Source organism: Chryseobacterium scophthalmum (assembly GCF_900143185.1).
GTDB classification, from domain to species: domain Bacteria; phylum Bacteroidota; class Bacteroidia; order Flavobacteriales; family Weeksellaceae; genus Chryseobacterium; species Chryseobacterium scophthalmum.
Genome location: NZ_FSRQ01000001.1, coordinates 1,787,018 through 1,843,889, shown reverse-complemented (window position 1 = coordinate 1,843,889; position 56,872 = coordinate 1,787,018). Strand labels below are relative to the sequence as shown.

Below are 56,872 nucleotides of genomic sequence, written 5' to 3'. Positions count from 1 at the left end.
AAAACTTTTTGAAGAAAATTCGCTTCAAAATATTCCATACAAAAAAAATAACAATGGTTGCGAGAACGATCTCAAAAATTCCTTTGATAAAAGACATATTACTTTTTATTTAATAATTCAAAGTTCAAGGTTTAAAGTTGTAGGATTTCAGCTCTAAAACTTTCACACACTCAAACCCTAAAACTTATTTAGATGAAGGGTTTACCATTACAGAAGAGTTTGAAACACTTTTCATAGACTGAGATTGTTTTCCGTCTGAAATAGTTTCTACCTGTGTTGTTTTTACACTGATGTTTTGGTTGTTAATCCATCCTGTGTTTTGGTCAAACTTGATGGTTCCGTTTTGAGACAATTCACTGCTCATGCTGTGCGTCATCGGACCTTGAGATTTTTTCTCTTCTTTTTTAGGAATTCCACCTGTGATTGAAATTTCTACAACTCCATTTCCTGCACTTTTCAATGTATAGTTTGAAGTCACTTTAATTTTTCCAGCTTCGTCTGCATTTTCAGAAGTGCTCCATTTATCACCGATTTTAGCTCCTTTTTTAGGAAGTACAGAAAGGTTTTTTTCAAACTGATCTTTCAAAACCTTTTCGTTGAAGCTTTCTTTAAGGCTTGCTACAACACTTGCTCTTTGGTTAGCGTCTTTAACGATATTCTTCAACGCATCAGATATTTTTGTGTAAACTGCTTCAAATCCGGTGATAGAAATTACATTTCCTTTTGTATCCATCTTCATGTTCAGCTTGTTTCCGGTAAGTGCTTTATTCACATTCCAGATCATTTTCAGATCATCTTCTTTAGGAATCGGCAATTTTGTATCAACAACAACGGTTTTACCTTGTGCAGACTGAGAATTTCTTTTTCCAATCAGATTAATAGTCAAGTCGTAAACATTACCTTTGATATCGTTCACTGTGAAACTCATCTCATCAGTAGATTCGCTGGTTCCGGTCATGGTTTTACCTTGCGGATCAGTCATCGTTTTGGTATCTCTCTGATACGTTGTTAAAGGGTAGGTTTTTCCTTTTTCAAGCTTAAAAGTTTGCTTGAAAACTCCCAAAGAATCTTTGATTGCCGCATCTGCTTTTACTTCTTTTATAGAATCTGCAGGAACTTCTACGGTGATTGTTTTTCCTGTTTTAGGATCTACTTTCGTGATGGTTGCTGTTTCTTTTTTACATGAAACAAGTGCTATTGAGATAAGCGCTAATGCTGCTATATTTTTCATATGGAAGTTTCTTATTTTTTTAAGGTCATATGGAATCGAATTGCTCTCGATTTCATTAAATAATTTTAAAAAGGTGAATTAAATTTTTGTGATTTTCTGTCTCATTGCTTCATATAAAATAGCTCCACATGCTACAGAAACGTTTAGAGACTGTGTTTTTCCTTCTATCGGAAGCTTTATTTTTTCGTCTGAATGATGCAGAACTTCTTTAGAAATTCCGGTTTCTTCATTTCCCATTACAATGGCGCAAGGCGCAGTAAAATCAACGTCGTATATCAATTTTTGTGCCTTTTCAGTTGCCGAAAATACTGCGATCCCACTTTGCTGTAAGAAATCTACAACGTGAGCTAAGTTCGGTTCTTTACAGATTTTGATATTGTACATCGCTCCAGCTGAAGTTTTTATCGCATCAGAATTTACAGGTGCACCTCCTTTTTCAGGAATTACAATTGCATCAATTCCTACACATTCTGCAGTTCTACAAATCGCCCCGAAGTTTCTTACATCGGTTAATCTGTCTAAAATTAAAATGAATGGCGTTTTACCTTCTTCAAATAATTCAGGAACAATATTTTCAATTCTGTGAAAAGGAACATCAGAAATAAAAGCCACTACACCTTGGTGATTTTTTCTTGTAAAACGGTTAAGTTTTTCTACAGGAACGTAGTTGGGACGTATTTTATTTTTTGCTAAAATAGCTTTCAGTTCAGCATAAATCTCTCCCTGCAATGCATTTTGCACAAAAATTTTGTCAATAGTTTTTCCAGCTTCAATAGCTTCCAATACGGGACGAAGCCCAAAAATAAAATCGTCTTTCATTGATTTGTCATAAAAATTATATGGTGAATGGTCAATCGTCAATTTTCTTCGAAATCAATTTTCAACAATGTGTAAAATTCACAATTGACTCTTGACTTACGTAGTAAAATTCACAAACTGACTATCTTCCTTTTTCTCCTAAAATTGCTCGCTTCTGCGCCATTGCATAGCCATAGTGCAGACTTTCGTGCATGTTGTTAAAAATAATAGCATCTTGAATACTTTTCAGATCCATCCCAAAACTTGTGGTGTAAGGTGTGTAATCTGAAAAGAAATCACTGTCGAAATCTTTCATCAAAGTTTTTGAAGTTTCAGTGAGTAAAAATTCTAAATCTTCTACTTCAGATTTTTGAACATTCAGATTCGGTAAAGTTCCTTTTTTATAAGTTTCAATCCAGTATTTATCAATTCTGAAAGGATTTCCACTCAGGTAATAATGCAGCAATTGCTGTGTAGCAACGGTGTGAGCAATATTCCAATAGATATTGTTATTAAAACCATCAGGAATTAATAAAAGATCTTCGTGAGAAGTATCCTGCAGAATATCTAAAAGGTTTTTTCTAACCTGTCGGTGAGCTTGAAAATGATAATTCATTTTACAATATTTTAATCGTCAAAAATAGTTTAATAAACTGAAAATGACAATTCTTGACCGAAGCAATGAAGGAAAATTTATAGATTTTTATGAAATAAGTGATTTTGTTGAGATAAATTTATTAAAAGACCGATTATTAACCTTACATTTAAGAAAGAAGATTTAACAAACTTTAACTCAAATATGGCATTAATTGTGTTGATTAGTGCAAGTATTTATCAGAAATTTACCCATTATTTTAATCCAAACTAATGTCAGATTCATATCAAGCAGAAGACATCCGTCAATTGACCGAAAAGGTTAAAGAACAGAATTATTTTTTTAATCTTTTGAGGCAGGAAATCAATAAAGCGATTATTGGTCAACATTACATGATTGACCGACTTTTGATAGGGCTTTTAGGAAATGGTCACGTTTTGCTGGAAGGTGTTCCCGGTTTGGCAAAAACTTTAGCAATAAAGACTTTGGCAGAAGCCGTTCACGGTGAGTTTTCAAGAATTCAGTTTACTCCAGATCTGCTTCCGGCAGATGTGGTGGGAACAATGATTTACAACATCAAGGAGAATGACTTTTCGATAAAAAAAGGTCCCGTTTTTGCGAATTTTGTTTTGGCAGATGAGATCAACCGAGCTCCGGCGAAAGTACAGTCGGCTCTTTTGGAAGTAATGCAGGAAAAGCAGGTGACCATCGGTGATGAAACCATGCCTTTACCAAAACCTTTTTTGGTTTTAGCCACTCAAAACCCGATTGATCAGGAAGGAACTTATCTTTTGCCTGAAGCGCAAAGCGATCGTTTTATGCTGAAATGTAAAATTGATTATCCTGAATTTGAAGATGAAAGAAAGGTGATGAGAATGGTTTCTACTTCGCATCAACCTGAAATTAAACAGGTAATTTCATTACAGAATATTGTTGAAGCAAAAGCAATTGTTAATCAGATTTATTTAGACGAAAAGATTGAGAAATATATTCTGGATATGGTTTTTGCAACCCGTTATCCTGAAAAATATGGACTTTCTGAACTGAAAAATTACATCAGTTTTGGGGCATCACCAAGAGCATCAATTAACTTAGCGATTGCTTCAAGAGCGTATGCGTTTTTGAAAGGAAGAGCTTTTGTAATTCCTGAAGATGTAAAAGCTTTAGCACAAGATGTTTTAAGACACAGAATCGGGCTTACTTTTGAAGCCGAAGCCGAAGAAATTACTTCCGAAGAAATTGTAAACAGGATTTTAGCTAAAATTCAAGCACCCTAATTAATGTAGCAATTTACCAATGTAATAGTTTACCAATTTTGAGATTGTTACATTGATAAACTGATACATTGTTACATTTGAAACCATGCAAATAAAAGATATTGTAAAAAAAGTCAAGCAAATAGAAATCCGTACCAGAAGGAAAACGGAAGCTACTTTGATGGGGCAATATCACAGTGCTTTTAAAGGACAGGGAATGACGTTTTCTGAAGTTCGTCCTTACCAATTCGGAGATGAGATTCGTAGGATCGACTGGAATAAAACAGCTCGTTTTCGTGAACCTTTCGTTAAAGTAATGGAAGAGGAAAGAGAATTGACCATGATGATTTTGGTTGATATTTCTGCATCAATGGATTATGGTACGAAGACCCAGTTAAAAAGAGAATATGTTGCGGAAATTGCGGCAAGTTTAGGATTTTCTGCAGCTGGAAACAATGATAAAGTAGGTTTGATTTTATTTGCAGACAAGGTATATAAGGTAATTCCGCCACAAAAAGGAAGGAAGCATGTTTTATCAATGATCAGTCATATTTTAACGGCTGAATATGTTCCTGCAGAATCAAAAATTGATAAAGCTTTAGAATATATGATGGGGATTTTTAAAAGAAAGTCTCTTGTGTTTTTGCTTTCGGATTTTGAGGATGATTATGATTCTAAAATTCTGAGAGTGGCTTCTAGAAAACATCAGCTTTTAGGAATGAGAATTTACGATGAAAAAGATAACGAAATTCCGGATGTAGGTTACACTTTGCTGTACGATGCTGAAACGGGAAATCAGGTTTGGGTAAATACTTCAAGTGCAAGATGGAGATATACATTTGCTGAAGCACAAAAACAGAAACAAAGAAATCTGGAAGAAGATTTTGCGAATTCTTCAGCCCAGTTTCTGAACATCAATACCGGAGAAGATTACTCAAAGATGTTATATAATTATTTTCAGAAAAAATAAAATATTCAATAGGAGCGGACTTTAGTCCGCTTTACATGATAAAATAGAAAATAGGCTTTAGCCAAAATTTAGTATTTAAATTGAAAAAAATATTCTTATTACTCTCATTTTTTATCTGTGTAAATTCTTTTGCACAGCTGCTTTCTTCTAAACTGGAGAAAACGACGCTTGCTTTGGGAGAGGTAAATCATTTGGTTATAAAAATAGATAATCTTAAAAGCCGTGCAGTGATTACAGCGCCAAAAGATGAATTATTGCCTTTTCATTTTGAAGAAATTTCAGACAGCATCAATATCAACGCCAATACGTATGAAAGAAAAATAGAATTTGCTGTTTATGAAGTAGGAGTTTTTAAAATTCCGGAGCTTGAATTTAAAGTGGGAGACAAGCTTTTAAAAACAATTCCTTATGAAATTGAGGTCATCAATACTGCGATGAAAGAAGATCAGATTAATGACATTATGAGCAATAAGGAAGTTGATTTGGAAGTAACCGATTACTGGCAACTTTATAAATGGTATGTTTTGGCGGCAATCGCTTTTATATGTTTAATTTTTGTGATTGTAATGTTTGTAAAATATGGAAGACGAAGTAAAGATTCGCCTGTTGTAGCGACAAACCAGACTTTAAAAGAATTAGATTCATTAAAAAAGAAAAAATACATCGAAGACGGAGACTATCGTTCGTTTTATGTGGAGCTGATTGATATTTCCAGAAAATTTATCACGAAACAATACCGAATTCCTGCAGATATTTTGCTGACGGATGATTTAATTGTTTTAATGAAAGAAAATAATACGATTTCGCAGGAGAACGAAAAAATTGTAGAAGATGTTTTCTTAAGAGGAGATTTGGTGAAATTTGCCAAAACATTTCCTGATGAAAAGCTGATGGAAAAAGATTTTGCCGAAATAAGAGACTTTGTGCAGCGCTCTTCCAAGGATTTAGAATTTGAAAACCTGAGAAAAGATGTTTGATTTTGAATTTTACAGTCCGTGGTTTTTTCTTTTGTTTTTGCTGTTTATTCCGCTTTTATTTAGAGATTTAAGTCAGAAAAAGAGAAAAGGAATTAAGGTTCCCACTACCCAAAATATGAACAGCAGTAATGGTATTTTACCTGTGATTTTCTTATTGAAAATCTCAAAATATATCATCCTTTCAGCTTTGATTATTGCCATGGCAAGACCGAGAACTTTTTCGGTTTCTCAAGACCGAGACGAAACAAAAGGAATTGATATTATGTTGGCTGTAGATGTTTCGCTGAGTATGTTGTCGAAAGACTTTGATCCGGATCGCTATGATGTATTAAAGAATATTGCAGTAGATTTTATCAACAAACGACCGAATGACCGATTTGGTTTGGTAAAATATAAGATGGAAGCTTTTCTGAAAGTACCTTTAACGTTTGATCATGATGCTGTAAAGGAGGAAATTGTGAATATGAATCAGCTTGAAATGGCAGACGGAACTTCTGTAGGAGACGGTTTGGCGGTTGCTGTGAATCACCTGATGAAAAGTAAAGCGAAAAGCAAAGTGATTATTTTGATGACCGACGGCGTAAACAGCCCCGTGAAAAATCTTTTTTCTCCAGAGCTTGCCGCGACTCTTGCCAAAGACAATCATATTAAAGTATATTGCATAGGAATAGGAACTAATGGCTATGCCTTAATGCCTGTTACTTATGATGAATTTGGATATATTTATGATGAAAGAGAAGTTTCCATTGATGAAAATATGTTGAGAGAAATTGCTGCAACTACTGATGGTAAATATTACAGAGCAGATTCTGAAAACAGATTGCAGGAAATTTATTCTGAAATTAATAAACTTGAAAAAACCGACATCAATATTTCTAAATTGTATAATTATGAGGAGTATTTTAAAATTTTTCTTTGGATCGCTTTAGGAATGCTGGTTTTTGATGCTGTTTTACGTTGGATACTATATAAATTTTTAAGCTGATGGATTGGTATTTAGGAAATTACTGGTATCTTTTGTTATTGCTGCTTCTGCCGTTTTTATCATTTTTTCTGATGAATTATCTGCGTTGGAAAAAAAGAAAAAGAGAATTGTTTGCAGAATCAAAATTCCATGAAAGTTTGTTTGAAAAGAATTCCGGATTTATAAAAATATTTCCTGCACTTTATTTTTTGGCAACACTTTTTTTGATATTCTCAATTATTGACCTTTTAAGTGGAGCTGAAAAAATAGAGACCAAGCAAAAGATGAATAACGTAATGTTTGTATTGGATGTCTCTAATTCTATGAATGCAGAAGATATTAATCCGGATCGGCTTACTCAGGCTAAAAATTTGATCATCAATACAATGCATGAATTGAAAAATGATAAAATAGGGATCGTAATTTTTGCAGGTGAAGCAGTTTCTATCATGCCATTAACGACAGATTATAGCTCAGTAGAAAATTATATTACAGATTTGACTACAGATAATATCACCATTCAAGGGACAGATTTTCTTTCAGCAATGGAAACTACAGCAACCAAATTTAAAAATATCAACAAAGGTGCAAGAAAAGTAGTTTTGATAAGTGATGGCGAAGATAATGAAGGGAATGATAATGCAGCAATAAGATTGGCAAACAAAGAAGGAATCGCTATTACTTCTGTAGGAGTGGGAACTGATGAAGGTGCGCCTGTTCCGGTTTATGATGATGGTCAGCTTATCGGGTATAAATTTGATCATAATGGTGAAACTGTTGTGTCAAAAAGACAAACCGGAGCTCTAAAAAAAATGGCAGAATCTACAGGCGGAATTTACATCGATGGAAATAATATGAACGATGCTCCTAAAAGAATTGCTGAAGAAATCAACAGAACGGTTTCAGATACTGTTACCACAGTTAATTCTCAAAATGCAAATCATTATTATCAGTACTTCTTAGGCGTTTCGATATTCTTCTTTTTAATGATTTTCTTATTTAATCCTAAAAGAGATTTTAATATTTAAAAGAAATCTGTTTTTAATTAAATACTTTAACCCAATTTTAACAAATAAGACACTGTTTCTTAACATATAAAGGGATAATTTTGCAAGAGATGAATACTAAAATTGTATTTTTAGCGTTAATATTTGCTTTTTCGTTCTCAGGTGCAGTATTTGGGCAGGAAAGTTATAAGACTTTGGTCTTTGAAGGCAATCAAAAATTTAATGCTAATGACTATGATGGCGCTTCTTCAAAGTATATGGAAGCTATAAAATCAAATTCAGGTGATTTTACAGCACATTACAATTTAGGAAACGCTTTGTATAAAAGAAAACTGTATCAGGATGCGAAAGAGGAGTATGCAAAAGCTGAAAAACTTTCTCAGACTTTACCGGATAAAGCGGCAACGCTTCACAATTTGGGAAATACAATGATGCAGATGAATCAGCCGGATAAAGCCGCTGATTATTACAAACAATCTCTGAAACAGGATCCTTATAACGAGGCGACAAGAAAAAATTACGAGATTGCTAAGCTGAAGCAGAAGGAAAAAGAAAGGAATAGCAGCAAGAAAGACCAAGGCTCCGGTAAAAACGGAGGCGGACAAGATAAAAACAAAGGAGAGAAAGGAGATTCTAAAAATCAAAAACAGGAGCAGGGCAACGGTCCTCAACAAAATAAAGGTGAGGATAATAAACCCAAAGGGAAAGGTGGCGAAGGCAAACTTCCCAAAGAGCTTGAAAAAGCAATCCTGGACAGTATTAATGGCAGAGAAAGAAAAACTGCCAAAAGAATTTTAGACGAAAAATCTTATTCAAAGCCGCAAAGCAACGAGAAAGATTGGTGATGAAACAAAAATTTATTTACGCAATATTTACCCTTATATCTGTAATTTCTTACGGACAGGTACAACTGTCGATGAAATCTGATAAAACAGATTACAACGGTAGAGAAATCGTAAATCTTACCATTGTTTTAGAACTGAATGGAAATAATCTGGAGCAGAAAAGTAAAATCATGCTTCCGGATTTATCGAAGTTTAATATGATCGGTAGCGGATCATTCAATCAGATTGTTAATGATGCCGAAACCAATACAGCAATCGATCAGTACATTACCCGAATCGCTCTTGAGCCTAAACAAAAAGGAAAAGTAAGAATTGGTTCAGTCCTGGTAAATGTTAACAACAAAATTTATAAAACCGAACCTTTTGATATTTTCATAAAAGATATTGAGAAAAAACCAATAGCCAATATTGCTAACGATGTTTATCTGAATATGGAAATTGAGGATCGTGAAGTTTATCAGGATCAGCCTACCATTGCTATCCTACGTGTTTACTCAAGAAATATCGACAATCTTCGAAAAGTAAAGAATGTACGACTTCCACAGCAGGAAAATATCAATGTACATGCAGTCAGTTTAAAAAGATCAGAGATTGATCCTTCCGGTTACGCCAATATGGCATCGCAGGTTTTGGCTGTTTTTATGGTATTTCCTAACGAATCCGGTTACGTAGAAGTTCCATCGGTGTCTGCTTCGGTAAATACTTTTTCGACTAAAAATAAAATAGCTTCCAATAAAGTAAGGCTTAATGTAAAAAAACTTCCTGAAGGTTCACCGGAATCTTTTAAAGATGCAGTAGGTAAATTTAAAGTGGATATTTACTGTTCACCAAAAGAAAAAATTGAAGCCAAAAAACCTGTAAATGTTACTGTAAAAGTTTCAGGAGAAGGAAATCTTGCAGATATGAGTCTTCCGAAAATTGAAGAATCTCCCGATTATGAAATCTTTGCACCAAAGATTACTTCTCATGTAAATCCTGGTCTTACAGGTATGAAAGGGGAAATTTTAGCTAAATATATTTTAATTCCTAAAAAGGCAGGTGAACTGGTTGTGAAAACTGAAGCTTTTGCTTTTTTCAATCCTGCGGAAAAAGAATATGTAAATCTTGGACAGGAAAAATTAGGCTTAACTGCTTTTTCACATGATCAGGTTTTAGAAGCAAGATCAACAGTGGAAAAAGTAAATGACTATACCAATACTTTGCTTGAAACAGTTGATAGTCCGGTTTTGAAAACCACGTCATTTAAAGTAAAAGAAAAAAGTAAATTCAACTGGAATGTACTTTTCGTGAATATCGCTATATTAATTGGCTTGTTTATCGCTTATATGGTGTTTAAATATTGGCAAAAAAAACAAAATATAATTAAGGAAAAGCCAAGTCCAAAACCTTTAGGATCTGTTGCTGAAACAGAAAAAGAGATAAGAGAAAGTTTAAAAACCGATATCAATGACTATTTCGCTTACCTTGAAAATCTGAAAGTTTCCGGAGATTATCCTAAGTTTTTTGAAACCTTTGAAGAAATGGATGCTGATGTAAGAAGCCAGTATTTCCAAAGCTCTAAGGAAGATTTTAAAGTATTTCTGGAAAGACAGAATGGAAGTTCTGTTGCCGAAAGCTATCAGGAATTATTGCAAAAAGTTCAAATTGAGAAGTATTCTCCAATCACTTCAGAAGATTCTTTAAACGAACTGTTAAAAGATATTGTTAAATTATATTCTCTTATTAGTAAATAATCATTTTTTATTTATATTTTTGCGAAATTAATAATCGTAAGAAATGGAGGTTTTCAACAGTTTCTCTTTTAAAGAAGTAATTACCAGTTTTATGGTACTTTTTGCGGTCATCGACATCATCGGCTCAGTTCCGATTGTGGTAAGCCTGCAACAGAAATTCGGACAGATTGAAGCAGGAAGAGCATCAATTACTGCCGGATTGATTATGATTGTCTTTCTTTTTGTAGGAAATAAGATCTTAAAATTTATTGGCGTAGACGTTAATTCATTTGCCATTGCAGGTGCTTTTGTAATTTTTATCATTGCGCTTGAAATGATTTTGGGAATTGAAATCAACAAAACAACCGAAGCAAAATCGGCCTCGATTGTTCCGATTGCATTTCCTTTGGTTGCAGGAGCAGGAACTTTGACGACTACTTTGTCTTTAAGAGCAGAGTTTCATGATATTAACATTATTTGTGGGATCATTCTCAATACAATTTTCGTATATTTGGTGCTGAAATCTGCGAAGTGGATTGAGAAGAAAATGGGAGAGGCGTCTTTGGCAATTCTTCAGAAAGTTTTCGGTATTATTCTACTGGCAATTTCAATTAAATTATTTACCGCAAATTTTGCGCAGCTGGTGCAGAATTATATAAATTTTTAGATCATGCAGAAGTTTTATAAAGTATTTTTAATCGTATTTGTCGTAATCATCGCTATCAATACGTATGCAATCGACTGGAATTCAGATATTACATCTGAGGATAATGTTAAATTTTTAATTTCAATCGCTTGCGGATTGTTGGGTGTTGGTTTACTTTTCATCCTGAATACTTGGAGTAAAATAGGCGCAAAGAAGTAATTCTTTGTACATAAAATATAAAACCTCTTTCGTTTTGAAAGAGGTTTTTTTGTTGGTTTAAATATTTTATTTTTATGAATGTATTATAACCAGATTTTTCAAAACGGCTTCAGACTTAAGTTCAGTTTCATTCCATTCTTTTTCGGGGTTGCTTTGAGCGGTAATTCCGCCTCCAACAAAGAGATGAATTGAACTTTTATATAATCTTGCGCAGCGTAAATTCACGAAATACTGAATGTAATCTTCCGTCTCAATTTTAATATAACCAGCGTACAATTCTCGTGGGAATTTTTCAACCTTTTCGATAACTTCTCTGCAAAAATCTTTAGGAATTCCGCAAACTGCAGGAGTGGGATGAAGTTCCTGAATAATAGAATCTAAATCTTCAGGATTTATTTTTATTTTAAAATCAGTTTTTAGATGCTTAATATTTCCCGAAATATGATCGTAAGTTTCCGACTCTTTGACTTCGCTCAGAGTGACAAATTTTGCCAAAATATTTCTGATGTATGACGAAACAGGTTTCTGCTCTTCAATCTCTTTTTCGGTCCATTCTTCAGACACAGGGATTGTTCCTGCAATGCTCATTGTTTCAAACTCATGAGTCGATTTGTTGAATTTTCCTAGAACTTCAGAAAAAGCTCCCATCCATGAGGTTTCACCATCGAAAAAAAGATATTTGAATGCATTAGGATAATTTCTGCAAAGATTGTTGAAACTTTCTTTTAAATCTATTTCAGTAAAATCATTGAAAATTTTTCTTCTTGAAAGTACCAGTTTCGGAAGATTATTTTCTTTGATAATTTCAATTACTTCTTCCAGTTTTTGCAAATATTCTTCTTGAGTTTCTGCAATAAACTGAGTTTCATCTTCGGGTAAAATTGTTGAGCTAATCTTTAAATTTTCAAATTCCGAAAGGTCTTTTTCGATAACTTTTCCGGCAATATCAATTTTCTTAATGTTATTAAAAGAATGGAAATTGATTGAATTTATGTTAGAATTTTCGTCTGTAGAATAGAGTTTCTCGTCAAAAGGAAATTTGAAATAGATCATAATGTTGAATCTTTCAGAAAACCATTACCTAGAAATAAAATAAGAAATTCCTAAACTGATTTTTCTTTCAGCAAAGGTATTATTAGTCTTAAAAATGTCAAAATCAAATGAAGAGTTTTTTAAAGAAAGATTCTTGATTTTATAATGTTGATATTCCACATCAATCAAAAAGCGGCTGAATATTCGATATTGTAGACCTAAAGAAAACCCGAAATTGACTTGATTACTTTTAAAGTCATCCAATTTATTCAGAACATTATTTTCCGGAACCAAAAACTGCATTTTGTAATTGTTTTTATTGGCTAAAAATCCAACAAAAGGTCGCAGGTTTTTCCATTCGTAGATTGCTTTTAACTGCAAAACATATTCAAAATGTTTATTGTTAAATCTTTGAAAGAGTAGTGGTTGATTGTCTTCGGAGAAATAAAAACCGTCAAGATAAGTTTCTTCTTTATTGGTATCGAGATCAAACGTAGAATTCCAGTGATGAACATTTGCGGAAAGCATTAATGAAAAATTAGGATTAATAATACTTTTAGAAATCCATATTCCAAAATTTTGCCCGAACTGCTGGTTTTTTTCTGACAGCATTTCTGCCCAGCTTGCTTTTTTGAAACCAATTCCTGCCTGAATTCCGTATTGAAAGCTTTTCGTTCTAAGTTTTTTTATTTGTTCTTCAAGTTGTTGTTTATCGAAATTTCTATTGATTTCTTTAATTTCTTCTTCCTCGATTTCCAAAGAAGAAAACATAAGATTTGCAGGTTTTAATTTTACTGATTTTTCAAGATAAATAGTGTCATACACAATCACTTTTTCATAAACATAAATGGTATCTGTTTTTTTACGTTGAGCGAATGCGGAAGTAAAAAATATAACAGAAAAAAGTAAAATTATTTTTCTTAAAAGCATGGTTGTTTAGTTTTATCTTTCTATAAATACAGTGTCTCTCTGAATGATTTTTTTCACCACAATCACTTTGTGAGAAACGGTTTCATCAGAATCTTTTTGTGTTATAGGTTTTGAAGATACTACGTTTTTCGTTTTAATAGAATGATTTTCTGATTTTAAATCTTTATTGTTTTCTAAAACTGAGTTTTGAATTGTTTTTACATTTTCTAAACCTTCATTTATAGGTAATTTATTGTCAGTATTTAATTTGATTTGGTCGGTTGTGGTAATATTTTCTATTGGTTTAGAACTTGAAATATTTGGATTAAATGTTTTTATTAAAGAATTTTTAGGATTAAAAAACAAAATAAACCCAACGATAATAATGAAGAAAGTTGTTCCGATAATTGCTTTTTGTTTCCAGAAATTTTCGGTTGAAGAAAACAAAATTGTATTCGAATCGATATCAGACGGAATTTCGAAATTTTTTGATGGTGAAATGGTAAAATCCAAAAATTTACTTTGAAAATTCTGAGCCCACAACAAGCCACCAAATCCAAGAAAAACTAAAATCTGTGCTGTTTTATTTTTCGGAGTTTCATGGTTGACGAAATGTGTCATTAAATAGTTTTGCACCGATTTTTTAGCTCTCATCAAATGAGATTTTGAAGTGTTAACCGGAATTTCCAGCAAACTTGAAATTTCTGCATGAGAATAGTTTTCGATATAATATAAATTAAAAACCGATTTATGGTGAGAAGGCAGACTGTCGATAGATTTCAACAGCTCTTCTCTCGTAAAATCGTATGCTAGAATGTGTGTTTTTTCGTCGATTGCAGATGTTGTCATTTCAGTCAATGTATTATCTGGGATTTCTGATGGTTCGGTGGTGATAGAGGTATCTTTACTGGTTTTTCGGATAAATTGCAATGCGTTATTGACAACAATTTTTTTCAGCCAACCGAAAATTGCTTTTTCATCTTTTAACTGATGATTTTTCTGAATAGCCATTATAAAACTGTCCTGCACAATATCTTCCGCATTCTGAATATCTGTAATATATCTGCGACAAATCCCCAAAAGTTTTGGGGAATGGTCGAGGTAGATCTTTTGCCAGTTGAGATTTGTTTTTGACATTTTTAGTTCTGTACTACACAAATTGAATTAAAACAGCCCTTTGAAATATCGGTAATCATCATAGTTTCTACATTGTTTATATAGAATTTTACTGCAGAATCTTTAATTCTAGTCATATAAATATTTTGATCTTTAGTCAGTAAATGACCTATCCTATTAAAGCCGTTTGGATCATTTATCTGAACTAAAGTATTATTTTTATAATAAAAGTCGGAGCCTATGTAAAAGTGTTCGTTTTCGTTCCAATAAATCGAATTAATTGGTCCTTGAGTGATGTTCGTTGGTAAATTTATAACAGTATTAGTATGTACATTTTTGTATGACTGGATATTGTTTTGGATATTTTCTTCTAATAAAAATATGCCGGAAGATGTTTTATAATAACCTTTAGGTATTTGATGGGTAGTATTTGTGGAGGTTAACTGTACACCATTTTTATAATGAACTAAATCCCATGAAAAAGTGGTAGGATCATAATTTTTACGTGTAGTTATGTAAATGTCATTATTATAAATTTCAAAACCACCTATCATTTCTTCATTTTGACTTGAAATAATAGTTTTTACTCCATTCTTCCAATAACATAGTTGATAAGTACTCAGACCAGATGTAGGATTAATTATTTTTACAGTTCCAGCAAAGTAAATATCTCCGCTATTAACAATCATTTTCGGTATTAAACGTAAATTATCCATTTGCAAAGTTGTATTTGGCAATACATTGAGATATTGAGCTACATCATACTTATTTCCATTTTTCCAAAAATACCAAGCTGGAATATTACTTATAAAATCAATATTTACAGCTAAAACATAAATATCATTATTATCTACATCTATCTGTATTCCATTTAAATTATTACCTCCTTGTAAAATGGTTTTTTGATTGTTTTTCCAATAGCTTACTTGCAAATTTTCTGTTCCTCCTACATATACATCATATGAGGCAGTTTTTTTCTCAAGCTCTTCATCAATATCATTTTCCCGGCAAGAAAACACAAAGGTCAACAATAAAATAAAAGGTAAAATTAAGTTTCTCATGGTCATTCTTTTCTTTAAAGATGTGGAAATGTAAAAAGGTTGCAGTAAGTTTTAATTAAATATTACAGGTTTTGAAATTTTAGGTATTTTCACGATGTGATAAGGTTGGGTGACAACTGTTGTTACGTTTCCCTGAAGTAATTTTTCAACATCAATCTCAATATTTTGCGGATTTTCATCAACGGTCATTATATCAACGGAATGTCCACCATTTGGATAAACTGCATCAATAACGATGATAACCATAAACTGATTAAAATCGATATTGGTTTCTGTAAAACCTGCCGAAGGGTGATTGTTTGGGCTGTCTATTTGATTTAAAAAATTACTCCATTGCGTAGAGGTTGTAATCACCGTATTTTGTTGAGCTGCATAATTTCCCACAAAGTTTCCTTTTCCAATTAACTGAAAATTAATTTGGTTTTTGCTCTCCAATTGTTCATCATTATCTTGATTATCACTACAAGAAATCGTCATAAAAAAGATGGAACATAGTAAAATAAGTAAATGTTTTTTCATGATGTATAAATTTAAGGGTTTCTTTATATAAGATGAAAAAAAATAAAAAGGTTGCAGGATGCTTTAATTAAATATTAAAGATTTAGCGGTTTTAGGAATTTTCACAATATGATAAGGCTGAGTGATAAAAGATGTGACGTTTCCCTTTAACGATTTTTCTACATTGATAGTAATATACTTAGGGTATTCTTCCATTTTCGTAATCTCGATTGAGTGTCCACCGCTTGGATAGGTTTCATCTACTACAACGATAACTATAAATTCGTTAAAATCAATATAAGTTGTGATAAAACTAGCAGAAGTTTGATAAGTTGTGCTGTCTATTTGATTAAGAAAATTATTCCATTGTATAGAGTTTGTAATAATGGTGTTTTGAGGATTAACGTAATTTCCTATCAAATTTCCTTTTCCAATCAATTGAAAGTTAATTTGATTTTTATTCTCAACGTTTTCATCATCATTACGACATGAAGTTACAATGAATAATACGGAATATAACAGAATAATTAAATGTTTTTTCATAATGTGTAAATTTATGTTTTTCAATTACATAATAAATGAAAATCTAAAAATTTTGTTGTAACATAATAAAAAAGACTCAAAAATTTGAGCCTTTAAATTTTATTTAAAATAAATTTCTCATCGGTTGATAATATTGTTCGTCATCGTTGTATGATTAATCAATTGACCTTTTTCGTCACGAATTTCAATTTCGGAAACATGCATTGTTTTTCCTTTTCTGATAAACCGTGCTACTGCGGTCACAATTCCGTCTTTTTTACTTCTTAAGTGATTGGAATTGATGTTGGTTCCTACACCAAAATATTTGCTTCCGTCGATGAAAATATTAGAAAGGCTAGAACCCATTGTTTCAGCTAAAACACAACTTGCACCACCATGCATAATCCCAAAAGGTTGATGGATGTTTGGTGTAACAGGCATTGTTGCAGTCAGCGTTTCGTTTTCAATATCAATATCGATAAAATGAATACCAATCGTTTTCGCAAAAGTTTCTTCACCCCAGTTGTTGATGAATTCTAATATCTCTTCTTTCGTTTTATCTTTAATGTACATATTTTTATGTGTAATAAGTAATTGGTAATTTTTTTAAGTAAAAAGTAAAAAGTAAAAAGTAAAAAGTAAAAAGTAATTTTGCTCCTAACTCCTAACTCCTAACTCCTAACTCCTAACTCCTAACTCCTAACTCCTAACTCCTAACTCCTAACTCCTAACTCATAACTTCAGCATCGTTTCCCATAATATCAGGATTCCAGTTGGCCGGAATTTTTGGACCGATATCGTTTTTAATATAATAATCCTGAATTTCCTTCATTACTTCAGCAAAACTTGCCGTTTCCAATCTTTCGTAAGGAATTTGGTAGCCCAAATAAACAATGTTTCTTTTAAAATCACCGGCTGCCAAAACAATAGGAACTTTTGCTGCTAAAGCCATGTGGTAAAAGCCTTTTCTCCATTTCGGAACCCAGCTTCTTGTTCCTTCCGGTGTAATTACCAAGCTGAAATCTTCTTTTTTAAACTCATTCGCCACGAAATTAATAAGATCGTTCTTTTGGCTTCGGTCGATACCGATTCCGCCTAAACCTCTTACTACTGCACCGTACCAAGCTTTAGTATGAGCATCTTTAATGATGATTTTAAGTTTTTTTCCTAATTTCCAATAGGCTAAATTTCCTAATAGATATTCCATATTGTGAGTGTGCGGTGCTACAACGAGAACACAACGATCAAGATTGTTGACATCGCCCTGCAGAACTACTTTCCAACCCAGAATTTTTAGCATTAAACTACCTATCAGTTTTTTCATGTATTTTATATTTAAAACAAAAAAGTATAACCAAATTTTGGTTATACTTTACAAATATATTGAAATATTGTCGCTCTTAAAACAAACTGCTAATTAAATCTGCGATTTTCACTGCAATTTCTAAAACTACTTGTACCATGGCTTAAATTTTTTTGTGTTTGTTTTTTATGGAATTTGAATATACGAATATAAAACTTTTTTATGACATAAAATACTTTTTTTTGAAAAATATTTGTCTGTTTCTGAGAGTAGAAGAGTGTGAATTTCAAACGGTTGTCTTACGTCCACACCTTCCGTCACTCTCTGAGGTTTGAATTATTTGGTTTTTATAGAAACTTTGCTGTCTCCGTCTTTGATTTCAATGCTTTTTATTTCGTTTTCGTTTTGCTTGATGATGTTTTTGATAGAATCAATTTTCTTCTTTGCATCTTTCTCAGAAACTTTTACTCCATTGATAATTACACTGTCTTTATCATTCGAACTGTATTCTATGGTAGAACCGTTGATAGAGATTTTGTTTTTTTCAATGCTGATATTTCCGTTTTCGTTATCATCAGATTCATCATTATCGTTGATTCCGTTTCCATCGGTGTCACCATCAAAATTAATCTGATCTTTTTTCACAGGAATTACAATGGTGTTTTGAGGAATTACCAACTCATAATCGATGCTGTAATCTCTGAAACGGTGATCATAAGGATATTTTATGTAGTTTGGAAGAATCACTTTATTATCTACAATTTCTACAGGAACGCTTACGTTTAAAGGATAATTATAACCTTTTGCTTCTTTCTTTATGATTAAATAAGGAGTCTTGATATCTGTTTTTCTTGTAACATCTACGTGAATCCAGTCTTTTTCGAATACAGAGTTTTTATCAGAATAAAGATCGTCGTCGTATGCTGTAAAATTCTGAGGAATCGTTACGTTTTTCATATCAACATAGATGGTATCTGAAGTTGTATTGATGGCAACTTCTTCCACATCTTCTTTATGACCTTTAAACAACATATCCCTTTTTGCCATACTTACTCCGAAGTAAGCGCCTAAACCCATTAAAGAGATAAATAATGCTCCTAAAACCCAACCGATATTTCTCAACTTAGTTTTTGGCGAGAAGATTTTAATACTCAATAAACTGAATAGAATAGCCGGAATTAAAGATCCTACAATAATAATTGCTGCTAAAACACTATACAGTCCATCGTCATCGAAATAGAATTTCATTTCATTAGCTCCCGGAAAATTTGAATCAATTCCAAAAAGTCCGAATACCACAAATACTCCTATAATACTTCCTACTGCCATCAAAGCGAAGAATGCACCGATAATATATTTTAAAACATTCCAAACTCCGCTTCCTGCGTTATTGATATATGGTTTGTTTTCGGTGAAAATTTCACCAGCTCTTGTACTTGTTTCGTTGGCAAACTGTACAATTTTGCTTGATTCTTCTTTTAGATTATCAAAATTTAAAGGCTTACCCTTCATCTTAAGAAAATCGGATGCAGATTCTGCTTTTGGTAAAACTGCCCAAAGAATAAAGTATAGAATGATTACAAGGAAAGATGATCCCGGTGCAACCCATAAGAATAAAAATGCACCCACCCAGATTAATCTCATCCAAGAAATTTCCATTCCGGAATATGCTGCTAAACCTGCGCAAACCCCTGCAATTTTTTGTTTCTCAGGATCACGGAACAATTGTCTTTTGTCTGTGTAAGTTGTTCCTGTAGAATTATTCTTATTCGATTTTGTATTTTTCTCAGAATAATATGCTTCTTCTTGTTCTTCTATTTTTTCAGGAGTACCAATCTGTGCAATTACTCTTTCTACATCACCGTCGTTGATTACTTCGCGTTTTCCTAAAGAATCTCTGAAGATTTCAACCATTCTGATTTCTATATCGTGAATTACCTCATCAGCTTCAGAAATATCCAAAGAGCTTCTCAGAGCATTCAGATAATCGCTAAGCTTTATGTATGCGTGTTCTTCTATAGTGAAAGAAAAACCTGCGAGTCCTATTGAGAGTGTCTTGTTCATAGCTTTTGTTTTTAAAGTTTTTGAGTGATTTGGTTTACAGAATCTGTTAATTCTTTCCAGGTGATTTGAAGTTCAGATAAAAACGTTTTGCCTTTTTCTGTAATTTGGTAATATTTTCTGGGAGGTCCTCCTGTAGATTCTTCCCATCTGTAGGAAAGAAATTCTCCATTTTTCAATCTTGTTAAAAGAGGGTAGAGGGTTCCTTCCACTACATCCAGTTTTCCTTTTTTCAGCTCATCTATTAAATCAGAAACATACATTTCGCGATTGTTGATAAGGCTTAAAATACAGAATTCCAGAATCCCTTTTCGCATTTGCGCTTTGGTATTTTCGGTATTCATCTTTAATAGGTTTTGTTAATTAGTTATATAATTTTCAGTTTTCGGTTCCTAGCTAGTTGAACCTATTCCGATTTTACATTACAAAGATATATAATTAAAATGGTAATATGCAATACAAAGTAGTGAAATTATTTTTAAAATAAGTTTAAATAACTGAAAATCAGGTAGATAATTTTTTATTTATGATTTTGTACTATTATTAAATATTAGAAATAAACTGAATATTTGAGCTTAAATTTTTATATTTGTTATAGATTTTTCGGGTTTTAATTCGAAGAATTATAAAAACTACAAACCATGAATTACAAGAAATTTCTAATGACATTCGTTCTTTAGGAGGACTTTGTAGTGCGCAAAATTATTTTGAGTTAGCCAATGTTTCCAAAAGTTTTAATGTTGTTGTCAACATAGAGACGTGTACTGAAAGGAAATGTAGTGGGAAAGCAACAGTTGATCTTTACGATAAGAATACAATGAAGAAATATCAAAGTTTCTCTTCAAGTGATTTTTATTTAGATTTAAATGAAAACCAAAAACCTGTTTTTGATTCGTTGAAAAATTCGGTTGTTTTTGGTGATTTTAATTTTGATGGAGCGGAAGATCTTGCCATTAGAAACGGAAATACCAATCATCAAAGTCCTTTTTATGAAGTATATTTGAATGATAATTTTAAACAGCAGTTTGTGCTGAATGATGAATTGACAAATCTTGTGCGTTCAAATTCTGGAATGTTTAAAACAGATCCAGAACGTCAACGAATTATTGCTTATCAAAAAAATGGATGTTGCTGGAATCTTACCTCAGAATATTTATTGGTTCCCGAGAGAGGACTATTAAAAGTATTAGAATTTGAAGAAGACAAGAGAGATTCTAAAAAAGTGACAACCGTAAAGAGAGAATTTATAGATTACAAGTGGTTTGCAAAAACAACAATCTATCCTAGAGAACGATATTTTAAAGAAGAAAATGAAAATACAGAAAGAAATTGATTTTATCCTCGCAGTAGACGCATTAAAAAATGTGCAGAGACGAAATTACAATGCAGATGATTCCAGAAGAGAAAATACTGCCGAACATTCGTGGCAGATTATCATTTTAGCCCAAATTCTTTTTCCTTACGCCAAAAACAGAGCCGATATCGATTTGTTGAGAGTGATCAGAATGCTGTCAATTCATGATTTGGTGGAAATTGAAGCGGGTGATACTTTTCTTTTTGACGAAGCAGCGATGGTTGGGAAATTTGAAAGAGAAAAACAATCTGCTCAGAATATTTTCGGAATTTTAGACGAGCCTATCCGTTCAGAATTTTTTAATCTTTGGCTTGAATTTGAAGAAGAACAAACTCCCGATGCCATTTTTGCTTGTGCCATCGACAGAATTATGCCTTTCATTCTTAATTCTTACACCTCCGGAAAAAGCTGGACGGAAGCAAAAGTAACAGAACTTCAAATAAGAAATATGCTTGAAAATGCAATCAGCAGAGCTTCTGACGAAATGGGAGAGGCTTTCCAGACCTTGCTTAACCTAAGTTTGGATTCTGAAAAAGTTTTGAGATAATTTTTTATTCCCACAGATTTCGAGTCGATTGTTTGAAATTTATTTTTAGATAATTTAATAAAATGAAAAAGTTTCGGCGGGCCAAAGGCCCGCCGAAACTGCAAAAAAAAACATTTGAATTTAACGTTAAATTTCGGCGACCGAAGGTCGCCGAAATTCTTTATTTATAGTATTTGAATTGGTTTCTTAAACTCATCAATCGCCACAAAAGTAAAATCTCCCACAATAGCTTTTTCCCTTTCGTAAGAATACATTTGTTCGGTATAGATTTCAACATTCACTTTCATACTCGTTTTTCCAACGTGTGAAACTTTTCCGATTAATTCTACAATTGTTCCTGCAGGAATAGGTTTTTTAAAATCGATTTTATCACTGCTTACGGTTACCACGCGTTTTCTTGCAAATCTTGTTGCGGTAATAAAGGCAACTTCATCCATCAATTGCATGGCTGTTCCTCCGAAAAGAGTATCGTAATGATTGGTGGTATTAGGGAAAACGGCTTTGAAAATTCTGGTTTCCGATGATTGAATTCTTTCTTCTGTAGTCATATTTCATTATTAATTAAAGCGAAAATGAAATGATATTGGAACCAACAGAATTATTCAGGAACATGAAATTCCTGAAAAGACTATAAGATCAATCAACTTCAAATCGCGAAAGTTTTTGTCTAAAGAAATAGGCAGGTCTCCTGACTTGTAACATCTTTATTCCTTCCCATGCTTTTGCACAGTGGCTTTTTATAAAGACTTCGGTTACTTACAGTTGCGCGACAGTTCGTGATTTTCACACGATTCCCTTTTAATCTGTAGTTAAACAGAACCAATTTCTCGAAAAATAGTAGCATAAAGCGATACGCCAAAAGCTAAAGACTTTTCGGTTGCAAAAATAAGAATAATAAAAGAATATATGGTAAAGAATTATTCAGGGTTGCTGTAAATAATCTGGCTGATTGCTCTTCCTTCCTTAATTGTCCAGAAAGTAGTGTATCGGTGTTCACCCGAACCATTAATCATATAAAGAAAAATATGGTCATCATCAATTGAAGTAACTCCCATGTTTTCAAAGTCCATCGTCGGATTAAACATATTTTTAATCGCCTCTCTTACAAAAACAGAACCTCTTCCGGGTTGTTGTACTCGAACTGATTTTATTTCTTTTAAATCTTCAGGAAGTTCCTTTCCGAGTCCCCAGGTTTTTTGTTTGTCTATTTTAATGATATTTCCTTCGGCATCTTTTTCCTGCTTTTTAAATTTTGCACTTGATGGATAAATATCAATTACCACTTTTGTTCTTTGAGCAGTCGGTATTTTCTGATTATTATTGTCTGTAAAAGTAATCGATCTTCCGTTTTTAGATAATACCGGAGTAAATTTTGGAAGCTGATCGATAAATGCAATACGACCTTTATTCACCATTCCTTCTTTATTAAGACTGTCATATCTCACAAAAGGCTTTGGGAGCTCTTCTTTTTCAGGATATTTTATCCAGATCCATTCAGTTTCTCCCGGAGCAGGTTTTACATAAACAAAAACATCTCCTCTTTTCATCCTGATTTTGTCAACAATTTTACGGTAATCTTCTTTGTGTACACGCACCATTGCATAACCTTCTTCGGCTTTTACTACGCCAAAAGGAACTTTATTCTGAGCATTGATCAAACTAAAAGAAAAAATACAGAATACCGATAAATAGATTGCTTTGTGGATGAAAGTCATGATGAAAAGAATATTTATAGCTCAAAGATATAAATTAAATATTTTTTGGAAGATAATTAAACCTTTTCAATTCTGTTAAATCTTTAATTGGTTTTAAATGACCATCAGAAAGAAGAAAAATATCATCTGAAATATCCAAAACATCATGATATTGATGATCCGAAATAATAAAGCCTTTATCAGTTTGTTGTTTAATAGCTGTTTTAATTTCGGTTACTACTTTTGGAGAAAGACTGTGAAACGGCTCATCCAGCAAAATAAATTCTGCTTTAGAATAAATAATCAGCAAAACTTCTACAATTCTAAGCTCGCCAGCTGAAAGCGTATTTGGAGTCTCATTTAAAAATGGTTGAACTAATTCAGATTGAGAAATTTTTGTACTGTTTTCTTTATCACAAAACAAATTAATAAGCTTTCTAATTTTTATATTCTTTGGTAAAAATGAATGTTGAGGTAAATAGGTGATTCTATTTTTTCGGTCAAATTGATTTTGTAAAATCGTATTGTTGAGCTTTATATATTGTGTATCACCTTTTATCGATCCAAAAATAATTTGAAATAAAGTTGACTTTCCCGAACCATTTCTTCCTAAAAGCCCGGAAATATTCCCGGTTTCACAGCTTAAGTAAATGTCTTTCAAAATATCTTTTTCACCAAAAGATTTTGTAATGCTGTCGATATGAAGCTTGCTCATAGAATAAATGAAATAAGTTTTAAAATAACACTAAAAGCAACTGTAATCATCCAAAGCGATATTCTGGAAAACCCAAAATTAGCATAGAAAAGATATTCGTTTTTCAATCTTAATTCATAGATGAAATAATGCATCAACGGGAAAATAAATAAAAAACCAAAGCTGAAATTTTCAAAATTTATTCCTGCTGGAATGGAGGCCAATAAAGAAAATATAATTCCCGGAATGAGAAGTTTCCTGTAAAAGATCCACAATATTTTAATATTGACAAGCATTTTCAAAAATAAGAATAAAGTTTTAATCACTTGTTGAAGAATATTTTATTATTTTTAAAAATAATTTAAAACTAATTACATGATTAAAAATTTACTGTATTTATTTCTTGTTTTATTTGGAACTACATTTTATCAGGGAAAAAGTATTCCTGAAAAAGCAAAGTCTGAATTTTTTTGCGATCTATTGGCTCCGGCAAATGTTTCAGTAACAAATATTTCACATACAGCAGCAACTGTGAGTTGGGCAAATGATCCGAATACTTCAAATTATATTTTGAGATTCAGGCCTGTTGGGAATTTTCCATGGAGTTCACCGTTTGTCCCCGGAAACCAGAATTTTTTTAATTTGAATGGTTTAACGCCATGCACAGCTTATGAAGTACAGGTTGCTAAACTTTGTAATAACGTTCCTGGTGCATGGTCAACTTTAGTGGTTTTTAATACAAAACTCAATTATTTTACATCAGAATCAACAAATTCTGGCCTTATGCATCTTTCGAATATTACAGTTACTCCTTCCTCAACTGGTTTATCACAAATGATAAGCAATTCAGCCGCATCTTTATACACCGATTATCGTCCCGACGCTACTCGTAAAGTTTATTTAACTTGGGATTCTGCAAACAATATGATTTCTGCTACCAAAATAGGTGCAATCAATCCAAATGCAGCTTTTGTAACGGCTTGGATTGATTTTAATGCAAATGGGATTTTCGAAACGAGCGAAATAATTATGAATGTTACATCAAGCTCGGCTAATATTAGTACAAATACGTTTAGCGTTCCGTCTTTAGCTTCGGTCGGCGGAAATATAAGTTGTGCTGTTACGATGAGAGTTATTTTTTCAAATACAGCTGTTACAAACGGTTGCGGCAATTTTGGTTATGGTGAGGTTGAGGATTATGATGTATATTTATCAACAGAAGCTAATCTTGCAACAACTGAAATTAATAAAAATAAAGAAATCGGTATTTACCCAAATCCAACTTCAGATGTTTTGAATATTTCAGGAATTTCATCAGATATAGATTTTGAAATATATAATGTGGCAGGACAAAAGCTAAGCGAAGGGAAAACTAAAAATAAAACATTGAAAGTCGGTCATTTAGTAAAAGGAATATATTTTATTTCATTAAAGGAAAAAGAAAATTCAAGGTTTAAATTTATTAAGAAATAAAAAAGAATAGAGCGCCAGTTACAGCGCTCTATTTTTATATTAAAATGATTTTTTTTAATCATTTCTAAGTTTTGCTTTCACATTATTTTTTTCAATAATATTCCTTAATTCTATAATTTCACTTGGTGAAAAGTATTTTTTCGGAATCATATTCATCGTTGTTTTACTTTGATAAACTAAAAACCAGTCTTTGGTTTCTTTTACTCTGTGGACTGTATTCCATGTAAAATCGCCATCAAATGTTTCGCCTTTGGTCTGAACTTTTTCATCAGTGAAAGTATAAATAATCTCTTCCTGAATTTTCTTGTTAGAGTAAAAAGCATTTTTCAAACGGAAATAAGAACGGATGATGATAAAAACAAAAACAGCAGCAAACCAAATCGATGCAGATTTGAAAATTTCCTTCGTATTATATTCAGCATTAGAAAAGTTTAACCCAAAAATAGCTAATATGATTAATGAAAAAATAATAATTCTTGGGAATGAATTTTTAATATTAAAATTCAAAAAATCCTTAAATGTGATATGAGTTTTTACAGTCATTTAAAATTAATAATCAATAAAATAATTTGATAAATCGTCTGCATATTCAAGCTTAAGCGACTTGTTCGCAACTCTTTGCTTCTTAAAATATTAAAAGTAGAAGATAATCTTTGCGTTGAAAATTAATTCAAAATTAAATTCTCTCCAGTTCGTCAGCATCGATCATTGTCTTAAACGTTCCATAATTTACCGTCACTTTATTTCTCGATATTTTTTCAATCGTTCCCACACTTGTACTTCCGGTAATTCTCACACGTTGCCCTTCTTTCATCCAGACAGCGCGGTCTACTTTACGTTTTTCCTCGATCTTTTCGTTGGTTTCGGTAATTTTTTCGATAACCTCCTCCTTTTTCAGTTGTTGGGTAATTTTTCTTTTTACCACCTGAAGACGCTTAGTTTCATCTTTATCAGCTCCTATTTTTCTGAATTTTTCCTGTTCCAGAATTTTTACGAAATCTTTCACCACATCTTTCCTTGATTTTCCTTTTACATAGCTGTCGATGAAAGATTCAATCTTGGTTCCGAACTGAAGTTTACGATGCTCATCTTCGTACAATTTCTGAAAATTGAATAACTTTTGCTGAAGCTGCTCATTTAGTTTTTGCAGATTATCACGCTTGTCTTCCACCGATTCCTTTCTTTCGGCAAGATCAGTTTTCAGCTTTTCAACTTCGTATTTTTCCTGCTGAAGTTTTACAATAGTTTTATCTAAATTCACAATATCATGTTCCACTTTTTTCTTGGCAGAATGAATGATAAATCTTGGGATTTTATTCTTTTCAGCAACTTCAAAAGTAAATGAACTTCCTGCTTGTCCGATTTCCAGTTTGTACATTGGTTCAAGTGTCTCTTCATTGAAAAGCATTGCCGCATTTTGCGCATTCGGAAGCTCTTCCACAACCAATTTGATATTCGTGTAATGCGTTGTAATAATCGCAAAACTCTTCTTATCATAGAAAAATTCAAGGAAACTTTCAGCCAAAGCGCCACCCAATTCAGGGTCAGAACCTGTTCCAAATTCGTCAATCAATAAAAGTGTTTCTGCATCGGCTTCACGGATGATCCCGCCCATTTTCTTTAATCTTGACGAATAGGTCGAAAGATGATTTTCAATAGATTGATTATCGCCAATATCGGTCATAATTTTATCAAAGAAAAACATCTCAGATTTCGGATGTGTAGGAACCAAAATTCCACTTTGGATCATCAATTGAAGCAAACCTACAGTTTTCAGCGTAATAGATTTTCCTCCAGCATTCGGTCCGGAAATACAGATAATTCTGTTATGATCTGTTAAACTTAATGATTGTGGGAAAATAGTTTTGTTTTCAGATTTATTTCTCAAAAACAATAAAGGGTGAAAAGCTTCTCTTAATTTTAGTGTTCTGTGGCGGTTGATTTTCGGTAAAACTCCGTTAACAAGCTCTGCAAATTTCGCTTTTGCTCTCGTTAAATCAAGATCGAAAATATACATTTGATATCTCCAAAGCTGAGGTTGGAATTCTGCCAATTCTGCGGTTAATTTTCTCAGAATTTTGTCTATTTCCTTTTTCTCTTCTTCCTGATCTTCCTTTAGCTTAAAATAATGCTTTACTACAGAATCGGGTTGCATGTAAGTAATAGAACCGGTTTTTGAAAGTCCTAAAACTCTTCCAGCAACTCTTTTTTTGTATGCCGATTTTACCGCCAAAACTCTTTGGTCGTCAATAATCGTTTCGCGAATATCATCCAAAAATTCACTTTGACCGTAATTGAATAAAGCTCGGTTGAAATTTTCTGTAATTGCTTTTTTGGCATGTTGAATTTGCGTTCTCAACTCTTTTAAAATTGGTGAGGCTTCACTTTTCACTTCGCCAAAACGGTTAAAAACTTTATCAACTTTATCAATGATTTCTTTTCTAAATTCTAATGCAGAAACATCCTGAATCAAATTAGGAAAAGTTTCGGGCATGGTTGGAAAAAACTTTTGCAGTTTCCCAATTTGTTCCGTTAACGTTTTTATTTTGATAAAAGCTACATTTTCCAATCGATAATTTTCGATCAGCATTACTTTTAGTTCATTTTCAATATCTTCATATTCATTGAATGGAATCGCATTCGAACTTTCAAAACTCGATAAATATTCGGAAGTTTTTTTTAATGAAACTTCAGCTTCGTCAATTTCCATCGGACGAAGTTCAAGAATTTTATCTCTCGTTTTCGGAGAATATGCAAAAGGAGCAATTTCCGCGAGCAATTGCGGAAATTCTAATTCGTCTAAATCTTCTTTATCTATATACACAGTGCAAAGATAATTAATTTGAAAATGAATTAATTGGAGAATTTGAAAATGTGTTTTTATTTAAACAACAAAAGACACAAAAGTATTAGTTTGAATAATTAAGGGGCTTTAAAATTTTCAAAAGCTGATGGGTTTCTCTAAAACAATATGTATTAAACTAAATTATTAATGTGTTTAAGTTTTTGTGTTTTTTATGGTTGAAAGTTTTCTTACATTTAATAGATGAAAATAGAAACCGAAAGATTAGTTTTAAAATCAATCGACGAAAGTCATGTAGAAGATATTTTAAAGATTCGAAGCAATGAAGTAGTCAATCAGTTTGTCAAAAGAATTTCGCCAAAAACAAATTATGACGCACTGGATTTTATTTTGACAATTAAAAAGAGAGTAGAAAACAAAGAAACATTTTATTGGGGAATTTCTTTGAAAAATCAACCCAATCTAATCGGAACAATCTGTTTATACCGATTTTCTGAAGACCGAACGGAAGCTGAGGTCGGTTATGAATTACTACCTGATCATCACAGAAAAGGAATCATGTCTGAAACTTTGAAAGCTGTTTTGAATTTCGGTTTTAATGAGTTGTATTTAAATGAAATTTTAGCATTCACCAATAAATTTAATGAAAATTCAAAGTCATTACTTCTAAAAAATGACTTTACTTTGGAAGAGGGGAGAGTGGATGAAGGTTTTCCGGATAATCTGGTTTTTAGTTTAAGGAAAAATATATGATTTTGTCATTCCGACGAAGGAAGAATCTCAATTCTAATCATTAATTTTGCTAATAAATTCTACATTACGCTTTGCTTCATTCAGAAATTGAAGATTCGATGAAGTCAATGACAATCTAATGTAAAAATTGAATTTTCAAATTAACTCATTCTCAAATTTTCAAATTGAAATCATGACCTGGACAGAAATTTTAGCCCCAATAAAAAGCACAGAATATTTTACTCAACTTTGGGAAAAAGTTAAACAAGAGTACGCAACAACAAAAGTATTTCCACCGAAAAATCAGATTTTCAGAGCGTTGGAATTAACTGCTTTTGAAGATGTGGAAGTTGTAATTATTGGTCAGGATCCTTATCATAACGATTTTCAGGCAAATGGTTTGTGTTTTTCAGTTTCAGAACAGGTTACAGCGCCACCTTCGCTTAAAAATATTTTTACAGAATTAAAAGACGATGTAGGAGTAGTGCGTACTTCAAAAGAATTGGACGATTGGGCGAAACAGGGTGTTTTATTATTAAATGCAACGTTAACCGTTCGTGCGCATTCTCCAAATTCTCATAAAGATTTAGGCTGGGAAAAATTTACTGATTTTATTATCAAAGAAATTTCAGATAAAAAAGAAAATGTAGTTTTTGTTTTGTGGGGAGCTTTTGCACAGAAAAAAGCCGAACTGATCAATCCGGCTAAACATTTTATTATAAAATCGGCGCATCCATCACCTTTTTCTGTATACAGAGGCTTTTATGGAAGCAAACCTTTTTCGAAAATTAACGAATATCTTGCTTCAAAAGGTAAGAAAACAATCTCTTGGTAGAAGTGGTTTAATTATTTTCTTTACTAATTTCAATTCCAATTTTATACATTCCAGAAAGAGATTTTGTACCCTTCTGTGATGTTGGATATGGAGTGATTTCCTTTAAAGAAATAGAATATCCATTAAATGCCTGCGTTTTGTGGTAATCTTTACCCTTAACTTCTGCGGTTGATAATTGTAAAATCATGGGTCTACTTGTTGTGCTCATGAATTCAACATTGGCAACGGCAACTCCCGCCCAAACACATTGTGTTCCTTCAGGGCAACGGCTGTCTTCTGCAATATTTTTGAAGGTGACATTCATCTGAAATTCTTGCAAGAATTTATTTTCTCCTTCACGGAAATAAATAATATTACCTTCTTTTTTAAGAGGTGTTTCATTCACAATGGTAGTTTCTTGCTTGGTTGTAGTTTGTTTTGTGGTTTCTTTCTGCGCATTGCAGTTTACTAAGCTGATAAAACTTAAACCTACGATTATATTTTTATACATTTTTATAAATTATATGACGTTAACGATGTCTAAAATTACAACTAAAAGCATTGCAATTCCTACAACTAAACTAAATCCTGTTCCGTAAATAAAACCGATAAAAGCTCCTTTTGTAGATTTTAATGCTTTGTTCATGTCTTTACTGTCGTGCAAAAGTTCACCAATAAAAACTCCGGCAAACATTCCTACCAAAAACCCGAGAGGGATTGGAATGAAGATTCCTACAATTGTACCGATGATCGAACCGATGCTTCCCCATCGTGTTCCACCGTATTTCCTGTTGGTTTTTGCGGGAATTACATAGTTTAAAACAGCAGACGTAAGTGTAAGAATAACGAAAGCCCAAATATAAAGAACTGAAAGATCAGAATCTGTTCCGTATTTATAAATTAATAATCCGGCAAGGCTTAAAACAAGCCCCGGTAAAACAGGCAAAAAAGTTCCTAAGATTCCCAGAATAAGTAAAATAATACTTAACAGAGAAATTAATGAGTGATCCATATGTTTTTAATTAAAACTAAGTTAGCAAAAAGTTATTGGTTCTATTTATTTGGGATGATAATTGCTGATAATATTCAGATTTATAAACCAAAATCATTCCTAAATTACCTAAATTTGTTGTAATGAAAGACGAAATAAAAGATACCAAGAGTTTTTTTCAGGAAATCAGTGAACAGCTTTATATTTATGTAAGCAAAATCTCTCCATCCGGGACGGATTGGATTTTTCATATTATTGTTAAGATTGGATTACTGATTGCTATTTTTTTATTATTTGACTTTATTTTCAAACTCATCATCAATTACACTTTTCGGTTTTTTCACAACGAAAATAAATTTCCTGTTTTAAAATCTGTTTATCAGTCAAGGATTACTAATTCCGTAGCACATTTTATAGCATTGAGTTTTATCGCTTCAATGCATGAGTCTATTTTTGTAGGTGCACTTACCAAAACCACTATTTTTATTCATCGTGCGGTTAATTTGGGTATGGTTCTTATTCTTGCCGGAATGCTTTATCGCTCTTTAACGGGTTTTAGATATTATTTCACAATTAAACAGGATTATTATAAAGTAATGGCAATCAATGCTATTTCAGAAACGGTAAAGATTCTGGGGATTTTTATTTTTACTGTAGTAAGCATTTGTGTGGTTTTTGGGATTAAAGGAACTACAATTGTAGGAAGTTTAGGAGCAATTACTGCGGTTTTGGTATTGGTTTTCAGAGATACCATTTTGGGTTTTGTAACTGGGATTCATGTAGCTACTTCTAAAAGTTTAAAAGTAGGGGACTGGATCGGTATTCCTAAATATAATATCGAAGGAAATATTCTGGATATCAGTTTGTTGACTACGAAAATCGCCAATTTTGATAAAACAATTTCCTCAATTCCAACGTACGATTTATTGACTACCGAAATAAAAAATCTTCAGGTAATGTCTGAATCGAATACCCGAAGAATTAAAAAATCTATTTTCTTTAATATTAATTCTTTCAAATTTTTAAATAACGAAGAAATTGAACGTTTAAAAGAAATCAATCTTATTTCAGATTATCTGAACGATAAAACTTCGGAAATCAATCAGGAAAAAGAATCGATTAACCATAAAGATAAAGTGATTAACGGAAGACAGCTTACCAATATTGGTGTTTTCAGGTATTATGCACAAAAATATTTAGAAAATGATCCTGAAATCGATAAAGAAAGCGCAATTATGGTTCGTCAGTTAGAAATTACAACACAAGGTCTTCCGATGGAGGTGTATTGTTTTACAAATGATTCGAATTGGCAGCGTTTTGAGCAGATTCAGGCAGATATTTTTGACCACTTATTGGTTGCCTCAAAAGAATTTGATCTGCAGATTATGCAGATAGGATTGCCAAAATAATTTTTTTAAATGTTGGGATTAAACCTTGTCAAGGTTAATTTGCACCTTAATAATAACCTTGACAAGGTTGAGTTTTAAATTTTTCAATTATTTAAAAAAAATAAATTCACTCTGTAATTTATCGTTAATAGGTACTGTGAACGTCATTCTTACGGTAGTCAGACTTGCACTCACTGGAAGTTAAAAAACTTTTATAAAGCCACTTTCGAGTGGTTTTTTTATTTTTGTACTTTAATTAATGAAGGCGTAAGATTTTAAACTTAATTTAAATGATTTAAAATTCTAATTTTCAGCCTTAAACTTTAATAATACAATGACAAAACTAAGTGTAAACATTAATAAAATTGCAACGCTGAGAAACGCAAGAGGTGGTGAAACGCCAAGTGTGACAGAAGCTGCAATAAAAATTCAGGAATTCGGTGCACATGGAATCACCATTCATCCAAGACCTGATGAAAGGCACATTACCAGAAAAGATGTATATGATCTGAAGCCTTTGGTTACCACCGAATATAATATTGAAGGAAATCCTCACAGAGAGTTTATCGACATGGTGTTGAAGGTAAAACCGGAACAGGTAACTTTAGTTCCTGATGCAGATGACGCCATTACTTCAAATGCAGGTTGGGACACAAAAAAACATCTTGATTTTTTAAAGGAAATTATCGCTGAATTTAAAAATGCAGGAATCCGTACTTCTATTTTTCTTGATCCGAATCCTGAATTGGTAGAGTATGCTGCAAAAACCGGAGCTGATAGAATCGAATTGTATACAGAAGCGTATGCAAAAAATTATACGGTAAATAAAGAAGAAGCGATTAAACCTTACTATGAAACGGCTGTAAAAGCTGCTGAATTTGGATTAGGAATTAATGCAGGTCACGATTTAAGTTTAGAAAATTTAAAATATTTTGCAGATAATATTCCGAATCTTTTAGAAGTTTCTATTGGTCATGCTTTGGTTTCTGAAGCTTTGTACATGGGAATGGAAAACACGGTTCAGGCATATTTAAAGAGATTGGCAAAATGGGATAAATAGAAACTAGAAGTTAGATATTAGAAATTAGTTTTGCGCACTGTTTTACTAACTTCTAATTTCTAACCTCTAAAATCTAAAAAAATATGGAAATTTTACATTCAAAAATATTTGGCGAAAACTTGTCGTCAACACCGCTTTTAGTATTTCACGGTTTGTTCGGAATGCTTGATAATTGGGGAAGTTTCGGAAAAGAATTGGGTGATTTTTTACCAATTCATTTAATTGATTTAAGAAATCATGGCAGAAGCTTTCATTCTGAAGAGATGTCGCATGATGATTTGGCAGATGATATTGCCAATTATATGAATCATTACGGAATTGAAAAAGCTCACGTTTTAGGACATTCTTTGGGTGGAAAAGCAGTGATGCAGTTCGCAATCAATTATCCTGAAAAAGTAGAAAAATTAATCGTTGTGGATATTTCTCCAAAAGCTTATCCGCCGCATCATCAGGGAATTATCAAAGCTTTGGAAATGGTGGATTTTAATACCGTTGCTTCCAGAAGTGATGTTGAAGCAGTTTTAACTCAATATATTCCTGAGAAATCAACGATTCAGTTTTTAGCTAAAAATCTGTATTGGGAAGAATCTGGTGAAAGTAAAAAACTTAACTGGAGATTTAATCTGAAAACGCTTGCAGAAAAATACAATCAATTTGTTTCTAATGCGATTAAATATGGAGTTTTTCAGGGAGAAACTTTATTTATTGCCGGCGAAAAATCAAATTATATTTTACCACAGGATGAGTTTTCGATTAAACAACAGTTTCCAAAAGCTCAGTTTGTGAAAATTAAAAATGCAGCACATTGGGTTCAGGCAGATAATCCTGTAGATTTTGCAACTGTAGTAAAAGATTTTCTGAATTTAAACAACTAAACATTTGTTTTAAATATTGTTAAAATTTTCACAATTATTTTATTTTTAAATATTGTGAATTATTTTATCGTATATTAGATTTGTCAAATTGGTAATAATATTTGCTTTATGCAAAGTAATTCATTATTTAATTTTTATTTTAATGAATATATTTGATAAACTTGATTTGTTTTTATGATGAATTCATATTTAACAAATTTATATCAGAAAGGAAACTTAATATTTAGGTTTCCTTTTTTTATGACCTCAGAAAATCTGAATAATTATGAAAATCTAATGAGTTTTGACTGAAAAAGTTGCAAATTTGCACAAATTGTTTTTCAGTTGAAATTCAACTCAAATCAATTTTTATAAAAAATAAAACCGACCCAATTTTGAAGGTCATCAATTAGAATTAAATTCATGGTTTTTGTAACAGGAGCAACAGGAATTTTAGGCAGAGTCATCGTTTTAGAACTTTTGAAAAAAGGTAAAAAAGTGCGTGCTGCAAAAAGACCTTCAAGCAACATCAATGAAGTAAAACATTCTTATCAGTTTTATACTGAAAATCCGGATGATTTTTTCAATAAAATCGAATGGATTGATGTTGATTTCGATGATATTAATGATGTTGAATCTGCCTTAAAAGAAGTTACCGAAGTTTATCACTGTGCTGCAAAAGTAAGTTTTCATCCGAAAGATGAGAAAGAGATGTATCATACCAATATTAAGGCTACAGAAAATCTTCTTTTTGCCTGTGAAAATTCTACAGTAGAAAAATTTCTTCACGTAAGTTCAATTGCTGTGCTGGATTTATTGAATGAAAAAGGCGAGCTCGACGAAAGTTCAGACTTTAATCCTAAAGAAGAACATTCGGCTTATGCAATTTCAAAGCATCTTTCTGAAATGGAAATTTGGAGAGCTTCTGCAGAAGGATTAAATACAATTATCATCAATCCTGGAATGATCATCGGAACCGGAAACTGGGGAAAAAGCAGCGGTGATATTTTCCCTACATTTGAGAACAACAGCTTTACTTTCTCGGGCGGAACAAGTTATGTTGACGTAAGAGATGTCGCTGAAATTTCAATCCAATTAATGGAAAATAATGCTTTCGGAGAACGTTTTATCATCGTTTCTGAAAGTAAAAAATACGCTGACCTTGGAAATCAGATCAGAACAAAATTAGGGTTAAAAGAAGCGAAAATTCTTTCAAAAAGTACTTTGCAAATCGGAAGAATTGCCAATTGGTTTTTCGGATGGATTTTTCCTCAACTGAAAATGGCCACCAAATCAAATATTGATGCAGTTTCTTCTCTCAATGTGATTTCTAATCAGAAAATTAAGGATCAATTGAATTTTAAATTTATTCCGGTACAGGAAAGCATCGATTTTAATCTCAACAATTATATTAACGACAAAAAGCTGAACAAAAATAATGAATCTTGCAGAGGCAATTATTAAAAAAAATATAGAAAAACATCCTTTAAAATCGGCAGTTGGTTTCAAAAAAAAGGAAGGTTGGAAAGAATTGAGCTGGAAAAAGTTTGGCGAAATTGTTTTTAAAACAGCCAATGCGCTGAAAGATTCAGGTGTTGAGGAAAATGATAAAGTAGCGATTTATGCCGAGAATTCTGCAGAATGGATGATATTTGATCTGGCTGCAATGTCGATTGGCGCTATTACAGTTCCTATTTATTCTACCAATAATGCAGAGCAGGCAGAATTTATATTAAAAGATTCGGGTGCAAAAATTGTTTTGGTCGGAGATCAGGTGCAATATGACGGCTGTCTTGAAATTTTGAAAAAAGAAGACACCGACAATCTTCTTAAAACGATCATCGTTTCTAAAAAAGCAGTCTGGATTAAGAAAGAATTCAGCAGTTTTTATCTTGAAGATTTTATTGCTAAATCTTCTCCGGAACTTGAAGTTATTTCTAAAAATGATGACGATTTAGCAACGATTATTTATACTTCCGGAACTACAGGAGCGCCGAAAGGAGTAATGTTAACGCATGGAAATTTCATTAAAGCATTTGATGCGCATTTTGAGTTTTTTAAATTTAAAAATTTCGAAGAAGAACTTTCATTAGCATTTTTACCTTTAACCCACGTTTTCGAAAGAAGCTGGAGTTTACTTTGTCTGTACGGCGGAGCAAGAGTCTATTTCCTAGAAGATCCGAAAAGTATAGCGAAAGCTTTGGAAGAGGTAAAGCCAACGATGATGTGTGCGGTTCCTAGATTTTTCCAGAAAGTGTATGCCGGAGTTTTAGAAAAAGCAGAAGAAGGTTCGTCACTAAAAAAGAAAATCTTCAATTGGGCTTTAGAAGTAGGAAAACAAACCGGAGAATTAAAAAGAACAGAAAAACAAATTCCTTTCGGATTAAAAATAAAAGAAACCTTTGCAGAACTATTAGTTTACAGTAAAATTAAAGAAAAAATGGGGGGCAGACTTTGGTTTATGCCTTGTGGAGGAGCTTCTTTGTCACCGGAAGTTACCCAGTTTTTCGAATCGGTGAATATTCACCTTACCGTTGGTTATGGTCTTACGGAAACTACCGCGACTTTAACAGCTTTTCCATTCACAAATTTTGAACATGGAAGCTGTGGAAAACCTTTGCCGGGTGTAGAAATTCGTATTGGTGAACAAGACGAGATTCAGGCAAAAGGAAATGGAATTATGAAAGGCTATTACAACAAGTCTGAAGAAAACGAAAAAGTTTTTACTCAGGATGGTTGGTTTAAAACAGGTGATGCCGGAAAGTTTGACGAAAAAGGTAATCTGTTTATTACCGACAGAATCAAAGATCTGATGAAAACATCCAACGGAAAATATATTGCCCCGCAAATGATCGAAAATTTGCTGACCAATAATAATATCATCCAGCAGATTGTTTTAATTGCAGAAGGAAAACAGTTCGTTTCGGCTTTAATTGTTCCAAATTTTGAGTTTTTGAGTGAATATCTTAAGAAAAAGAATATGCCGTTTACCAATTGGGAAGAACTTGTAAAAAAGAAAGAAATAATCGATTTTTACAAAGAGAAAATCAATGAATTGCAACAGCATCTTTCTGACTTCGAAAAAGTAAAAAAGTTTACTTTAATGCCTGCCGAATTTGAAATTTGTACAGGAGAAATAACCCCAACCTTGAAGATTAAAAGAAATATCGTGCTGAAAAAATATGCGGATCTGATTGAAAAAATGTATTAACTTATTAAAAAAAACATATGTTGCAAAAATTTATTCCGGATTTATTATCTTATTTTCCTATTCTCAGTCTCATCACCATCATACTTTATCTTTATTTTTCTGATAAAATTTCAAAAGATAAGGTAAATTATTATTTATTGGTCGGACTTGCTTTCACAATTATAAGCCATATTGTGGAGTATTATGTTAATCAACGTTTGAAAGCTGATTACCACGATTCAACAGAAATTTTAAAATGGTATCCTTTAATAAGCTTAGTGGGAGGTTTCGGCTATAAACTTATTTTATATGGAATAATTGTTTACCTGCTGAAATTCGAGATTCTTAAAAATGAAATAAAAACAGAAAATATTTTTCTTATCATTATATATTCTGCTTTAAGTCTTGGACTTTTTGTTCCGTATTGGTTTATTAAGAAAAATATTAAATTCGATGCGAAGCTTAATGTGTGGATTATTTTATTGATATTTTTTCTTTCATGCAATCATGTAAGTTTAAATTATCTGCTTAGCTCTTCTTCCAGTTCAAATGGGATTATTTTGATGATTTTATATTGGCTTGGGCAAGTTGGCTACGTAATATCTTTTCTGATTTGTATTTATTCTCTTCGAAAACAGATTATGGAAAAATTCAAAGGAATAGAAATTAATTCAGTTTGGACATTTTTTATAGGAATATTGCATGTTCAATTTGTATTGAATCAATATATTAAAAAGCATGAAAAATAATTGTGAAAGACTAAAGGTTTTTCATATTGCGGATCTAATAAGATGATCAAGAAGAAATAAAAATATCTTAGCACTTAAGATTAAACAGGTTTATCATTTAAACTAAACTATGACAACAACACAAGAATTTCTAGGGAATAACGAATTTACGATAAACAATCAAACGGTTTCAGAAAGCTGTCCGTCAAATATTGCTTTGATTAAATATTGGGGGAAATATAAAGATCAGATTCCTGCAAATCCGAGTATCAGCTTTACATTAAATCATTGTAAAACAAATACAGAGATGGAATTTTTAGCCAATGAAATATTTTCTGTACAAACTTTTCTTGCAGGAAACGAAGAAGTGAAATTTGCCGAAAAAATTGAAAAATATTTTAAAAATATTGAACAGTATCTTCCTTGGATTTTAAAAGGAAAATATATTATTAAAACAGAAAATACATTTCCTCACAGTTCAGGAATTGCGAGTTCAGCATCAGGTTTTGGAGCGATCGCAAAATGTCTGATGAAACTGGATGAAAGTTTTTCCGGAAAAAATTCTGATGAAGAATCTTTAACAAAAGCATCTTTTTTAGCAAGATTAGGAAGCGGAAGTGCTTGCAGAAGTCTTTACAACGGTTTGATTGTTTGGGGCGAATCTGATGAGGTTGAAGGGAGTTCAGATTTGTTTGCTGTACAATATCCGAATTCTGAAGTTCATGATATTTTCAAAGATTTTAACGATTGGGTTTTGCTGATTCATGAAGGTGTAAAAAGCGTTTCTTCAACGGTTGGCCATGGTTTGATGAATACCAATCCCTATGCAGAAAGAAGATTTCAGGAAGCAAGAGAAAATTTTGTTCCTATGAAAGAGATCTTGAAAAGCGGAGATATGCAACGTTTTATAAAATTAGTAGAACACGAAGCATTGACGCTTCATGCAATGATGATGATGAGCGATCCTGCATTTATCTTAATGAAAACAGGAACTCTAGAAGTAATCAATAAAATTTGGGATTTCAGAAGAGAAACCAATTTGCCGTTATTCTTTACTTTGGATGCGGGTGCAAATGTTCATTTACTGTTTCCAAATGATGGTTCAGAGGAAAAAATAAAAACTTTTATCGAAGCTGAATTGCTTCAACATACTCAGAAGAATGGAGTAGTGAAGGATGTGATGACATTTTAGAATGAAGAAAAGAAAACTTTACTAGCGAATAGGATTTGTACTTTTAATTTTATTGGTTTTGGAAATATAGAGGAAGGTAAAGTAATGGGAACGTGGGGAATGAATAGAAGTATTAATTGGGGATGGAGTTGGCGAAATCTTTGGCCTTTTTAAAATATAAAAGCGGACTTTTAGTTCGCTTTTTTTGTTTTAAGTGTTTTTACTTTATTAATTGTGCATAAGTTTTGTGCAAAGTTTTTTATTAAATTTATTACATGTTTTAAACGTACAGTTTGTCATTCCGTAGGAATCTGAGCAATTTTTAAAGTTTGAAAATAAAAAACAAAACACAAAACACAATGATAGAATTTTCTGAAGGTATTTATACATTCTATGTTTACATCCTTACAAATAAAAGAAAAACTGTTTTGTACACAGGTATTACAAATAATCTTCATAAAAGATTATTTCAACATTCCACCAAACAAAATGAAAATAGCTTTACGGCTAAATACAATGTTGAGTTTCTCATCTATTATGAAAAGTTTGGATGGATTCATAAGGCAATTGAAAGGGAAAATGAGATTAAGAATTTTTCTAGGAGTAAAAAATTAAAGTTGATTAGATGTACTAATCCAAATTTAGATTTTTGGAATTATTTGTTTGAAATGTAATTTTAAAAATGCTTAGATTCCTACGGAATGACAAACTGTGTATGATTTTACATTTTTGATTTTCATATTTTTTTGAAAATCTGTAAAACGTCATTGATGATCATCATTTTTGTTAATTATCTTTCTCAGTTTAAAATAATAAAAAAACCAAACTAAAAAGTTAACCCAAGGAATAATGATAAAATATTCATCACCTGAAAATTCAGGAAGACTTGTTAAAATTAAAGACAGATAAAGAAAATATCCTGCGAAAAATGCCAGAAATACAAAGTATTTATTTTTTCTGATTTGTTTGAATAGAATTAAAAAAGCGGGTAAACTAAGAAAAGCTATTACTATTTGAATTCCTATTGCGATTCCGTATTGTAAACCACCAAAACAGTTCATTTTCGGTCTGCCATCTTCATAATGATCTGGAGTTTGCATATCAATTATGATTAAAAACGCGATCATAAAAATGGTTCCTACCAAAAAACTGGAAAGTATTCCTGGACCTATTACTTTTGCGATTTGTTTTTTCATATTCAGTTGGAATCAATCTATTTTACTTTTTTAAAATTCGAAAAAAAGATAATCTTTCTTCTATAAAATAATTTGCATCAAATTTGCAGCCCAAATGATAATTAAATTAAAACAATTCAAATTTAAGATGTAATATGGGTTTCAAAAATGAATTTCTGAGTGATTTCTCAACCTATCTCAAAGATAAAAGAAAAACGCTTTTTCTGTGTTTTTCTATTTTTTTTATCGTTGTTTTTCTTCTTTTGAGTTTTTATGTGGTTGATTCTTCTCCAAAATCCTGGGATCTTCTTGTTTCTCAGGAACTGCAGGAAGAGCCAAGTGCAATTTTAGACGTTTTAATGAAAGGCTTCAGTTGGTTGGGAACCGTTTATGTTGCAGCAGTTATGGTTGTTGTATTTTCTTTGATTTTCTTGATATTTAAATATACCAAAGAAGCTTTTTTTATATTGTCATGTCTTTTATCAGGCGGTGTAAGTTATGTTTTAAAAATGCTTATCGACCGTCCGAGACCTACAACAGATTTTGTAAGAATTGTTGAAGAAACCCACTATAAAAGCTTTCCGAGCGGTCATGTTTTGTTTTATACTGCTTTTTTCGGAACATTGATCGTGATTGCAATTTCATCAGGAATTTTAAAATTATCTTGGAAAATAATAATCTCTGCAATCTGTTCGGCAATGATTGTTTTAGGAGCGATTTCGCGTATTTATTTGGGAGCACATTGGTTTACAGATGTGATTGGCGGATTTATCGTTGGAGTTCTCTTTGTGATGTTGACAGGAAGTATTTATCTTAGAAGTAAAAAGAAACAAATCCAATAAGATTTTTTTCAATTTAAAATTAATTATCAATCTTCAGTTACAACTGTATCACGCTCTCCATCTTCTTGTTTTCCTTCTTCGATCATTTCTTCGGCTTCGGCAATTTCTTCAGAATCTGCTTGTTCTATACGTTCTTCCTGGTCATCATTGTGGTGGTCGATAAAGAATTCACAATAAATCGGAAGGTGATCTGAACCGAAATTTTCTAATGTTTTTAAATCTTTAATGAAAATATCTTCACTGTGAAACATCAGATCGATAGGAAATCTGAAAAGCCAGTATTTTGCATGGAAAGTAGATACAAAAGCATGACCGACTCTGGGATCAATCAAATGACTTGTTTTTCTGAATAAAATAGAAGATTTAGACCAAGCAACATTATTGAAATCTCCCACAACAATCACCGGTTTTTTTATTTTGGTTACTCTTTTCGCAACACTGAGAATATCGCCGTCTCTTTCTTTTGAAGTTTCTTCTTCGGTCGGACTTGGAGGTGGAGGATGCACTCCAAAAAATACAAATTCAAAACCATCTTCGGTTTTTAAATGTGCTTCAATACTCGGAATATCATCCGCTACAAAATAATGCGTTTTCGATTCTTCAACTTTTATTTTAGAATAAAAATGCATTCCGTAGGTATTTTCAAGTGTGACTTTATGTTGGTACGGATAATCTTTTTCTAAAACCTGCAGCGCTTTTTCCCAATCGCCGTTGCTTTCCATTGTTAGAAATACATCCGGTTTGTTTTTGTTGATGAGATTAATAAATTTTTCGAAATCGGTATTAAACTGATAAACATTGGCAGAAATGAAGTGGTATTTCTTTGAAGATTGATCGGTTTGTGGATGTTTTTTAACTTTATAAAGCGGAGTATATTTAATCAGAGTAATTCCGTGATAAATAATCATTGCCAATAATAAACCTTGCAGATACCATAAATAGTCTGTCTTTTCAATAATAAATCCTAAAGCAAAAGTGATGATTGTAAAATAAGTGATCTGAATTTTACCAAAATCGGGAAACCGAAAAATCCAATGCGGGCTCGGAATTTTTGGCAATACGGTTAAAATCAGCAATAAAGCACTTAGAACAAGGTAAGTTTCCCACATATTTCTTAAGATATAAAATAAAAATAAGATATTTTCAGGTAATTTCGTGCCAGTTTTGATGTAAACAGTGATGATGAACGATATATTTTTTAATTTTAAAGTTTAAAACTCATAATATGGAAAAATTTTTAATCGTTTTATTATTTTTAAGTTCGTTCTGTTTCGCCCAGAAAACTGAAAATGATGCCATAAAAGAAAGTGTAGAAAAGCTTTTTACAGGAATGAAAAATGCAGATACAATCATGATAAAATCTGTTTTTGCTGACGAAGCGATTTTACAAACAATCACAAAAAACAACGAAATCAAAACAGAAAAACTACAAAATTTCTTATCTTCTTTTTCTAAGTTATCAAAGAATGATGCGGACGAAAAAATTAAATTTGAAGCCATTCATATTGATGGAAATCTGGCGAGTGTTTTTACACCTTACGAATTCTATTACAAGGGAAAGTTTTCGCATTGTGGAGCCAATAGTTTTCAACTGGTAAAACAAAATAATGTCTGGAAAATTCAATATTTAATCGATACAAGAAGAACAAACTGTAATAAATAATTTTAAATGAAAATCCATCATATTGCCATTATCTGCTCAGATTACGAAGTTTCAAAAAAGTTTTATACCGAAATTTTAGGTTTAAATATGATCCGTGAAGTTTATAGAGAAGAAAGACAATCTTATAAACTGGATTTAGCGATCGGAGAACATTACGTTATCGAGTTATTTTCTTTTCCTAATCCTCCGCAACGACCTTCAAGACCAGAATCTTGTGGACTGAGACATTTAGCTTTCTCTGTGGAAAATGTTAATGAAAAACGCGAAGAATTAATTCAAAAAGGATTAAACTGTGAAGAAATCCGTATTGATGAATTCACCGGAAAAGAGTTTTTCTTTACGCAAGATCCGGATGATTTACCGCTTGAATTTTATGAGAATTAAATCAATTATAGTTGATCAATCATCAATGATAATTAATGCGCATAACCCGTAAAGAAACTAATCGCCATAATCGCCAAAACAATTGAAGAAATGATTACATAAACATAATCTTTTTCTTTAAGATAACCGATTAGCGCGAAAATAATTCTCATCAAAGGGGTGAAAATAAGCATCAGAATTCCCAGTTGAATAATTGCCATTCCTTCACCTTTGCAAAGTGTTTCCCAAAAATGGCTCCAGACTTTTTCTGAAGAAGTTCCCATGTCGAGAAGCTTGTATTTTCTTGGCATTTGAAAACCTTCCATGAAAAGTTTCACAAAACCAATCAATGAAGTGATAACCGATAAAATAACGCCCAAACGAAGGAGATTTCCAACAGAACGGTTAAGATCAACATCTGTAAAATCTTTTCTCATGAGAAATTGCTTCTAATACCGTTATACATCATATAAACTGAAAGAATCGTAATAACAATTGCGAAAAATGTCTTCAGTTTTTTTGTTTTTGAAACCATTAAAGTTTTAGATCCTATAAAACTTCCAACCACAACACCTACTAAAACGGGTGCTACAATTACCGGAATAATTTCTCCTCTCTGGAAATAAATCAATGAACTTGCAACTGCAGTTACACCAATCATAAAATTACTGGTCGTTGTAGAAACTTTGAAAGGTAACCTCATCATATTATCCATTGCCAATACTTTCAAAGCACCGGAACCGATTCCTAAAAGTCCGGACATTGCTCCTGCAAACATCATCATAAAGAATCCGGGAATGGTATTTCTTGCTGCATAGTTTTTCACAACACCTTTATCGGGGAAAGTTCCGTACAATTTCAGTTTATCTTCCAGGCTTCCTTTGATTAAAGCTTCCTGATGATCGGGTTTTCCTTTTAGATTTAAAATAACCGTAAGCAAAAGAATACTTGCGAAGATGATCCCGATGGTATTAGGATTCAGCATTCCGGAAACCAAAGCTCCCACAATTGCTCCTGAAGTGGTTGCGATCTCCAAAAACATTCCGATCCTCATATTGGTAAAGCCTTCTTTTACGAATGCAACGGCTGCTCCGGAAGAAGTTCCGATTACCGAAATCAATGAAGCACCAATTGCATAATGCATAGGAACACCGAAACCAAGCGTTAATAAAGGGATAATGATAACTCCACCTCCCAAACCGGTGAGCGAACCTAAAAGCCCGGCCGAGATAGCGCCAAGAAAAAGAATAATGATCTCCGACATGGTACAAATATAAAACTATTGCGGTTTTCAGGCAAACATTCATCCAAGATTATTTTTTGCCGTATTTTTGCAAAAATAAAATTCAAAATGAAGTTATTTTATATCATCCTTGGTGCAACGCCAAAAGGCAGAAATATAGAACAACATGATGTTTTCTTTGGTATCGCTGAAAGTCTCAAAGATTTAGTTCCGGATATTAAAGATTTCTGGAAAGAAGCCGAAGGAAAAATTCATCTCGACTGTTATCAGGAAGTAAAATTTGCTGATGGTTTTGAAGTGAAAATCGTAGAAAAAGGAGAAGAAGTTTCAGAAAATCAATTGTATTTTATCAATTTGGGCGGTTATAAAAAAGGATATTTTGAAGAGTTTCATGAGCAGCATTTAATGGTTGGAACTTCAATGGCTGAAATCGTGAAAAAAGCAAAACAGACAGAGTTTTATAAAACAATGGGTTTTGAAGGTGCTGTAAGTCACATTGATGACAAACACGGTGTTGATATTGATGACATTTTTAATGTCAACGATATTCTTCCTGAAAAAATGAAAGAAAAATATTCAATTGTTTTAGTGAAGTCTGATATCGAAAATCAGGAAAATCCGATGGGATTGGGATATTTGAAAATTGATAAAATATAGCTTCATTCTGTCATTCTGAATGTAGCAAAGCGAAATGAAGAATCTAAGCTTTTTAATTTTTTTAGAGATTTCTCCTTCATCGTAATGACAATTCGGATGTTTAAAAGCTTTATTAAAAATAATTAAATCTAATAGAAAAAATAAAAGTAAAAATGAAAATAGGAATTTTGGGAGGCGGACAGCTCGGTAGAATGCTCATTCAGGAAGCGCTGAAGTATGATGATGAATTTTACACGTTAGATCCTGCTGCAGATGCGCCTTGTCATAATATTTCGCATTTTACACAAGGAAGTTTCAATGATTACGAAACCGTTTTGAATTTCGGAAAAGATAAAGATGTAGTAACCATTGAAATTGAACATGTAAATGCAGATGCTTTGGCAGAACTTGAAAATCAAGGGATAAAAGTAGTTCCGAATGCACAAATCATTAAAACCATTCAGCAAAAAATTCTTCAAAAGCAGTTTTATAAAGCGCATGATATCCCAAGTCCGGATTTTGAAATTATGGATGGAAGTTCAGACGAAATAAAAATGCCGCTTCCTTTTGTACAGAAAATGAATACAGGTGGTTACGACGGAAAAGGAGTTCAGGTTATCCGTACGAATGAAGATATGAAAAATCTTTGGATACAAGATTCTGTTCTTGAAAAACTAGTTGATATTGACAAAGAACTTTCGGTAATTGTTGCTAAAAACGAAAACGGAGAAACTCAAATTTTCCCTGTAACAGAAATGGTTGCCGATCCTAAATTAAATTTACTTGACTTTAATATTTGTCCGGTTTTTTTAAGTGATGAAATTGAAGATCAAATCGATTCAATTACTGAGAAATTTCTGAATGCCGTAAATTCTCCTGGACTTTTTGCTATTGAATTATTTTTGGATAAAGAAGGAAAAGTATGGGTCAATGAAACCGCACCGAGACTTCACAATTCAGGACATCAAAGTCAGGAAGGTAATGCCAATTCGCAATTCGAACAAATGTATCGTGTGGTGAAAAATCTTCCTTTGGCAGATACCGATGCCGTTATTTACAGTGGGATGCTGAATTTAGTTGGAGCAGAAGGTTTCTCAGGAAAAGTAATTTATGAAGGAATGGAAGAGGTTTTGAAGCTTCCGGAAACCTACATTCACCTTTACGGAAAAACAGAAACCAAGCCCGGAAGAAAAATGGGACACATCAATGTTTTGGCAGAATCCAGAGAAGAATTGATGGAGAAACTGATCCAAGTAAAAGCAATGGTAAGAGTAATTGCTTAAGATTAAATAAAACAAAAAAGACTGCCCAAAAGCAGTCTTTTTTGTTTTATTTAATCTTCGGCTGATCAATCGTCCATTTTCTCTCCGTTGAATTCCACAATAAATAAGGACCACCTAAACCATCATCATATATCAGTTCGTAATTTCCAGCTTCATCCTTATTGTAAACTGGTTTTGAAGAATCATCTTTTTGTAATCCTAATTGTTCTAATGTTTGCCAATCGTTAACTTCAGGAAGTTTGTAGCTGTTTTTTCGGTAATTCTCAATATTTTCAATGATTCCGTTTCCGTTTTTAATATCAGATTTTCTTGTAATTTCTATCGGAAGATTCCAATAAATGGTAATTGATAAGATAATAAGAACGATTACTGATAGGGAGATGATGAGTGTTTTTTTCATAAAATTAATTTTTAAATTAAACATCTGTACGACATACCTTGAGCAAGATGTTTAATACATAAAATCAAAAGGAGTAAAATCCTGAAGTTTTGGCAGTGGATTTATTTTTTCTGAAGTTTCTAGTAAACTTAAAACTTTATCTGTTTCGTAAGTCGTTTTTCTTAAAATTTTCTTTCCTGTAGATAAATTATAATCTATATATTCGATAAATCCGGGACTGGCGTTATGAAATGTATATCCTATAAGTTCAAAGTTTCCGTTTTGAAATCTGAATTTATGAGTTAGTCTTCCACGAATTAATTGATTACTAAATATTAAAATGTCATTTTTTATTTCTAAGTTTTCAAGAATGACTTCCGTTCTTTCATCACCATAAGGAAATTTATTTGGTATTGCTTTCTCAGATAAGAAGACGGAGGTAAATTCTCCATGGGCATTTTTAAATTTTATTTCTAATTGATAAGGATTGTATTTACTTTTTGAATTTTCTTTTACAGTAACCATATCAATAAGATTGTCTTTATTTAAATCTCCTTTAACTTCAAAAACAGTCTTGTCAAATAAATTATTCGAGTTTTGAGATTTATAATTGATAAATATAAATAAGGTAAAAGCAAAATATAAAAACGAGTTTTTCATTTAACAATTATGATACTCAATATTAAGCATTATTCAATTTAGTTTTCAATCTTTTTTCTCTTAAAAAGTTCCGGATTATAATTAATAATAAAAACTCCGGCGATAATTAATACTGCTGCAATGATAAATTTAGCCGAAATTTTTTCATCTAAAATCAGCCAGCTTAAAAATATAGAAATAATCGTATTGATGTAAGCTAAAATTGAAACCTGTACCGGAGAAATTTTTGTTAAAGCATAATGAAATGCAAAGAAAGCCGCTACAGAACCAAAAACTGCAAGATAAAGCATTGCCGAAATACTTTTTATACTCCAGTTTTCGAAATTATAAGTTTCTGAAAAAAGAAATGCGAAACAAAGCTGTACAACTCCCGCAAATAGAAATTGGTAAAAAAGATTAAGCGTAATATTTTTGCTCTGAAGATTTAGTTTTTTGGTGAAAATAGTTCCCGATGCCCATCCTAAAATAGCTACAAAAAGAAAAATAATACCCATTAAATAATCTGGATTTGAGAGATCATTCAGCCCATCCCAAAATATAAAAAGAATACCACTAAAACACAGTATAATTCCAATTAAAGCCCGAAAACTGAATTTTTGTAATCCAAAAGCCACACTTCCTAAAAAGACCGCAATAGGTGAACAGGCGCTCATTAATGAAGCCAAACTGCTGGTTACGGTTTCTTCTGCAACGGTGGTCATTCCGTTGGCAATAACAAGCATTAAAGTTGAAAAAATTATTTGATACCCTAGATTTTTCCAGCCAATCCATTTGAATTCTTTTCTGAACAAAAGTATGATCAACATTATTATTCCTGCTAAAAACTGACGGATTCCCGCAACAAACCATGCTGGAATAGTTTCTACAGCCACACGAATGGATAAAAAGGTAGTTCCCCAAACAATGGCTACAGTGAGAATCGCTAGAGTAAGTTTGTAATTTTTCAAAATGGAGTGAATCGTCTGCAAATATAGAGATAATGAGTCAGAACAAATGGGTACAGAACAGCAGAATTTTGAAGTTACAGAATTGGCGATTCACTTTTTTAAAATCCTTATCTTTGAGGTCTAATAAAATTGAAAAAATGGTAGGAATTATTATGGGAAGTCAGAGCGACTTACCGATTATGGAATTGGCGGCTAATTTTCTAAAAAGTTTAGACATTCCTTATGAGCTAACTGTAGTTTCTGCTCACAGAACTCCGGAAAGAATGTTTGATTACGCAAAAACAGCTAAAGAAAGAGGGTTGAAAGTAATCGTAGCCGGAGCTGGTGGGGCTGCCCATCTTCCGGGAATGGTTGCAAGTTGCACTACTTTACCAGTGATCGGAGTTCCTATACTTTCCAGCAATTCTATTGACGGTTGGGATTCTGTTTTATCTATTTTACAAATGCCGGGCGGAATTCCTGTAGCAACAGTTGCATTAAACGGAGCATTAAATGCGGGAATTTTAGCCGCAAAAATATTAGGAAGCGGAAACGAAGAAATTGCACAAAAACTACAGGTTTATCAGGATACTTTAAAAGATAAAGTTTTGGGAACTGTAGATGATATTAAAGCAAAGCATCCTAATCAATATGATATTAATTAATTGTGAATTGTAAATTTTTTCAGTAAAATTAATTCTCTTTTATAAATGGAAAAGCCTCACAATTTGTGAGGCTTTTGTTATTTTTTGATGAATTTTAAAGATTGTATTTTGTCTTTTGTGACAATTTGTAAAATATAATTTCCGGGAGTGAGCGTTTGAATATTAATAAAATCTTTGTTTAATGAATCTTTCAAAACTATTCTGCCACTAAGATCTGTAATAATAAAGCTTTTAGCATCAGAAATATTTTTTAAATAAATAATATGACTTGCCGGGTTTGGATAAACAGAAGGTTTCGATAAAACTGCTTCGGAAGTTGAAAGACTTTCTTTGATTAGACAGCTTCCTAAAGTATCTCCGAACATTGTCCATCCTTTACTGATTAATGTATTTCTGTCTACAACGACATCAGGAGAATAAGTAAACATAATCAAAGGAGACAACGAAATATTGTTGGGTGTATTAGGGTTTTGTGCCCATCCTGCAAGCGTATAACTGTAATTAACGCAATTTATTGATGTTCCGCTAAGCGCTAATGAAGCACTGGTAACTGAGGCGAGGTTCCAGCTCCCTAAATCTTGATTAAAACTGTCTGCTCCAGCAAATATTGCGGTCATATTTTGAACATTACTAGTGTTCCAAGATGATAAAGGTTGGTTAAAATAATCTGCATCATGAAACATATTTGAAATATCAGTTACATTAGATACATTCCAATTGTTAATCGATTGATTAAAAATAGCATTATTAAACATACCAGACATATTGGTAACCATGGAAGTATTCCAACTATTTAAGGGTTGGTTAAAAGCTTTAGTTCCCTGAAATAAGTAGCTCATATTTGTTACGTTTGACGTATTCCAACCGTTAAGGTTTTGATTAAATACCTGTCTCCCTTCAAACATCTGACTCAAGTTTTCGGCTGATGAAATATTCCAATTACTTATCGGTGGATTAAATGTATCAACATTAGAATTACCAACTCCACCAAACATTCCTTTAAAGTTTTTAATAGTAGAAACGTTCCAATTGGCAATAGATGTACTTACAGTAAGCGCATGGATTTTATAAAACATATATGAGGCATCGGTGACGCTATTTAAATTTGGAGTATCTGTTGCTGTTATTTTCAAATTTCTGCAGTTTGTAAATGCGCTGTACATTGATGTCCATTGAATATTTCCCCATTGCTCCACTTCAAGAATTCTTTCTATACTTCCAAGATTTTGAAAGACAGCAACTGGGTCTGAAACTGTATTCGGATAGATTAAACCAAAACGAATTTGGTTAAAACTTCCGTTCCCATTGCTTACTTTTACTCTGTATTTTACATCATCTGCTACAGGATTTAAAGCGGTTCCAAAATCGATTAAAACCTGAGTGGTTGAAGTGACGTTGGGCATCGTCCCGTTGTGTTGCGGGTAACCTACTTCTTCCCAATTTATTGTATAATTTTGTCCTACTCCGGGAAACCATATTTGATTCGCTAAAACCTGATGGGGTGCAACAACCATTTCGTCCATATTGATAGCCGTAGTAGGTTTCCAAATAGTAATAAATTCGTTCTGTGCTTTTGTAAATTGTCCTAAAAATATTAATAGGATAAGAGCGGGTAGTTTTTTTAGCATATTTTTTTACTTTTAATAGATTATTTTTTAATAAACTTAAAATTCTCGACATTTTTACTCGTTAGGATCTGTAAAATATAATTTCCAGAGCTAAGACTTTGAATGTTTATAAAATCTTTTGTCAAAGAATCTTTCATGATAACTCTTCCGTTGGAATCTGTTATGATATAACTTTTTACACCTTTGGAATTATTTAAATAAATAAAATCTGATGCCGGATTAGGATAGATGGAAAGGTTGTTTTTTAACTTATTTTCATTTACTGCAAGTTTTTCACATTCTCCCACAACATCTCCCGTAAAAAGCCATCCTTTATTGATAAGGATATTTCTCTTGTTGATTATGGTTGATGAATACATAAGATTCATAAGAGGACCTAAATTGATATTATTGGCCGTATTAAGATTATCTGCCCATCCTTCAAGAGTATTACTGTAATTACTGCAATCAATTCCTGTTTGGGTAATTGCCAGCGAAGCTGTCGTAAGTGATGAAAGATTCCAGCTAGCTAATGATTGATTAAAAGCTGATGCTTCTTGCAAAAAAACGTTCATATTGGTTACTTTGCTGGTGTCCCAATTGTCAAGTGGTTGATTAAATGCTGTACATTTATGGAACATATGAGATATATCTGTAACATTTGAGGTATTCCAATTATTCAGAGGTTGATTGAAATTAGGAATCAAATGAAACATAGCACTCATATCTGTAACATTGGAAGTGTTCCAGTTATTAAGTGGTTGATTAAATGCAACACAGACAGCAAACATTGAACTCATATTGGTAACATTTGAGGTATTCCAATTATTAAGAGGTTGATTAAAGACAGTACAGGCTTCAAACATAGCGCTCATATTGGTAACATTTGCAGTATTCCAACTGTTTAACGGTTGATTGAAATTAAAGACTGAATGAAACATACGAGACATATCTGTAACATTTGAAGTATTCCAGTTGTTAAGAGGCTGATTGAAAGCGTTGCAACCTGAAAACATAGCACTCATATTAGTGACACTTGAGGTATTCCAGGAATTCAGGTTTTGATTAAAAGCCTTTCTGTTCTCAAATAATGATTTAAAATTGGTTGCAGCAGAGGTATTCCAATTTCCAATGGATAGGTTAAATGTATCGGGAAGTTGATACATATTTGTATGGGCAAACATAAAGCTGAAATCTTTTACATGAGAAGTATTCCAGTTTGCCATCGAAGAATTTCCTGTAAAACTACTGGTGTTAAAAAATAGATGTGAAGCATTTTCAACATTTGATAAGTTCGGAGAATCTGTAGCAGTTAATTGTAAGCTTTGGCAATGTGAAAATGCATTAAACATTGAAGTCCATTGTATATTGCCCCATTGCGATATCTCAAGAATCTTGTCTGAGTTACCAAGGTGAGACCAGATTTTGGCTCCGCTTGAGTCTAAGGTGAAAGAAGCAAATTGGGTTTTATTAAAAACTCCGTTTCCATTACTTACTTTTAGACGATAAGTAGCCTGATTTGGAGTTGGGTTTAAAGGTGTTCCAAAATCAATTAAAATTTGACCATTCGAAGTTACATTCGTTAAAGTACCATTATGCTGAGGAAAATTTATTTCTTCCCATTGAATGGTGTAGTTTGTTCCTGTTCCTGGAAACCAGATTTGGTTTGCAGATGATTGTGATGGTGCGGTTACAGTGGTTGTAATGTTTTGATTTATTCCACTCGGTTTCCAAATGGTAATAAATTCGTTCTGTGCTTTCAGGAAATGAAAGACGATTAAGAAAAAAAATGGTAATAGTTTTTTGAGCATATCAATATTTTGTGAAATATAAAGATATGCAAAATAAAAAAACTCACCAAATTTGGTGAGCCTAAGTTATTCTATTCCTGCATCATATTATCGCGGGTGTTTTTCTGAACGGCGATTGCACCGAATAAAGCCAGCAAAAATGCAAAGCCATAAAACCCTTTTTCACTTGGAAGAATGGTGGCATTCCAGAGACCAATTGCCAATAAAACGATTGATGATAGTGTGGCAAACCAGCAGATTCCGTAATAAATATCGGTTACTTTAATGTTTTCTAATCGGTCACGAACTGCTTTCTGCAAAGAAACTACAGCAAACAAACCGTAGAGTAGGATAGTAAAGTAATATCCTTTTTCGTTAAGCTGCATTTCAGCTCTTGCAAGCCCTACAATAAATCCGATCATTCCTGCGCCGAGCGCAATCCACGATGCCGCTACGAATGCAGTTGAAACTCCTTGTTTTTTCATTAATTGTTATTTTTGTTTATTATTGATTCAAATATATTATTTTTTAAATTAATGCTAACAATTATTTCATTGTAGGTTGAAATTTTTGAAATCAGTCGTAAATTAATAGCCCCGATAAAAGCGGCATCCTTTTTTTGGCATGGAGAAACCTCATAGGTTTTCAAAACCTATGAGGTTTAGCTTTGGAGAAAAAAGATACAGCGGATAGCGGGAAATAGCTTCTAAAAAAACAAAACTCTCCAAAAAGGAAAGTTTTGACTGGTTTTATTGAGTAATATATTCGTAATTATACTTTACGTAATTAGCTCCACTTAGGCTTTTTCCAATGACTTGTGTGGGCAATTGAGCATTATTGTACTGAATCTCATACACCACATTTTGATTTGGCACCCAGTTTCCTGCACTGTCTTTAAAGCTGATTTTCTCTGAAGTGTAATTATTTTTGCTTAATGCATAAGCACCACCCATCATTATTCTAAAATATTTGTTGGTAAAAGTATACGGATTGAGCTGATTGTCATACAGATATTCATTTTTTGTGAAAAAAGTAATCGTACCACCCAATTCTGAAGTTTCCACTGTAATATTGTCTCCATTGTAAGTATATGAAGAGATACTAGGATTGCTGCAGTTTGCAGTTTGGCAAAGGGTAGAGGTCGCTACTTTTCCGTTGCTATAGGTGTAATTGATCGTTCGGTTTAAGTTTGTGTCGCTGTAAATTGCTTTTACATTTTGAAGCTGATCATTATTATAAGTGTAAAGCGCATAATATTCTAATGTACCATCTGTTTTATAATAATTGGTCTTTACTGGTTTTCCAGATGAATCATACTCGTTGATTGAAGATCTTCCCTCAGATAAGGTTTTTATCAATTGTCCCTGACTATTATATTCCAAAGTTGAAACTGTTGTTTGAGGACTTGCAGGATTGTCGTAATAAACCGTTGTAATTTTACTCAACAATGTTCTTTGTTGTACAGGATCTGTGATTATCTCATTTTCAACAGTATCGCTACAACTATTAAAAAATACAGCAGAGCCCATTAAACCCAGGAAAAAATACTTCTTCATTTTTAAATTTTAGTTTTCAAAAGTAAGAATTCCTTAGGATGTTTTAAAATATTACAAAGAAAAAATCCCACTATTTTGAATAATGGGATTTTATAATTTATTTGAGATGCTTCGCAAAGCTCAGCATGACAATAATTGTTTAGTATCTGTAATACTCAGGTTTGAAAGGTCCTTTCACGTCAACACCGATGTATTCAGCTTGCTCAGTAGAAAGAACTTCTAACTCAACGCTTAATTTCTTAAGGTGAAGAGCTGCTACTTTTTCATCTAAATGCTTAGGCAACATGTACACTTCGTTTCCGTAAGCTGCAGAGTTGTTCCAAAGTTCGATTTGAGCCAAAGTCTGGTTAGAGAAAGAGTTAGACATTACAAAAGATGGGTGACCTGTAGCACAACCAAGGTTTACCAATCTACCTTCAGCAAGAATAATTACTTCTTTACCTTCGATTGTGTAGATGTCAACTTGAGGTTTAACTTCAGATTTTGTAGAACCATAGTTTTCGTTCAACCAAGCCATATCGATTTCGTTATCGAAGTGACCGATGTTACAAACGATAGCTTTGTCTTTCATTTTAAGGAAGTGTTCTCCTCTTACAATGTTGAAGTTACCAGTTGTAGTGATTACGATATCTGCGTTATCAACTACAGTATCCAATCTTTTTACTTCGTAACCGTCCATTGCAGCCTGAAGTGCACAAATTGGGTCGATTTCAGTAACAGTAACGATAGAACCAGCTCCTCTGAAAGATGCAGCAGTACCTTTACCTACGTCTCCGTATCCGCAAACTACCACTCTTTTTCCAGCCAACATTACGTCAGTCGCTCTTCTTACAGCATCTACTGCAGATTCTTTACATCCGTATTTGTTGTCGAATTTTGATTTAGTAACTGAATCATTTACGTTGATTGCAGGCATTACCAAAGTTCCGTTTTTCATTCTTTCGTACAATCTGTGAACACCAGTTGTAGTTTCTTCAGAAAGACCTTTGATATCTTTTGTGAATTCAGGGTATTTATCAAAAACCATGTTTGTTAAATCTCCACCATCATCCAAAATCATGTTTAATGGTTTTCTGTCTTCACCGAAGAATAAAGTCTGCTCGATACACCAGTCGAAATCTTCTTCGTTAAGACCTTTCCAAGCATACACAGGAATTCCTGCAGCAGCGATTGCAGCAGCAGCGTGATCTTGTGTAGAGAAAATGTTACAAGAAGACCAAGTAACTTCAGCACCCAGAGCAACCAAAGTTTCGATCAAAACTGCAGTCTGGATTGTCATGTGAAGACATCCTGCGATTCTAGCTCCTTTCAATGGTTGAGATGGTCCGTATTCTTCACGGATTGACATCAAACCTGGCATTTCTGCTTCTGCAAGGGTAATTTCTTTTCTTCCCCATTCTGCTAAGGAAATGTCCTTAACTTTATAAGGAACGTATTGTGTTGTTGTACTCATATCTTATGAATAATTTAATTTCTAATTATAAAGTGCAAAATTACAACATATAATTTAGATACAAAAACAAGCTTTGAAGTTCCTTTTTATGAGATAATACAGCGTTAATTTTATTTGTTTTAAATCTAAATAGTGTATTTTTGCATAAAATAAATCTCTATTATGAATCATACAAATACTCAGGAAGAAGCTCAAAGACAGGCAAAACCTCTTGCACCTAAAGTAAAAGAACTGGTAGAAAGAACTAAAAGTATCATTATGGCAACAGTAGATGCTGAAGGAACGCCTAATTCTAGCTACGCTCCTTTTGTACAGGTAGAAAATACTTTTTATATTTTGGTTTCTTTCATGGCAAAACATACAAAGAATCTTGCTGACGGAAGAAAAACTTCTATTATGTTTATCGAAGATGAGTCTGCTACAAAGCAAATTTATGCAAGAGAAAGATTAACGATTGAAGCTTCTACTTCTCAGGTTGAAAGAGATTCTGAAACCTGGAATACTGTAGTAGCTCAATTAAAAGAAATTCACGGTAAAGTGGTAGACGTAATTTCTGAAATGAAAGATTTTATCTTGATCGGTCTTCATCCAACGAAAGGTTCTTATGTAAACGGTTTCGGAAGTGCTTATTTCGTAGATGAAAATCTTGAAATTATGGAGCACAGAAACGATCAGAATCACCAGAGTAAGTAGGATGATGGAAGCTGGGTATTGGATGTTTTACATGTTTACGCTTTAAGTTTTTCACTTTTAAATAATATTCAAATTCACTTAAGTCTTAGGATTTAAGTGAATTTTTTTGTTCATTAAATTTTTTAACGCAAAGATTTATAAGTTTTTTTAAAATTTTTAGGGGAGCAAAGTTTAATCAACAAAGTTGATTTGATAAAGCGAACGTCTATGCGAAAGCTTTATCAGCGACTTGTCGCAATTTTTTTTGCTCACTTAAAATAATTAATTAAAAAAATAAAATCTCTGCGTTAAAAAAACAGTAATCTATCTTGAGACTTCCATCATCCAACTTCCATCTTCCAACCAAAATTTTTTCACTAATTTTACCCAATAAACAAACCCATGCCTCTTTACCGAGATTTTTCTGATGATACTGCAACCATTCTGGTCTGGAAATACGACGAGAATGAGGAACTTAATATTGATGAACTTTTAGAGCCCGAAAATGCCGAAAAAGTAAAAGATTATCATCCTAAAAAATTGCTGGAAGTTTTAATGGTTAGAAAACTTTTGAAAAGCTTAAAACCCAATTCTAAAATTCTGTATAAAGAAAGGGAACCGTTTTTATCACCGAAAGATGCCGAAATTTCTATCACCCATTCTTATCCTTTTGCAGCGATTGCCATTTCTAAAAATAAAATAGGAATTGACATTGAAAAATTTAATCCTAAAATTTTAAGGGTT

63 protein-coding genes and 1 riboswitch (2 of these 64 cut by a window edge) are annotated in these 56,872 nt (G+C 32.6%); of the genes, 30 read left to right on the top strand and 33 right to left on the bottom strand.

The features are described 5' to 3' along the window. The 4 genes from BUR17_RS08315 to BUR17_RS08300 form a co-directional block, all read right to left on the bottom strand. On the bottom strand, window positions 1–97 hold the start of the coding sequence (locus BUR17_RS08315; RefSeq protein WP_074229835.1) for a hypothetical protein. It extends 131 nt beyond the left edge of the window; only the first 97 of its 228 coding nucleotides appear in the window; it begins with the start codon at window positions 95–97; its stop codon lies beyond the left edge, outside the window. Window positions 98–184: 87 nt separating this feature from the next. After that, window positions 185–1,231 (bottom strand): DUF6263 family protein, encoded by a 1,047-nt coding sequence (locus BUR17_RS08310; protein WP_074229834.1) that lies wholly within the window; start codon window positions 1,229–1,231, stop codon window positions 185–187. Between the two features lie 78 nt (window positions 1,232–1,309). After that, window positions 1,310–2,050 (bottom strand): 23S rRNA (guanosine(2251)-2'-O)-methyltransferase RlmB, encoded by a 741-nt coding sequence (rlmB, locus tag BUR17_RS08305; RefSeq protein WP_066681467.1) that lies wholly within the window; start codon window positions 2,048–2,050, stop codon window positions 1,310–1,312. A gap of 121 nt (window positions 2,051–2,171) precedes the next feature. Further along, window positions 2,172–2,645 (bottom strand): DinB family protein, encoded by a 474-nt coding sequence (locus BUR17_RS08300; protein ID WP_074229833.1) that lies wholly within the window; start codon window positions 2,643–2,645, stop codon window positions 2,172–2,174. Between the two features lie 251 nt (window positions 2,646–2,896). Between BUR17_RS08300 and BUR17_RS08295 the strand changes: the two genes are divergently transcribed. The 9 genes from BUR17_RS08295 (at window position 2,897) to BUR17_RS08255 (ending at window position 11,220) form a co-directional block, all read left to right on the top strand. Next, a complete protein-coding gene (locus BUR17_RS08295; RefSeq protein WP_074229832.1) occupies window positions 2,897–3,901 on the top strand; it encodes an AAA family ATPase in 1,005 nt (334 codons plus the stop codon). An 85-nt stretch (window positions 3,902–3,986) separates the two neighbouring features. Then, a complete protein-coding gene (locus BUR17_RS08290; protein WP_074229831.1) occupies window positions 3,987–4,850 on the top strand; it encodes a DUF58 domain-containing protein in 864 nt (287 codons plus the stop codon). 80 nt (window positions 4,851–4,930) lie between these two features. Then, window positions 4,931–5,827 carry a BatD family protein gene (locus BUR17_RS08285; protein ID WP_084550468.1) on the top strand — a complete coding sequence of 299 codons (897 nt, stop codon included), beginning with the start codon at window positions 4,931–4,933 and terminating at the stop codon, window positions 5,825–5,827. Next, the gene (locus BUR17_RS08280; RefSeq protein ID WP_074229829.1) at window positions 5,820–6,812 is read left to right on the top strand and encodes a VWA domain-containing protein; all 993 of its coding nucleotides are present in this window, start codon (window positions 5,820–5,822) and stop codon (window positions 6,810–6,812) included. The genes BUR17_RS08285 and BUR17_RS08280 overlap by 8 nt, the downstream gene beginning before the upstream one ends. Beyond that, window positions 6,812–7,819 carry a vWA domain-containing protein gene (locus tag BUR17_RS08275; RefSeq protein WP_074229828.1) on the top strand — a complete coding sequence of 336 codons (1,008 nt, stop codon included), beginning with the start codon at window positions 6,812–6,814 and terminating at the stop codon, window positions 7,817–7,819. The genes BUR17_RS08280 and BUR17_RS08275 overlap by 1 nt, the downstream gene beginning before the upstream one ends. Window positions 7,820–7,908: 89 nt before the next feature. Next, on the top strand, window positions 7,909–8,643 hold the full coding sequence (locus tag BUR17_RS08270) for a tetratricopeptide repeat protein (protein ID WP_074229827.1): 735 nt from the start codon (window positions 7,909–7,911) through the stop codon (window positions 8,641–8,643). Further along, window positions 8,643–10,376, top strand: coding sequence for a BatD family protein (locus BUR17_RS08265; RefSeq protein WP_074229826.1), 1,734 nt, complete (start codon window positions 8,643–8,645; stop codon window positions 10,374–10,376). The genes BUR17_RS08270 and BUR17_RS08265 overlap by 1 nt, the downstream gene beginning before the upstream one ends. Before the next feature lie 43 nt (window positions 10,377–10,419). Further along, window positions 10,420–11,022, top strand: a complete 603-nt coding sequence (locus BUR17_RS08260) for a MarC family protein (protein ID WP_074229825.1) — start codon at window positions 10,420–10,422, stop codon at window positions 11,020–11,022. Window positions 11,023–11,025: 3 nt separating this feature from the next. After that, on the top strand, window positions 11,026–11,220 hold the full coding sequence (locus BUR17_RS08255; protein WP_066681436.1) for a hypothetical protein: 195 nt from the start codon (window positions 11,026–11,028) through the stop codon (window positions 11,218–11,220). Window positions 11,221–11,292: 72 nt separating this feature from the next. On the opposite strand, the gene BUR17_RS08250 is transcribed toward BUR17_RS08255, so the two are convergent. From BUR17_RS08250 to BUR17_RS08205, 10 genes are all read right to left on the bottom strand, one after another. Then, entirely contained in the window at window positions 11,293–12,273 is a 981-nt protein-coding gene (locus tag BUR17_RS08250) for a chorismate-binding protein (RefSeq protein ID WP_074229824.1), read from the bottom strand. A 24-nt stretch (window positions 12,274–12,297) separates the two neighbouring features. Then, window positions 12,298–13,182, bottom strand: a complete 885-nt coding sequence (locus BUR17_RS08245) for an outer membrane beta-barrel protein (RefSeq protein ID WP_074229823.1) — start codon at window positions 13,180–13,182, stop codon at window positions 12,298–12,300. Window positions 13,183–13,194: 12 nt separating this feature from the next. Continuing rightward, window positions 13,195–14,298, bottom strand: coding sequence for an RNA polymerase sigma factor (locus tag BUR17_RS08240; protein WP_074229822.1), 1,104 nt, complete (start codon window positions 14,296–14,298; stop codon window positions 13,195–13,197). 2 nt (window positions 14,299–14,300) lie between these two features. Continuing rightward, window positions 14,301–15,338 (bottom strand): hypothetical protein, encoded by a 1,038-nt coding sequence (locus BUR17_RS08235; protein WP_143747545.1) that lies wholly within the window; start codon window positions 15,336–15,338, stop codon window positions 14,301–14,303. A 51-nt stretch (window positions 15,339–15,389) separates the two neighbouring features. Further along, on the bottom strand, window positions 15,390–15,857 hold the full coding sequence (locus BUR17_RS08230; protein ID WP_143747544.1) for a protease complex subunit PrcB family protein: 468 nt from the start codon (window positions 15,855–15,857) through the stop codon (window positions 15,390–15,392). Window positions 15,858–15,920: 63 nt separating this feature from the next. Continuing rightward, window positions 15,921–16,379, bottom strand: a complete 459-nt coding sequence (locus BUR17_RS08225) for a protease complex subunit PrcB family protein (protein WP_074229819.1) — start codon at window positions 16,377–16,379, stop codon at window positions 15,921–15,923. Window positions 16,380–16,496: 117 nt separating this feature from the next. Then, window positions 16,497–16,925, bottom strand: coding sequence for a PaaI family thioesterase (locus tag BUR17_RS08220; RefSeq protein ID WP_079464287.1), 429 nt, complete (start codon window positions 16,923–16,925; stop codon window positions 16,497–16,499). 160 nt (window positions 16,926–17,085) lie between these two features. Further along, window positions 17,086–17,682 carry a 1-acyl-sn-glycerol-3-phosphate acyltransferase gene (locus BUR17_RS08215; RefSeq protein ID WP_074229817.1) on the bottom strand — a complete coding sequence of 199 codons (597 nt, stop codon included), beginning with the start codon at window positions 17,680–17,682 and terminating at the stop codon, window positions 17,086–17,088. Between the two features lie 315 nt (window positions 17,683–17,997). Next, window positions 17,998–19,725 carry a PspC domain-containing protein gene (locus BUR17_RS08210; protein WP_074229816.1) on the bottom strand — a complete coding sequence of 576 codons (1,728 nt, stop codon included), beginning with the start codon at window positions 19,723–19,725 and terminating at the stop codon, window positions 17,998–18,000. An 11-nt stretch (window positions 19,726–19,736) separates the two neighbouring features. Continuing rightward, window positions 19,737–20,066 (bottom strand): PadR family transcriptional regulator, encoded by a 330-nt coding sequence (locus BUR17_RS08205; RefSeq protein ID WP_066681456.1) that lies wholly within the window; start codon window positions 20,064–20,066, stop codon window positions 19,737–19,739. 473 nt (window positions 20,067–20,539) lie between these two features. On the opposite strand from BUR17_RS08205, the gene BUR17_RS08200 reads away from it, so the two are divergent. Next, window positions 20,540–21,055, top strand: a complete 516-nt coding sequence (locus BUR17_RS08200; RefSeq protein ID WP_074229815.1) for an XAC2610-related protein — start codon at window positions 20,540–20,542, stop codon at window positions 21,053–21,055. Then, complete coding sequence (locus BUR17_RS08195; RefSeq protein WP_074229814.1) at window positions 21,033–21,623, top strand: HD domain-containing protein; 591 nt, start codon at window positions 21,033–21,035, stop codon at window positions 21,621–21,623. Before BUR17_RS08200 ends, BUR17_RS08195 begins: the two co-directional genes overlap by 23 nt. Before the next feature lie 164 nt (window positions 21,624–21,787). On the opposite strand, the gene BUR17_RS08190 is transcribed toward BUR17_RS08195, so the two are convergent. From BUR17_RS08190 to BUR17_RS08180, 3 genes are all read right to left on the bottom strand, one after another. Further along, a complete protein-coding gene (locus tag BUR17_RS08190) occupies window positions 21,788–22,171 on the bottom strand; it encodes an acyl-CoA thioesterase (RefSeq protein WP_074229813.1) in 384 nt (127 codons plus the stop codon). A 113-nt stretch (window positions 22,172–22,284) separates the two neighbouring features. Beyond that, window positions 22,285–22,462, bottom strand: a riboswitch (cobalamin riboswitch). A gap of 78 nt (window positions 22,463–22,540) precedes the next feature. Further along, complete coding sequence (locus BUR17_RS08185) at window positions 22,541–23,338, bottom strand: SGNH/GDSL hydrolase family protein (protein WP_228418635.1); 798 nt, start codon at window positions 23,336–23,338, stop codon at window positions 22,541–22,543. 34 nt (window positions 23,339–23,372) lie between these two features. Then, window positions 23,373–24,032 (bottom strand): ATP-binding cassette domain-containing protein, encoded by a 660-nt coding sequence (locus BUR17_RS08180; protein ID WP_074229811.1) that lies wholly within the window; start codon window positions 24,030–24,032, stop codon window positions 23,373–23,375. Between the two features lie 354 nt (window positions 24,033–24,386). Here BUR17_RS08180 and BUR17_RS08170 point away from each other — a divergent pair, with 354 nt between their 5' ends. Further along, entirely contained in the window at window positions 24,387–25,484 is a 1,098-nt protein-coding gene (locus tag BUR17_RS08170; protein WP_074229809.1) for a GEVED domain-containing protein, read from the top strand. 54 nt (window positions 25,485–25,538) lie between these two features. On the opposite strand, the gene BUR17_RS08165 is transcribed toward BUR17_RS08170, so the two are convergent. Then, complete coding sequence (locus BUR17_RS08165; RefSeq protein ID WP_074229808.1) at window positions 25,539–26,027, bottom strand: YcxB family protein; 489 nt, start codon at window positions 26,025–26,027, stop codon at window positions 25,539–25,541. 133 nt (window positions 26,028–26,160) lie between these two features. Then, window positions 26,161–28,308 carry an endonuclease MutS2 gene (locus tag BUR17_RS08160; RefSeq protein ID WP_074229807.1) on the bottom strand — a complete coding sequence of 716 codons (2,148 nt, stop codon included), beginning with the start codon at window positions 28,306–28,308 and terminating at the stop codon, window positions 26,161–26,163. 222 nt (window positions 28,309–28,530) lie between these two features. Here BUR17_RS08160 and BUR17_RS08155 point away from each other — a divergent pair, with 222 nt between their 5' ends. Then, window positions 28,531–29,040: a GNAT family N-acetyltransferase gene (locus tag BUR17_RS08155; RefSeq protein ID WP_074229806.1), complete on the top strand. Its 510-nt coding sequence runs from the start codon at window positions 28,531–28,533 to the stop codon at window positions 29,038–29,040. Between the two features lie 172 nt (window positions 29,041–29,212). After that, a complete protein-coding gene (locus BUR17_RS08150; RefSeq protein ID WP_074229805.1) occupies window positions 29,213–29,854 on the top strand; it encodes a uracil-DNA glycosylase in 642 nt (213 codons plus the stop codon). A 7-nt stretch (window positions 29,855–29,861) separates the two neighbouring features. Here BUR17_RS08150 and BUR17_RS08145 read toward each other — a convergent pair whose 3' ends face one another. Together BUR17_RS08145 and BUR17_RS08140 are read right to left on the bottom strand one after the other, a co-directional pair. Further along, a complete protein-coding gene (locus BUR17_RS08145; RefSeq protein ID WP_074229804.1) occupies window positions 29,862–30,344 on the bottom strand; it encodes a hypothetical protein in 483 nt (160 codons plus the stop codon). Window positions 30,345–30,353: 9 nt separating this feature from the next. Next, window positions 30,354–30,845, bottom strand: a complete 492-nt coding sequence (locus BUR17_RS08140; RefSeq protein WP_074229803.1) for a DUF456 domain-containing protein — start codon at window positions 30,843–30,845, stop codon at window positions 30,354–30,356. 122 nt (window positions 30,846–30,967) lie between these two features. Here BUR17_RS08140 and BUR17_RS08135 point away from each other — a divergent pair, with 122 nt between their 5' ends. From BUR17_RS08135 to BUR17_RS08100, 8 genes are all read left to right on the top strand, one after another. Next, window positions 30,968–32,233, top strand: coding sequence for a mechanosensitive ion channel family protein (locus BUR17_RS08135; protein WP_074229802.1), 1,266 nt, complete (start codon window positions 30,968–30,970; stop codon window positions 32,231–32,233). A gap of 313 nt (window positions 32,234–32,546) precedes the next feature. Further along, window positions 32,547–33,272, top strand: coding sequence for a pyridoxine 5'-phosphate synthase (locus tag BUR17_RS08130; RefSeq protein WP_074229801.1), 726 nt, complete (start codon window positions 32,547–32,549; stop codon window positions 33,270–33,272). Between the two features lie 83 nt (window positions 33,273–33,355). Further along, complete coding sequence (locus BUR17_RS08125) at window positions 33,356–34,147, top strand: alpha/beta fold hydrolase (RefSeq protein WP_074229800.1); 792 nt, start codon at window positions 33,356–33,358, stop codon at window positions 34,145–34,147. A gap of 402 nt (window positions 34,148–34,549) precedes the next feature. Further along, entirely contained in the window at window positions 34,550–35,590 is a 1,041-nt protein-coding gene (locus BUR17_RS08120) for an NAD-dependent epimerase/dehydratase family protein (RefSeq protein ID WP_074229799.1), read from the top strand. Next, window positions 35,565–37,337 carry an AMP-dependent synthetase/ligase gene (locus BUR17_RS08115; RefSeq protein ID WP_074229798.1) on the top strand — a complete coding sequence of 591 codons (1,773 nt, stop codon included), beginning with the start codon at window positions 35,565–35,567 and terminating at the stop codon, window positions 37,335–37,337. The genes BUR17_RS08120 and BUR17_RS08115 overlap by 26 nt, the downstream gene beginning before the upstream one ends. A gap of 17 nt (window positions 37,338–37,354) precedes the next feature. Then, window positions 37,355–38,065 carry a hypothetical protein gene (locus BUR17_RS08110; protein ID WP_074229797.1) on the top strand — a complete coding sequence of 237 codons (711 nt, stop codon included), beginning with the start codon at window positions 37,355–37,357 and terminating at the stop codon, window positions 38,063–38,065. A 109-nt stretch (window positions 38,066–38,174) separates the two neighbouring features. After that, a complete protein-coding gene (locus tag BUR17_RS08105) occupies window positions 38,175–39,236 on the top strand; it encodes a diphosphomevalonate/mevalonate 3,5-bisphosphate decarboxylase family protein (RefSeq protein ID WP_074229796.1) in 1,062 nt (353 codons plus the stop codon). A 338-nt stretch (window positions 39,237–39,574) separates the two neighbouring features. Further along, window positions 39,575–39,889, top strand: a complete 315-nt coding sequence (locus BUR17_RS08100) for a GIY-YIG nuclease family protein (RefSeq protein ID WP_074229795.1) — start codon at window positions 39,575–39,577, stop codon at window positions 39,887–39,889. A gap of 90 nt (window positions 39,890–39,979) precedes the next feature. On the opposite strand, the gene BUR17_RS08095 is transcribed toward BUR17_RS08100, so the two are convergent. Continuing rightward, window positions 39,980–40,411 carry a hypothetical protein gene (locus tag BUR17_RS08095; protein ID WP_074229794.1) on the bottom strand — a complete coding sequence of 144 codons (432 nt, stop codon included), beginning with the start codon at window positions 40,409–40,411 and terminating at the stop codon, window positions 39,980–39,982. Window positions 40,412–40,545: 134 nt separating this feature from the next. Here BUR17_RS08095 and BUR17_RS08090 point away from each other — a divergent pair, with 134 nt between their 5' ends. Then, window positions 40,546–41,232, top strand: coding sequence for a phosphatase PAP2 family protein (locus BUR17_RS08090; RefSeq protein ID WP_074229793.1), 687 nt, complete (start codon window positions 40,546–40,548; stop codon window positions 41,230–41,232). 26 nt (window positions 41,233–41,258) lie between these two features. Here the strand turns inward: BUR17_RS08090 and BUR17_RS08085 are convergent, their stop codons facing one another. Further along, a complete protein-coding gene (locus tag BUR17_RS08085; RefSeq protein WP_074229792.1) occupies window positions 41,259–42,341 on the bottom strand; it encodes an endonuclease/exonuclease/phosphatase family protein in 1,083 nt (360 codons plus the stop codon). A 116-nt stretch (window positions 42,342–42,457) separates the two neighbouring features. On the opposite strand from BUR17_RS08085, the gene BUR17_RS08080 reads away from it, so the two are divergent. Both BUR17_RS08080 and gloA2 read left to right on the top strand, forming a co-directional pair. Then, complete coding sequence (locus BUR17_RS08080) at window positions 42,458–42,895, top strand: nuclear transport factor 2 family protein (RefSeq protein WP_074229791.1); 438 nt, start codon at window positions 42,458–42,460, stop codon at window positions 42,893–42,895. Between the two features lie 6 nt (window positions 42,896–42,901). Next, window positions 42,902–43,279 (top strand): SMU1112c/YaeR family gloxylase I-like metalloprotein, encoded by a 378-nt coding sequence (gene gloA2 / locus BUR17_RS08075; RefSeq protein WP_074229790.1) that lies wholly within the window; start codon window positions 42,902–42,904, stop codon window positions 43,277–43,279. A 32-nt stretch (window positions 43,280–43,311) separates the two neighbouring features. On the opposite strand, the gene BUR17_RS08070 is transcribed toward gloA2, so the two are convergent. After that, window positions 43,312–43,695 carry a DUF1634 domain-containing protein gene (locus tag BUR17_RS08070; protein ID WP_074229789.1) on the bottom strand — a complete coding sequence of 128 codons (384 nt, stop codon included), beginning with the start codon at window positions 43,693–43,695 and terminating at the stop codon, window positions 43,312–43,314. After that, complete coding sequence (locus BUR17_RS08065) at window positions 43,692–44,522, bottom strand: sulfite exporter TauE/SafE family protein (protein WP_074229788.1); 831 nt, start codon at window positions 44,520–44,522, stop codon at window positions 43,692–43,694. The genes BUR17_RS08070 and BUR17_RS08065 overlap by 4 nt, the downstream gene beginning before the upstream one ends. An 87-nt stretch (window positions 44,523–44,609) precedes the next feature. Here BUR17_RS08065 and BUR17_RS08060 point away from each other — a divergent pair, with 87 nt between their 5' ends. Continuing rightward, window positions 44,610–45,158 (top strand): DUF1543 domain-containing protein, encoded by a 549-nt coding sequence (locus BUR17_RS08060; RefSeq protein WP_074229787.1) that lies wholly within the window; start codon window positions 44,610–44,612, stop codon window positions 45,156–45,158. Window positions 45,159–45,310: 152 nt separating this feature from the next. Continuing rightward, on the top strand, window positions 45,311–46,420 hold the full coding sequence (locus BUR17_RS08055; RefSeq protein WP_074229786.1) for a 5-(carboxyamino)imidazole ribonucleotide synthase: 1,110 nt from the start codon (window positions 45,311–45,313) through the stop codon (window positions 46,418–46,420). 46 nt (window positions 46,421–46,466) lie between these two features. Here the strand turns inward: BUR17_RS08055 and BUR17_RS08050 are convergent, their stop codons facing one another. From BUR17_RS08050 to BUR17_RS08040, 3 genes are read right to left on the bottom strand one after another with little or no spacing between them, the layout of a single operon-like run. Further along, window positions 46,467–46,820 (bottom strand): hypothetical protein, encoded by a 354-nt coding sequence (locus BUR17_RS08050; RefSeq protein WP_074230263.1) that lies wholly within the window; start codon window positions 46,818–46,820, stop codon window positions 46,467–46,469. 51 nt (window positions 46,821–46,871) lie between these two features. Next, a complete protein-coding gene (locus BUR17_RS08045; RefSeq protein ID WP_074229785.1) occupies window positions 46,872–47,459 on the bottom strand; it encodes a hypothetical protein in 588 nt (195 codons plus the stop codon). A 38-nt stretch (window positions 47,460–47,497) separates the two neighbouring features. Next, a complete protein-coding gene (locus BUR17_RS08040; protein WP_074229784.1) occupies window positions 47,498–48,406 on the bottom strand; it encodes a DMT family transporter in 909 nt (302 codons plus the stop codon). 137 nt (window positions 48,407–48,543) lie between these two features. Between BUR17_RS08040 and purE the strand changes: the two genes are divergently transcribed. After that, entirely contained in the window at window positions 48,544–49,050 is a 507-nt protein-coding gene (gene purE, locus BUR17_RS08035) for a 5-(carboxyamino)imidazole ribonucleotide mutase (protein WP_074230262.1), read from the top strand. 77 nt (window positions 49,051–49,127) lie between these two features. On the opposite strand, the gene BUR17_RS08030 is transcribed toward purE, so the two are convergent. The 5 genes from BUR17_RS08030 to ahcY form a co-directional block, all read right to left on the bottom strand. Beyond that, entirely contained in the window at window positions 49,128–50,678 is a 1,551-nt protein-coding gene (locus tag BUR17_RS08030; protein WP_074229783.1) for a BspA family leucine-rich repeat surface protein, read from the bottom strand. 20 nt (window positions 50,679–50,698) lie between these two features. Then, entirely contained in the window at window positions 50,699–52,468 is a 1,770-nt protein-coding gene (locus BUR17_RS08025; RefSeq protein WP_074229782.1) for a BspA family leucine-rich repeat surface protein, read from the bottom strand. Window positions 52,469–52,539: 71 nt separating this feature from the next. Continuing rightward, window positions 52,540–52,932, bottom strand: coding sequence for an inner membrane protein YiaA (gene yiaA, locus BUR17_RS08020; protein ID WP_074229781.1), 393 nt, complete (start codon window positions 52,930–52,932; stop codon window positions 52,540–52,542). Between the two features lie 264 nt (window positions 52,933–53,196). Beyond that, on the bottom strand, window positions 53,197–54,003 hold the full coding sequence (locus tag BUR17_RS08015; protein WP_074229780.1) for a hypothetical protein: 807 nt from the start codon (window positions 54,001–54,003) through the stop codon (window positions 53,197–53,199). A 139-nt stretch (window positions 54,004–54,142) separates the two neighbouring features. Next, window positions 54,143–55,456 (bottom strand): adenosylhomocysteinase, encoded by a 1,314-nt coding sequence (gene ahcY / locus BUR17_RS08010; protein ID WP_074229779.1) that lies wholly within the window; start codon window positions 55,454–55,456, stop codon window positions 54,143–54,145. A 162-nt stretch (window positions 55,457–55,618) separates the two neighbouring features. On the opposite strand from ahcY, the gene BUR17_RS08005 reads away from it, so the two are divergent. Then, on the top strand, window positions 55,619–56,149 hold the full coding sequence (locus tag BUR17_RS08005; RefSeq protein ID WP_074229778.1) for a HugZ family pyridoxamine 5'-phosphate oxidase: 531 nt from the start codon (window positions 55,619–55,621) through the stop codon (window positions 56,147–56,149). Between the two features lie 381 nt (window positions 56,150–56,530). Then, on the top strand, window positions 56,531–56,872 hold the 5' portion of the coding sequence (locus BUR17_RS08000) for a 4'-phosphopantetheinyl transferase family protein (RefSeq protein ID WP_074229777.1). Its footprint extends 273 nt past the window's final position; only the first 342 of its 615 coding nucleotides appear in the window; its start codon is at window positions 56,531–56,533; the stop codon falls past the right edge of the window.

Bases quoted from the DNA above. Each gene is read 5' to 3' on its own strand.
- BUR17_RS08310 (WP_074229834.1), bottom strand. From the start codon at position 1,231: ATGAAAAATATAGCAGCATTAGCGCTTATCTCAATAGCACTTGTTTCA.
- rlmB (WP_066681467.1), bottom strand. From the start codon at position 2,050: ATGAAAGACGATTTTATTTTTGGGCTTCGTCCCGTATTGGAAGCTATT.
- BUR17_RS08300 (WP_074229833.1), bottom strand. From the start codon at position 2,645: ATGAATTATCATTTTCAAGCTCACCGACAGGTTAGAAAAAACCTTTTA.
- BUR17_RS08295 (WP_074229832.1), top strand. From the start codon at position 2,897: ATGTCAGATTCATATCAAGCAGAAGACATCCGTCAATTGACCGAAAAG.
- BUR17_RS08290 (WP_074229831.1), top strand. From the start codon at position 3,987: ATGCAAATAAAAGATATTGTAAAAAAAGTCAAGCAAATAGAAATCCGT.
- BUR17_RS08280 (WP_074229829.1), top strand. From the start codon at position 5,820: ATGTTTGATTTTGAATTTTACAGTCCGTGGTTTTTTCTTTTGTTTTTG.
- BUR17_RS08275 (WP_074229828.1), top strand. From the start codon at position 6,812: ATGGATTGGTATTTAGGAAATTACTGGTATCTTTTGTTATTGCTGCTT.
- BUR17_RS08270 (WP_074229827.1), top strand. From the start codon at position 7,909: ATGAATACTAAAATTGTATTTTTAGCGTTAATATTTGCTTTTTCGTTC.
- BUR17_RS08265 (WP_074229826.1), top strand. From the start codon at position 8,643: ATGAAACAAAAATTTATTTACGCAATATTTACCCTTATATCTGTAATT.
- BUR17_RS08260 (WP_074229825.1), top strand. From the start codon at position 10,420: ATGGAGGTTTTCAACAGTTTCTCTTTTAAAGAAGTAATTACCAGTTTT.
- BUR17_RS08255 (WP_066681436.1), top strand. From the start codon at position 11,026: ATGCAGAAGTTTTATAAAGTATTTTTAATCGTATTTGTCGTAATCATC.
- BUR17_RS08250 (WP_074229824.1), bottom strand. From the start codon at position 12,273: ATGATCTATTTCAAATTTCCTTTTGACGAGAAACTCTATTCTACAGAC.
- BUR17_RS08245 (WP_074229823.1), bottom strand. From the start codon at position 13,182: ATGCTTTTAAGAAAAATAATTTTACTTTTTTCTGTTATATTTTTTACT.
- BUR17_RS08240 (WP_074229822.1), bottom strand. From the start codon at position 14,298: ATGTCAAAAACAAATCTCAACTGGCAAAAGATCTACCTCGACCATTCC.
- BUR17_RS08235 (WP_143747545.1), bottom strand. From the start codon at position 15,338: ATGAGAAACTTAATTTTACCTTTTATTTTATTGTTGACCTTTGTGTTT.
- BUR17_RS08230 (WP_143747544.1), bottom strand. From the start codon at position 15,857: ATGAAAAAACATTTACTTATTTTACTATGTTCCATCTTTTTTATGACG.
- BUR17_RS08225 (WP_074229819.1), bottom strand. From the start codon at position 16,379: ATGAAAAAACATTTAATTATTCTGTTATATTCCGTATTATTCATTGTA.
- BUR17_RS08215 (WP_074229817.1), bottom strand. From the start codon at position 17,682: ATGAAAAAACTGATAGGTAGTTTAATGCTAAAAATTCTGGGTTGGAAA.
- BUR17_RS08210 (WP_074229816.1), bottom strand. From the start codon at position 19,725: ATGAACAAGACACTCTCAATAGGACTCGCAGGTTTTTCTTTCACTATA.
- BUR17_RS08205 (WP_066681456.1), bottom strand. From the start codon at position 20,066: ATGAATACCGAAAATACCAAAGCGCAAATGCGAAAAGGGATTCTGGAA.
- BUR17_RS08200 (WP_074229815.1), top strand. From the start codon at position 20,540: ATGAAGAAATATCAAAGTTTCTCTTCAAGTGATTTTTATTTAGATTTA.
- BUR17_RS08195 (WP_074229814.1), top strand. From the start codon at position 21,033: ATGAAAATACAGAAAGAAATTGATTTTATCCTCGCAGTAGACGCATTA.
- BUR17_RS08190 (WP_074229813.1), bottom strand. From the start codon at position 22,171: ATGACTACAGAAGAAAGAATTCAATCATCGGAAACCAGAATTTTCAAA.
- BUR17_RS08185 (WP_228418635.1), bottom strand. From the start codon at position 23,338: ATGACTTTCATCCACAAAGCAATCTATTTATCGGTATTCTGTATTTTT.
- BUR17_RS08180 (WP_074229811.1), bottom strand. From the start codon at position 24,032: ATGAGCAAGCTTCATATCGACAGCATTACAAAATCTTTTGGTGAAAAA.
- BUR17_RS08170 (WP_074229809.1), top strand. From the start codon at position 24,387: ATGATTAAAAATTTACTGTATTTATTTCTTGTTTTATTTGGAACTACA.
- BUR17_RS08165 (WP_074229808.1), bottom strand. From the start codon at position 26,027: ATGACTGTAAAAACTCATATCACATTTAAGGATTTTTTGAATTTTAAT.
- BUR17_RS08155 (WP_074229806.1), top strand. From the start codon at position 28,531: ATGAAAATAGAAACCGAAAGATTAGTTTTAAAATCAATCGACGAAAGT.
- BUR17_RS08150 (WP_074229805.1), top strand. From the start codon at position 29,213: ATGACCTGGACAGAAATTTTAGCCCCAATAAAAAGCACAGAATATTTT.
- BUR17_RS08145 (WP_074229804.1), bottom strand. From the start codon at position 30,344: ATGTATAAAAATATAATCGTAGGTTTAAGTTTTATCAGCTTAGTAAAC.
- BUR17_RS08140 (WP_074229803.1), bottom strand. From the start codon at position 30,845: ATGGATCACTCATTAATTTCTCTGTTAAGTATTATTTTACTTATTCTG.
- BUR17_RS08135 (WP_074229802.1), top strand. From the start codon at position 30,968: ATGAAAGACGAAATAAAAGATACCAAGAGTTTTTTTCAGGAAATCAGT.
- BUR17_RS08130 (WP_074229801.1), top strand. From the start codon at position 32,547: ATGACAAAACTAAGTGTAAACATTAATAAAATTGCAACGCTGAGAAAC.
- BUR17_RS08125 (WP_074229800.1), top strand. From the start codon at position 33,356: ATGGAAATTTTACATTCAAAAATATTTGGCGAAAACTTGTCGTCAACA.
- BUR17_RS08120 (WP_074229799.1), top strand. From the start codon at position 34,550: ATGGTTTTTGTAACAGGAGCAACAGGAATTTTAGGCAGAGTCATCGTT.
- BUR17_RS08115 (WP_074229798.1), top strand. From the start codon at position 35,565: ATGAATCTTGCAGAGGCAATTATTAAAAAAAATATAGAAAAACATCCT.
- BUR17_RS08110 (WP_074229797.1), top strand. From the start codon at position 37,355: ATGTTGCAAAAATTTATTCCGGATTTATTATCTTATTTTCCTATTCTC.
- BUR17_RS08105 (WP_074229796.1), top strand. From the start codon at position 38,175: ATGACAACAACACAAGAATTTCTAGGGAATAACGAATTTACGATAAAC.
- BUR17_RS08100 (WP_074229795.1), top strand. From the start codon at position 39,575: ATGATAGAATTTTCTGAAGGTATTTATACATTCTATGTTTACATCCTT.
- BUR17_RS08095 (WP_074229794.1), bottom strand. From the start codon at position 40,411: ATGAAAAAACAAATCGCAAAAGTAATAGGTCCAGGAATACTTTCCAGT.
- BUR17_RS08090 (WP_074229793.1), top strand. From the start codon at position 40,546: ATGGGTTTCAAAAATGAATTTCTGAGTGATTTCTCAACCTATCTCAAA.
- BUR17_RS08085 (WP_074229792.1), bottom strand. From the start codon at position 42,341: ATGTGGGAAACTTACCTTGTTCTAAGTGCTTTATTGCTGATTTTAACC.
- BUR17_RS08080 (WP_074229791.1), top strand. From the start codon at position 42,458: ATGGAAAAATTTTTAATCGTTTTATTATTTTTAAGTTCGTTCTGTTTC.
- gloA2 (WP_074229790.1), top strand. From the start codon at position 42,902: ATGAAAATCCATCATATTGCCATTATCTGCTCAGATTACGAAGTTTCA.
- BUR17_RS08070 (WP_074229789.1), bottom strand. From the start codon at position 43,695: ATGAGAAAAGATTTTACAGATGTTGATCTTAACCGTTCTGTTGGAAAT.
- BUR17_RS08065 (WP_074229788.1), bottom strand. From the start codon at position 44,522: ATGTCGGAGATCATTATTCTTTTTCTTGGCGCTATCTCGGCCGGGCTT.
- BUR17_RS08060 (WP_074229787.1), top strand. From the start codon at position 44,610: ATGAAGTTATTTTATATCATCCTTGGTGCAACGCCAAAAGGCAGAAAT.
- BUR17_RS08055 (WP_074229786.1), top strand. From the start codon at position 45,311: ATGAAAATAGGAATTTTGGGAGGCGGACAGCTCGGTAGAATGCTCATT.
- BUR17_RS08050 (WP_074230263.1), bottom strand. From the start codon at position 46,820: ATGAAAAAAACACTCATCATCTCCCTATCAGTAATCGTTCTTATTATC.
- BUR17_RS08045 (WP_074229785.1), bottom strand. From the start codon at position 47,459: ATGAAAAACTCGTTTTTATATTTTGCTTTTACCTTATTTATATTTATC.
- purE (WP_074230262.1), top strand. From the start codon at position 48,544: ATGGTAGGAATTATTATGGGAAGTCAGAGCGACTTACCGATTATGGAA.
- BUR17_RS08030 (WP_074229783.1), bottom strand. From the start codon at position 50,678: ATGCTAAAAAAACTACCCGCTCTTATCCTATTAATATTTTTAGGACAA.
- BUR17_RS08025 (WP_074229782.1), bottom strand. From the start codon at position 52,468: ATGCTCAAAAAACTATTACCATTTTTTTTCTTAATCGTCTTTCATTTC.
- yiaA (WP_074229781.1), bottom strand. From the start codon at position 52,932: ATGAAAAAACAAGGAGTTTCAACTGCATTCGTAGCGGCATCGTGGATT.
- BUR17_RS08015 (WP_074229780.1), bottom strand. From the start codon at position 54,003: ATGAAGAAGTATTTTTTCCTGGGTTTAATGGGCTCTGCTGTATTTTTT.
- ahcY (WP_074229779.1), bottom strand. From the start codon at position 55,456: ATGAGTACAACAACACAATACGTTCCTTATAAAGTTAAGGACATTTCC.
- BUR17_RS08005 (WP_074229778.1), top strand. From the start codon at position 55,619: ATGAATCATACAAATACTCAGGAAGAAGCTCAAAGACAGGCAAAACCT.